The organism is Alicyclobacillus sp. SO9 (genome assembly GCF_016406125.1).
Lineage (GTDB): Bacteria > Bacillota > Bacilli > Alicyclobacillales > Alicyclobacillaceae > SO9.
Map to the genome: position 1 here is coordinate 115,343 of NZ_CP066339.1, position 57,671 is coordinate 173,013.

The following is a 57,671-nucleotide window of genomic DNA, read 5'->3' on the forward strand; positions in this document are numbered from 1 at the left end:
CAAGCAGCAACTCGGCAAGCAGTAAAAAGGCTGCAAACCAATCGAACAAGTCAACGTCAAAAGCGAAACCTCAACATAAATCGAAAGTCAAACCTACTTTGACGCCCCGTATGACCGTACCTTCCCAGCTCATCCCTATTTACAAGGGGGCGGGGAAACGGTATTCAATTCCCTGGACTGTGTTGGCAGCCATTCACGATGTGGAGACGCATTTTGCAGTGAGCCATTTTCCGGTGAGCAGTGCTGGAGCGCGGGGTCCAATGCAGTTTATGCCAGCCGTTTTTGCTAAATACGGTGTCACTGCACCAGGCCAGCACGGCAATCCCAATATCTTGAATGTTCCAGATGCCGTTTATTCAGCAGCCCATATGCTCGCTCAGGATGGCTATCATAACAGCCCGTCGAGGGCGGTGTACTTGTACAACCATTCTTGGGGTTACGTACACCGTGTACTGTATCTAGCAGGGCTCCACTGATTGCCGCCAAAGAGAACCGAGAAGTAGATTTGCTATGCAAGGCTAACTTTAAGTCCAGTCGTTATAGATAAGATGATGTTAGATGCTTTTAGGAAAAGCGTTGCGGGACTGTCCCAAAGAGACCATTCTACTCGAATGGGGACAGTTCCGTTTTCTTGTTTTTTGCGAGGCCCAGAGGGTGGTAAAATGAACTCCTGAGAATTGTGCAGGCCCGACTCCACGTGAGTATTCGACGAATACAGGAGTGATACTGGTTATGTCTCATGCGATTGCTGTAATTACGGACGTACATGGAAATTATCATGCATTGAAAGCGGTGTTGAGTCGTCTTGATAAGTTCGAGAGTGTGGAACGAATTTACTGTCTTGGCGACATGATTGCCTTGGGACCAAATACGAATGAAGTCTTGTCAGAACTCTTTGCCAGGTCAGATGTATCCATGGTTCTTGGCAATCACGAGGATGCAGTACTAAGGCTCCTGGACGGGCAACGTTCGGACGAAAGTGAGGAAGCTTTTCTGCACCACCAGTGGGTGGCGCAGGGACTCGCTGGGCAGTATGCAGACTTGCTGCGCAAGTTGCCTCGCTCTCTTACCGTTCGTCACGGCAACAGTACTTTTAGGTTCCTGCACTATCACCTGGGTGATAAGGAGCAGTTTCTGCCAATCGAAAATGATGTAACCAGTGAGCGGCTGGATTCTCTGTATGCGGGCCAAGACATTCAACTGGTTGGCTTTGGTCACCATCATCCAGTCCATTTACTTCGCTCCCCGACCCGAATTTATGTGAACCCTGGTGCATTGGGATGTAACCGGCAGGCTCAAGCACGCTATGCTGTCGTGGACATTACGGATACGGGACCTCATGTTCGCTTGGAACACGTCACATACGATAATACCGAGTTTCTCCAGTTGTACGACAAACTTGATGTGCCAGCGAAAGAATTGATTTTAGACATGTTTCACGGAGAACGTGCTTTGTAAGACAATCAGCACGGATGTGGTGCGGGGTAGCAACTTCAGACGAAAGCAACACTATTTTGACATTTTGATTAAGGGTCTTGGAAAGCGCTTTACACTGGCTTTTTATGCGAATACTGTGAAAGTAGTAACAGAGTCCAAGAGGGGGATGCTCGTATGGCTCACGATGCGATACGTAACGAAGAGGCGTTTGCTCGATTTAGACAGAACACCATCGGTTACAATTTGACGTTTGAGTCTCCGTACGGGGCGCAGCGGTTGGTATACGCGGATTGGACGGCAAGCGGAAGATTGTATCAACCAGTGGAAGACGTGGTGACGTCACGGTTTGGGCCCTATATGGCTAACACCCACTCTGGCGCGAGTACCACAGGCAGTGTCATGACAGAAGCCTATCATCAGGCATCGCGGAAAATCAAGTTGTTTGTCGGAGCAGCAGAAAATGATGTGCTTCTACCCGCAGGCACCGGTGCCACAGGGGCAGTTAACAAGCTTCAACGGCTGCTGGGACTGCGCGTTCACGAAAAGAGACAAAGTCAGACGAAGGTACCTGAAGAAGAACGCCCGGTCATCTTTGTTTCTCATATGGAGCACCACTCAAACCACACTTCATGGTTGGAAACTATTGGAGATGTGGCGGTGCTGGAGCCGGACAGCGAAGGAATGATAAGTCCGCGTAACCTCGATGCGGTTCTGCTGGAATACGGTGACCGGCAGTTGAAAATTGGAGCCTTTACAGCCGCCTCTAACGTGTCAGGAATTGTTTCTCCCTATTATGAACTTGCACGTATTATGCATAAGCACGACGGCTTGTGTTTTGTAGACTTCGCTGCGGCTGCACCGTATATTCCGGTAAACATGCATCCCGCTGATGACACAGCCGCGCTTGATGCCGTCTACTTTTCTCCGCACAAGTTCTTGGGAGGACCAGGGAGCAGCGGAATACTCGTCTTCAACCGCAACCTGTATTCAAATCGGATTCCTGATGAGCCAGGGGGAGGCACAGTCCACTTTACAAATCCTTGGGGCGAAGTCGCCTATTTTGAAGAGATTGAGGCCAGAGAAGACGGGGGGACTCCTGGCATACTGCAGTTGATTCGGGCGGAGTTGGCGTTTGAAGTAAAACGGCAACTGCTAGAAGCAGGGATGATGGAACGGGAGAAGCAAATGACAGCTTACTTTTTGGCGGGCCTCCGAACAGTGCCTCATCTCGAAATCATTGCAAACCATGTTGATGAACGACTGGCAGTGTTTTCCGTCTACTTTGTGCACCTGCACTACAACCTAGTTGTGCGTCTTCTAAACGACAGATTTGGAATTCAAAGCCGAGGCGGCTGCTCCTGTGCAGGCACTTATGGGCACTATTTGTTTGACGTAGACCAAGAAACTTCGAAACACATCTCCGATTCAATCCTCAGGCAGGACGAATCCACTCGCCCCGGCTGGATTCGCATCTCTCTGCATCCCATGATGACAGACGAGGAACTGGACTTCATTTTATACGCATTGCACCAAATATCAGCTCACGGAAATCACTGGTCAGACGCCTATACCTACGACAAACGCAAGAATGAGTTTATTCATGCCTATGATGTGGAGAGAAATGTCAGTGAATGGTTTCAGCTAAAGTGAAATGAGGTAAGTCATTTAACGGATTTGCCTGGGAAATGAAATTCATTTAAAAACCTCTGACGGTTAGTCACAGCGGGACTTTATGCACTTGTGGCTGCCATCTTTTGATATTGTTTTGATATTTGATTTCTACGATTCCTGCCGAATGGTGGTCTCTCTGACATCTATCACTTTTTCACCTGAGGAAGTGGGAATCGTGAGAAAAAAGAAACTGTTCATTGGACTGGCAATAGGATTTGTAGCAGCAGTGGGAGGAGTCATAGGCGCAGTTTACGCAGCGGTTCAGTATCTTCCGTTTCAGATGGGAAAACTCGAAGAAACATCGCAGCCGACTGTGGTCTACGATGGCAACGGTCATCGCTATATTTCAATTGCGGCTCCCGGGGCTTCATCATTGCCCTACAAAGATATTCCGAAAAACCTTCAAAACGCTTTGGTTGCGACCGAGGACCATGGGTATTGGACCAATTCAAGTTTCGATCTCAGAGGGGTTTTGCGCTCTGCTTACGTTGATTTACGCAGCGGCAGTTTGGCGCAGGGTGGAAGTACCATAGAGGAACAATTAGCAAAGATTGTTTATCTGAATGATAAAAAGACGTTTACGAGAAAATTTCAGCAGATTTTGTTGGGCATGAAAATTGAACGGCACTTTACCAAAAAGCAGATTATTACCATGTATTTTAATAAGGTGTTCTTTGGCGATCACGCTGTCGGCATCGAAGAAGCTGCTCAACGCTATTACAACATCGATTTGCGGCACAGCAAAAAGGGTCTCACTCTGGACCAGGCAGCAATGTTGGCGGGCCTGCCGCAAGCCCCGTCTGCCTATAATCCTCTTTTGCATCCGAAAGCTGCATTGCAGCGGCGCAATGAGGTACTCCAGAACATGGCGAAGTATGGATATATTACGAAGCAGCAAGCTGCAAAGGCTGAAAAACAGCCGATTCAGGCCAAGAAGGACCATGCAGTGCCTGGCGACCCGTGGTCCCAGCACCCGCTGTTTACCAATGTTTTGTTTACTCAAGCTCAAAAACACGGAATTTCTGAGCAGGCCTTAATGCAAGGCGGACTCAAAATTTACACGACAGTAGACCCAAAAGTTCAATCGGCTGTACACAAGGTTTTTTGGAGTAAGAACTATCATGGACTCTGGCCCGGTCCGACTTCAGGTACGGTCGTAGAGGGCGGCGCTGTCTTTCTCAATCCGAAAACCGGAGGAATGTTGGGTGCTGCCGGCAGCAGACAGCAAGGCTTTACGCGGTTGGGACTGGACAGAGTCTACTCAACAAGCTCACCGGGATCGTCGATTAAGCCGATTATGGACTACGGCCCGGCCATTCAGACTGGGAACTGGGGACCTTTGTCCATCTTGGATGACCATCCCCACAATTTTGGTGATGGGTACTATCCCCGCAACTGGAATGCCAACGCTCCGACCAGGATTACCTTGCAATATGGTCTCCAATGGTCGCAGAATGTCGCATCCGTATGGTTGCTTCAGCAGATTGGCTTGAGGACAGGAGAATCATTTGCAGCCAAAGACGGTATTCCGGTTTCCAAGGCCAACCAGAACCATTTGGGCGTTGCCATCGGCGGCGCTATGCAAGTGAGCCCAATCCAGATGGCGCAGGCTTATGAGCCCTTTGACAACAATGGAGTTCAATTGAAAGCTCATCTCATAACGAAGGTTGTAAACAGTAAGGGGCAGATACTCTATCAGTACCAACCACATGACACAAACGTCATGAAGCAGTCCACGGCTTCAAAGCTAACTCGCTTGATGCTCGATGTTGTGGATTACGGAACTGGTCAGCTTGCCAAGGTTCCGGGCTGGGGAGTAGCCGGCAAGACAGGGACGGTGCAGTACAATCCTGGATTATCAGGAAAGCATCCAAACTGGGTGCGAAACGGTTGGTTTGACGGATATACACCCACAATGGTGGGTGCGGTATACATGGGCTATGACAACAGCAGCTCCAAGTACCATCTGACCATGTATCCGCATGATCCGTCCGGCAACTGCGCCGCAATTTTCGGAAGCATTGTCAAGCTTGCAACTCAAGGACAACAAGGGCAACAGTTTTCAGTGCAGCCCTATCCTGCGTGGCAGGGAACGGCAAACGCGGCCAATTCCATCAAGACTCCAGTCACAGGGGCGAAGGCTTCTTACAATGCTGCGAACAATACAGTTCAGTTAAGTTGGAACTCTATGTTTAAGAACAGTGTTGAATACAAGGTAACCAGGCAAGGGTCACCGGTAGCGAACGCCTTTCAGAACGGGTCAGGAGGAAACAGCGCGAACCAGGCTTCGTCAGGAGGAAACAAATCCGCCCCGCAGCAGGTTGGCATTACATCGTCTACTTCACTGACAGACAAGTCGACCCAGCAAGGGTATGTGTACACGTACACGATTCAGGCCATCGACCCAACGACAAAGACAAATATCGGGTCTCCGGCTACTGCCCAAGTTGTCACTGTGGTGAATGGAAATGGCGGAAACGGTGCACAATCAGGGAACAGTGGTAACAGTACACAGTCCGGAAACGGTACCGGCAACAGCACAGGCAAATCCGGAGGCGGTACAGGTAACAGTAGTGGCAACAGTACAGGCAATAGTACGAAATCCGGAAGCGGTACAAGCAACAGCACAGGGAACAGTACGGGCAACAGTACGAAATCCGGAGGCGGCACTGGCAGCAGTACAGGTAACAGTACAAAATCTGGAGGCGGCGGAACAGGCAACAGCACGGGTAACAGCACCCAGTCTGGGAATGGTACAACTAAGGGGAAGAAATCCTGACAGAGAACGGGTCAAGTGGTATACACGGGTGACAGACAGGCTAGCGAGGGATAAGCATGCAGCTTAGACGGAGATTGGCCAGGAAGAGGCGTCGACATCAGCAACCGGAGGAGACAATCGAAGAACGTTCACTCCTCATGAGGTTGAACGTGATTTACGGATTCGTCTTCTTGGCGTTCGTGTCTCTGATTCTACGGCTCGGGTACCTACAGGTGGTAAACGGGCCGTACTACCAAACAGCAGCAATGACGACGACAATGCAGAAAATACCGGTTTTGCCAGCCAGGGGCCGTATATATGACAATAATGGGAACTTGCTGGCGTATGACGAACCGTATTACAGTGTGTTTTTGACGCAACTCAAAAATGTACATCAAAACCTGCAGCAGATTTCCGTGTTCCTTGCACCTGGATTCAATACCACACCGGATAAGATTTTGAAAACCATTCACCAGCAGAAGAACTATGCTACCATCCGCTTGTTTCGAAATATATCCAATCAACAACTCGCATTTGTGACGGAAAACCAGAGCCGTTTGCCGGGAGTCACGGTGGAACTTGACTCCCAGCGTCGATACACCAATGCAGATTTGGCGGGCCATGTCCTGGGATTTGTCCGCCCTATTACAGCCCAAACAAAAGCGCATTATGTAGATAAATTGGGTTATTTGCCGAATCAAAAAGTTGGTCAGAGCGGAATTGAATTGCAATATGAGAAATTGCTTCAAGGCAAGACGGGCTACCAGTTGGTGAAGGTCAATAACAAGGGCACATCGATGCAGCGCATTGGACTCGACCCTGCTCCCGTTGGGGGAAGAAATTTGCAGTTAACCATTGACGGCAGAGTTCAGGCCAGTACGCAAGAGTCAATCATGACTATGATTGACCACTCTAAATACAAAAAAACCATCAATGATGCTGCAGCAGTGATGCTCGACGTGAAAACGGGAGGAGTGTTGGCTCTCGCCAGCTACCCCTACTATGACCCGAATTGGTACACTGTAGCAGGACGGCTGAAGAGCCATCTGCATTACCTGAATACTTCAGGGGCTCAAGAAAACAACGTTATTCAAAATCCTAACTATCCCGGTTCAACGGTAAAACCGGCTAACCTTATAACGGGATTGGAGACCGGTGCTATAACACCAGGGACTGCATACTACGTTCCGTACTCAATTCACATTTCCTCTGCAACAAAACATGATGATGCACCCCATGGATTTGTGAATAATGTCAAAGCCGTTGCAGTGTCTTCGGACGTATTCTTTTATCAGCTAGGGTTGCGAATTGGTGGATGGCTGGGAGCTTCTCCAAATTACGGAGGTGCTCCGGCAGGCGGTGTCTCCATACAGACTTGGCGCAACACGTATTTTGCGAGGGGACTTGTAAAGCTGTTTGAAGGAGAGAGACGCCTTGGTATGGGGCAGTTGACCCATATTGATTTGCCTGGGGAAGAGGCTGGCAGGTTTTATATGATGGATGCCCGAAAGAACTATGCGGCTGTACCATTTCCACTGGAAAAAGCGAAAGAGGACTTGAATAAACAGCACAGATTTGTAAACTATAGTACACCGGTAAGTTTAGCGTTATCGGCAATTGGTCAGGAGCAGCAGTTCACTCCGATTCAGCTTGCACAATATGTGGCCACGATAGCAAATAACGGAACGAAATTGCAGCCGCATTTACTAAAGGCCGTCTTGGAATCTGGAATTGAGCAGCATTTAACACCGGCAGTTAAGGTGATTCGCACAAACCCGAAAAAAATACAGGATAAGTTAAATTTTAATTTAAGATACTTGCATCTAGCTCAACAAGGTATGTATGGTGTATGTAACGATACTTATGGTACCGCTTATGCAGATTTTCGCAGTGCACCGTACAAGGCTGCCGGAAAGACAGGAACAGCTGATATCTATTTAAATGGTGTCCATATGACGAATTCTGTTTTCATTGCTTACGCTCCATATAAGAATCCCCAGGTGGCAGTCGCCGTGATGGTTCCTGGCGGAGGGTACGGAGCTCAGTCGGCTGCGTTAGTCGCTCGCCAGATGTTGGATTCTTATTTTAAGGAGCAACATGAGTTTTTTCCGAAAAACCAGTGGACCTCGTCTTCGGTTCCGTCGGACTGGAAGTTGCGTCCGGCTTACACGAATGTGGAGAAGGCGTATTAGAAGGGAAGAGAACACATGGATGTAAGTATAATCATTCCTACGTTTAACGAAAAAGGCAATGTAGGTACCATTGTTGAAAGAATTGAAGCTGCTTTAGCAACGACGAGTTACAGTTATGAAATCTGGTTCGTTGACGACAGTGAGGATGATACACCAGACTTCCTTTCGGAGATTGCAAATGCAGATCCAAAAGTGCGTTACGTGCATAGAGATACAGACAGAGGCCTAGCAACAGCCGTGGTTGAGGGGTTTCGAAGAGCGTCAGGAAATCACCTGATTGTGATGGACGCGGATCTTCAGCATCCTCCTGAATTACTTCCGATTATGATTGAGCGGCTGATTGAAGGGATTGAGGTACTGATTCCAAGCCGTTTTGTACGAGGTGGTTCAGACGGCGGTTTAAATACATTTAGGAAATTCGTTTCGTGGACAGCCCGAACGATTGCAAGGATATCGATACGACGCCTGAGGGATGTTTCTGATTGCACAGGAGGTTACTTTGGTGTACGTAGAAGTGTAATTGAAGGAGTAGAGCTAAGCCCGGTTGGATGGAAGATACTGATGGAAATTCTCGTGAAAGGCCACTACTCGACTGTTCACGAATTACCTTACAAGTTTGTCTCAAGGCAGGCAGGACAATCCAAAATGAGTGTCCACGAACAGTGGAACTACCTGCGTCATATTGTGAAGCTGGTGAAAGGCAGCCCAGAAGACCGCAGGTTTTATATGTTTTGCTTAGTAGGATCAATGGGTGTCATTGTCAATCTTACGTCGATGGCTATCTTTTCCCATGCCTTTCAGTTCGGCACCATTGCTGCATCTACAGTAGCTTCTTTGATTGCCATGGCCCACAACTTTCTATGGAATGACAGAGTGACTTGGCGAGGTCATGCAAATCCAATTCTATGGAGGCGTGTGTTGCAGTTTCCTTTGTTTGTGTTGATTTCAGCCGTCGGCGTGGCTGTCACAGCCCTGTTTGCCAGGCTTGCAGTGGAAATTGGGTGGAATGAACTGGTCGGACAACTCATGGGAATTGTCGTGGCAACAGGATGGGGATTTTTGGCGAATAATAAATGGACTTGGAAACAGGAACAGAAAAAAGTTGCCAAGGTTACGGTGACCCAAGAATACCTCTAGTTTGGGATGAAGGCGGAGGCAGTCACATGAGTACAAGTGATGTAGAAAATGTTTTTTCAGAGGTCTTGACTCTGTGGGACGCAATGAAAACCAGCAGTCCAGATGAAGCTGCCGCAGATGCAGATAAATTTCAAATGAAGTTCTACGAAATGATTGAAAAACTGCGAGATTGGGTTAAAACTCTGCCCCATCCGCCGTCTGATTTGGAGGCGGCACAGGACAATGCTTTGATTGCTTGGCTCGTCGAACAAATGCCAGATCCTTTGCAGATTCCCTTCGAAACGGAGTTGGAACTCATTTTGGAGGGAACTGAACGAGTGAACGATACGTCAGAGCAGTCTTAATGGCCCGCTGTGGTTTGGTCATACTTTTGGCGATTCAATTGAATGGCAAACGTGGGCGATGTCCTTTGTGTTTGTTAATCTAGGCGTACTGTGCTCCATTTTTTTCTTTTTCTGCGGCTTTCGGCAAGCACACGTCAATTGTTGTGCCTTCGCCTTGTTGACTTTGAATTGTCATCGTGCCGTGGTGCTGTTCAACGATTCTGTAGCAAATCATAAGTCCCAGGCCATTGCCGTCTTCCTTTGTGGTGTAGAACGGCTCTCCGAGTTTCACAAGTTTATTCTCCGGTATACCGCACCCATCATCGGTTATTCGTACCGCAACTAAATTCTCTTGCTTTTCGTAGAGGAATACTTTTATCAGTCCACCGTCGCTCACATCAATGGCTTCAATTGAGTTTTTCAACAGGTTTACAAACACCTGTTTTAGTTGGTCTGGAGCACAATTTACCATTGAATCGGACTCGAGGTGGAGCACAATGTCTGCGTCTTTCATGATGGCCTGAGTGTTTAAGAGTTCAGCTACGTCAGCCAGGAGGGTCCGAAGGCTCACAGGTTTCAGTTCGGCCCGAGGAGGTTTGGCCAGCAGCATAAATTCACTGATGATGTTTTTCATTCGCTCGGTCTCACCTGCAATGGTATCGATGTAGCGTTCATCATATGCCTGTTGTGACTTGAGCAGTTGTATGAAGCCTTGTACCACTGTCAGCGGATTGCGAATCTCATGTGCAACGCCTGCAGCAAATTCACCGACTGTATTCAGTTTATCTGCCTTATGGACAAAGGCCTGCATCCGTTTCATTTCTGTAATATCTTCTGCAATCCCGTAGATTTCAACAATCGACCCGTCTATTTGAATAGGGAGCATTGTGACATTAAATGTGCAGGGTTCGTTTGTAGACGAACAGACAGCCAGTTCAATGTTTTTTTGTGCCGAACCGGATAAGGTGGCCTGAAAAGTGCGCAAGGCGGTCTTTTTGCTGAAGCGATTAAGGGTGGATAAGTAACGCAATCCTAGTAGCTCAAGGCGGTTATACCCCAGCTTTCGCGATGCTGCCTGACTTATTTCTAGGAGTCTGCCTTCAGAATTTAACCGAAACAGGATTTTTGGGCTGTTGTCGAAAAGTGATATACGTTCAGACTGCATTTGTTCGATATGCTTCTTGAGAGACTTTCTCATTGTATCTACGCCTGCAATCAGCGAAGAGATTTCGTCATCTCCGGATATAGGTGGAACGGGAACATCGAATTTCTCTTCGGAGTACGCACGGACGGATTGGGTCAATTCAGTAACGGGCTGAACAATAGACTGCACTTTACGCAGGCTCAATACAAAGATGAAGACGCTGACAAGTATGGACATGACCTCTACGATGCCCCACCACAAGTGAGTTAAAAGCATGAACTGTGATTCCTGGTGACTCTCATTCACGCCGATGTTCTGGAGGGCTTGGGTTGCGGCTAATGTAAATTTCGAAAATTGCTGTTGTCCCTGTTCTAAGGCTGTTTGCTTGACGCTATGGGTTGTCTGCATTGTCTGCACTTGAGGCAATCCATAGTTTTCTCTCCACACTCTTCCATCTTGCAGCATACGCTGTATTTCGGGTTTAACTTTTTGGGGTGCAGCTGCAGAGTTGAGCATGAGGTCAATACTGGAAGACGTTTGATTAAATGATTTCGTACCTTTGGTAAACGATGTGAGAAGCGAAGTATTTCCGGTTAAATCGTACCCTCTTTGACCAGACTCTTCCTCGGTCAGCGCCAGTTCTGCCAGAAATATCTGGTGCTGAAGGTTTTTCAGTGTTTGTACTTTGGCATGCATTCGCGCGGCGGCCATGTGAATGGCAATGTGTGAAGCAATCAGTAATAAAATAAGAGGAAGAAACATTGTGACCATGGTTGTTACGAGCCGGCTTACCAGTTTGTCCTTGGCAAAAATCTGTTTGGCTTTTATTCCTACCACTTAGATTCCCCGTTCCCTCTACAACCTGTTGTTAGGAGTACCCATTAGATGAATCTACGCCCTTAATCTATTACCATACTTTGTGGGTGAATATTCCACACATGTCTATTGAATTATTTTTTCTAGTAAAAACAGACTATTCCTTCAATCACAAAGTGTTTTACCAAATAATTTAAATGGAACAAAATTCCTGTACCGACACACAGCGCATTTGCCAATGCAATATCAGCATGCGATGATGAGTAGTGGTTTTTACTTCGGAGGGATTAAAATGCGTCATTTACAACTAGAGCAGAAAGCCGCCTACAAATGGTGGATTCTCGGAAATGTTTCGATAGGAACGTTTATGGCAACTCTCGACGGGAGCATTGCGAATGTCGGATTGCCGACGATATCCGAGTCACTGCACGTACCTTTGCATCTCGTGCAGTGGGTTGTCACCGCGTATTTGCTGACAATTGCCGCCATGTTGCCCTTGGTTGGCAAATTGGCCGATATGTGGGGAAGAGGGCGTTTATACAACATTGGGTTTCTGGTCTTCGGTGCAGGATCTGCGTTTTGTGGATTATCAAATAACATTACCTTGTTGATTTTATCCAGGACTTTTCAGGCCCTTGGCGCTTCCTTGCTGATGGCCAACAGCCAGGCCTTGATAGTAACTACATTTCCTGTCAAGCAACGGGGCAGAGCCTTCGGAATTATCGGGACTACCGTGTCACTGGGTGCTTTGACCGGTCCGGCAGTCGGCGGAGTCCTGATTGGATTCTTTGGGTGGCCCTCGATATTTTGGGTAAATGTCCCCATTTCCGTATTTGGATTTATCTTGGGGCTCTTCATGCTGCCAAAGAGCAAACGCCATCAAGACGGGCGTGCGTTTGACTATGCTGGTTCAATTCTGTTCATCGTGGGAATTGTAGCCCTTCTTTACACGGTATCAAATGGAGAAGTCTGGGGTTGGTCATCTTCTATTACTCTAGTCGGTCTCATGTTGGCTGTTTTTTTGCTGGCTGGCTTTGGCTTCCGGGAACGGTTTGCATCGAGTCCAATGATTGACTTTGCATTGTATAAAAGCCGTACGTTTTCTGCTGGGAGTCTTGCTGCCATGCTGTCCTTCATTTCCTTGTTTTGTACGAACACCATGATGCCGTTTTACATGGAAGATGTCCTCCACTTCAGTCCGCAGGTTACAGGCTGGGGAATGATGGCGTATCCTGTGTCAATGGCAGTGGTTGCACCTTTTTCTGGCTGGTTGTCGGATAAAATTGGGCCTTATGTCCTTACGACGGGCGGGCTTCTGCTCAACGCCGCTGGGTTTGTCCTGCTGAACCTGTTGTCGACACATGTGTCCGTATGGAGCGTATGGATTCATATGGCTGTATTCGGAATTGGGCAAGGCATGTTTCAATCTCCGAACAACTCCAGCATTATGGGGACGGCTCCGAAGTCGAAGGTGGGGTCTGTCGGTGGATTAAATGCACTTGTGCGCAATATTGGTATGATTTTCGGCATCGCGTTGTCAGTGTCGCTGTTCTCGTTTCGACTGCATCTCTTGACAGGAGGAAGCTATACAGGGGTTCCCACCCATGTTTCGACAACTGCCTTTATGACAGCACTGCACACGGTTTTCTGGGCAGCAGCGGTTGCCTGTATTGTAGGAGCTGTTGCTTCTTCACTTCGTGAACGGCGTACATCCCCGTCGGCTGCGTCAGCATAAGTTACAAAAGGGATTTTTATCTATTAATTGTTCTATTATTTTTCAAAATGACTCTCCCATATTTCATAGTCTAGTGATACACTAAGATTGTCGAAATATGCTGATAGAAAGGAGAGTCGGGCGTTTGAAGTGGAGAAGACGCATGTTTTTGTCCTCCAGCACAGTTGCCTTGCTGCTCGGTTCTCTCATAACTACCTCCTATGCAACCAGTCTTTCACAGAATCAGAAAAAGTTAAAGGAGAAGCAGCAACAGGCTAAAGTGTTGCAAAATAAGACGGACTCCACTGCCAGCCAGATTCAACAGAAGAAGCAACAGACTCAGCAACTTCAGAATTCACTTCAACAGACACAGTCTTCCCTGGCTCAGACGAAACACCAGATTGCGGCGACGGAATTCCAAGTGAATCAGCTGCAGGGCGAGGTTCAGAAACTTGACAATCAAATTCAGTCTACCCAGAAAGAATTGACCAAAGACACAGGAAACTTTCGCAGTATGATTCGTGCTAGTTACGAAGATGGAAATGTGCCCTATTTGGCGGTTCTGTTCAAGTCTACGAACTTCACTGATTTTCTAAATCGGCTGAGCTTGATTTCGATTGTGGGCAAAAGTGAGCACACTTTGGCAGTGAAGGTGTTGGGGCTCGAAAAACAGCTCAAAAAGCAGCGTAAGGGTCAACAGACTCAGGTTGAGCAAATGATTATGAAAAAACAGCAGTTGACGCAGTTGCAGCAGCAAGAAGTGTCATTAGCTGCACAGAAACAACAGTCTATCGTTTCAGTCAGCGCAAGTGTCAACGCACTGCAGCAGCAAGAGCAGAAGTACAGCCAGCTCATGCACATGACACAGTCTCAAATTTCCACCATGAAGAAGGCCATTGCTCAGCAGGAAGCCGCATTGCGGTCGAAACAAGGTGAAGTTACAGAAACAGCGTTACGGTATCAGAATATACCGCCGCAGAAATTATATAATTATGTTCATTCTAGGGGATCGGTGTTTACACTGCAGGATATTCAGACCATCTGTAATTCTGCCAAGGAATTTAACGTAAATCCAGCGTTGCTGGTTGCCATTACAGGGCAGGAAGAAGCGTTTGTACCAGCCCGTTGGGGTTCCATCACAAGGACGATTGCTAAGAATCCGTTTAACGTTTACTACAGTTGGCAATACACGGCCCGTGCCTATCCGAGTTGGGGGCTGACCAAGACGTCGCAAATCGCGGCCAGAACGGTTGAATACAAGTTGTCTTCGGTACCGCCAAAAGGTGAGAATCCGATTATCTGGCTGAACGATTTAAAGAATCCGCGAAACAGTGTGGGCCCTTATGCCACCGATAGACACTGGGCATACGGTGTGAAGTTCTTTTATAACGACATCATGAATTACGTTGGGTAGATGAGATAGCTGCGAGCCTTTTCTCATCTGCACGGCGGACGAGCAGTGACTGAAAAGCCGTTGACGACGACGGCTTTTTTCTCTTCATTAAGGTACTATTTCCAGTATAATTCTGGGGTCCAATCGTGTAGAATAACAGTAGTCACTTCAGCAGCCACTCATCAATCTGTTCACATGAGTACGGGAGGAACGGCCAATGGCCAAAAAGCTGTGGGGAACTGCCATTGCCTTGGTAGCTGCCTTTGACGTGTTGCTCTTCCATCACTCTCAGAATGCACTCCAGACCATGTTCCACGGAATCACGGAAAAAATAGAAAATGTAACTTCGCCGCAGCCAGGTCAGCAGCTCGCAGCGGAAGGCAGGTCATCTGCTTCTGGCTCACTCTTTCCGTCTAAGAGTCATCATGCTAACACTGTTCATGATTCCTCTGTGCCCGCAAAAAAGGTACCGGAAAAGCCTGCATCTACTGTACAGCACCCTTCGGGGAAGAATGTGTCAAGCTCTTCACAGGCAGCAACCATATCTGTCCCTCCAGCCGGAGTGGCACCCGGCGTCGTGTCAACGGGGGCGAAGCGCGAAAAGTGGTACAATCACGAACATTCAACGATTCAACTGCAGTCTCTTCGCTACGGCGGTTCGAATCATTTTCCTATAAAAGGAACATACGGGCATTTTAATGGCGATCTCGTTGTACTGGTAGGCGTCTTCAATTCAGCGAAAACTGACGTGACACAGTGGTGGACGTATTCGGTTCCAGTTGCCAACGGAACCATTGATTCAACCATCACCTTGCCGTACCACGGTGAGCTCGAAGTCAACGTTGCACCGGAAAAGGTGAATAAGGACGACGAGTTCACAACATCAAGCCATTTTACCTTTACAAACATTTATAACCCTTACCCTTCTTTGTCATCTCTTCAAATGGGTGAATTGCAAAGCTGGCTGATAAACTACAACGAAAACCCGGGAATCCATGCGCTTGCGTCGAAAATTGTTGGACCGGTTCAAAATGCAGATGCAGGGCTCTCTTCTTCGCAACTCACGTTAGACGAAATCCGTGCGGTCAGTAACTGGGTGTCGGAACACATCAGCTACAACTGGCCTGCCTATAACAACAATCAGGTCCCCTGGCAGCAGGCGACAAAGACCTTCCAAGTGCGGAAAGGCGTGTGTAATGACGAGTCTGCCTTGTCGGCGGCTTTGTTGCGGTCAATCGGGATTCCGAGCCGTGTTATCAGCGGAACGGGATCGACCAAAGGTGTTAACGGACCGCACCAGTGGAATGAGTCTTGGGACGGAACAAAGTGGATTCTGTTTGACCCCACGTGGGATCAGGTGTACTACGACAGTCAGACCCATAAAGTGGGACTCCCTGCCAAAACAAACTACAGCTACTTCAACTTGCCTCCAAAACAGTTTAACAAGACCCATCTAAATGGAAAACTTGCGTCATGGTAACGAAGGCTGCTATGGCCTGGTTGGTATGAAAACGTTATCAATGTTTCACAAATTAAGGGGAGAAATCTCGCCACCTCACTGTTAGAATGAACATGGTATAGAGAACCATGTTCCGTTCGATTTTCAATTTGTTGACTTAAAGAGGGTGGCGACGTAATGAAAAGCGACATCGAAATTGCGCAAGAAGCAAGTCTTTTAGTCAATCGGGAAATTGCAGGCCAACTGGGGCTGACAGAAGCAGAGTGGATTCCCTACGGTCACTATAAGGCAAAGGTCGACTTAAGTGTCCTGGAGAAAAATCAGGACACACCTGATGGAAAGCTGATTTTGGTTACAGCAATGAGCCCTACTCCGGCAGGTGAAGGAAAGTCAACTGTTACCGTAGGATTATCGCAGGCGCTGAACAAGCTGGGTAAGAAGGCAATTGCTGCACTCCGGGAACCTTCGCTTGGTCCAAACTTCGGTATGAAGGGCGGAGCCGCAGGAGGCGGATATTCACAGGTTGTCCCGATGGAGGAAATCAACCTACACTTTACGGGAGACCTTCATGCCATCACCACCGCACACAACTTGCTTGCAGCCATGATTGACAACCATATTCACCAAGGCAATGAATTGAAGATTGACGCTGATAGAGTTGTTTGGAAACGAGTCCTGGATATCAACGACCGCTCGCTGCGAGAAATTGTGACGGGCCTTGGCGGCAAAAAAAATGGAGCTCTCCGCGAAGCGGGTTTCGATATTACCGTAGCTTCAGAAATCATGGCGATTCTGTGTTTGACGGAGAGTCTGACGGAACTCAAAGAGGCCCTGGCCGCAATCCTGGTTGGGTATACGTACGATAATCAGCCTGTATATGTAAGGGACATTGGTGTGGAAGGAGCTATGACGGCGTTACTCAAAGAAGCGATGAACCCGAATTTGGTTCAGACTTTGGAGAATACGCCTGCGTTGATACACGGAGGCCCCTTTGCCAACATTGCACATGGCTGCAACAGCTTGGTGGCAACCAAAACTGGCCTTAAACTGGGCGAGTACGTCGTTACGGAGGCGGGCTTTGGTTCGGATTTAGGTGCCGAGAAGTTCTTTGATATCAAATGCCGCAAAGGCGACCTTCAGCCTGACGCTGCTGTGATTGTTGCGACGGTACGGGCGCTCAAGTACCATGGCGGTGTTCCCAAATCCGAGTTAAACCACGAGAATCTGGAGGCTTTGCAAAGAGGCTTCGACAATTTACTGCATCATGCTCGAAACGTCGAACAATATCATGTTCCCTTTGTTGTCGCCATTAACAAGTTTACACTAGACACCGATGCAGAGCTGGAGTTTCTCCAACAGTTGTGTGAGCAACACGGTCTAAAATCCGCTGTAGCAGACGTGTGGGCAAAAGGTGGAGAAGGCGGATTGGACTTGGCAAGGTCCGTGTTGGATGCCATTGCAAGTCCCCATGAACCTTTTCAAACACTGTATGACACCCAAGGTTCGATTCGGGACAAAATCGAGGCTGTTTGTAAACGGGTCTACGGTGCCAAGGACATTCAATTTACAAAGGAAGCTGCCAAACAACTGCAGCAATACGAACAAAATGGTTGGGATAAGTTGCCTGTCTGCCTGGCCAAGACACAGTATTCCTTCTCGGACGACCCGAAGCAAGTCGGCGACGTAAAGGACTTCACCATGACTATCCGTGAGATCCGTCCTTCACTAGGGGCTGGATTCTTGGTCTGCTTAACCGGCAACATCATGACCATGCCGGGGCTGCCCAAGACACCGACCGCCCTAAAAGTAGATATTGACGACAGCGGTCAGATTACCGGATTGTTTTAGGTGTGAGCTGAGACGGCTTCGACCTGCCAGAAGATGTAGACGGCAGTTCGGAGCCGTTTTTTTGCGACGCAGGGCTTATGGATTTTGTTATGTATCTTGAAACAGGTTCCGCTTTCGAAAAGAGGATGTGAGAAAGCGGTAGGCAGCTTTGCGGTTGGTAAGCCATTTAAAGTGTGCGCCGTTTTTCGTGTTGGCGAGAATGCGTGGAACAAGGAATTCAGCTACGGTTTCAGGCTTGTCACCAAGTATGTTAAAGATGCGCCGCGTCTTACCGCCGTCTTCGCTAAATCCCTCTGACTGCGTAATAAAATCGGTCACCATCATTCCAGGGCTAAGCAGCCCAATGTTCACATTCGTTCCTTCAGCTTCCTTCGCCATGGCCGTGGTGAAATAGGTAATGGCCCGCTTCGTTGTGCCGTACAAGTTTAAGCCTTTTCGTTGCATGTCGTTGCTGCCGAACCCCTCCATGTTATAAATCTGTCCAAAGCCTTGTTGCAGCATCTTGCTCATGGCAAGTTTTGAGCCGCGAATCGAACCTAACAAATTTGTTTCGATTACTTTGTCGATGTTCTCGTCAACCAGTTCCCACAGTGCTCTGTTCGACTGGTTTATGCCAGCGTTGTTTATCCAAATGTCTATGTGGTCAAAATGCTGTTCAGCCTGATGCCATAGGTCTTCCAGCTGTTGTTTGTCCCGAACGTCCGCAAGAACGAAGTGTACTCGGTTTGAGTACTGTCGGAGCTTCTCAGATGCCTGATCCAAGTTCACCTTGTTCTGTCCTGAAATCGTCACATGACAGTTTGCTTTCAGAAACTGTTCTGCAAGAGCGAACCCTAACCCTCTTGAACTTCCCGTTATGACAACATGCTTCAATATGTACCCCTCCTGTCTGCTTCTGCACCCCTGACTTGTCAGGGCATAAGTATAGACACCCTGAGACAGATACCTCGCAGGCTGTTTGTATGACTGCTTAGACCCATGTTAGCCTTTCTCTGCATACACCCGTTCCAGAATCCCGCGGTACTCTGCCGCATTGATCGGCCGTACGTTGCTCACAGTGGATGTGTTCTTCACTGCCAACTCCACCAGTTTCTCAAAGTCGTCTTGTTTCACGTACCCTAGACTTCGGAGTGTCGGAATACCCAGGCTGCGAGTCAAGTGATGGATACCTGTCAGCATTTTTTGAACCGCTTCCGCATCGTTGTCCGCGTCGTTTGCAAACCCCATTAAGCGTGCTATCTCCCCGTGCAATGGGGTATCTGCCTCTGCGTTAAAGCGCAGCACTTCCGGCAGAAAAATCGCATTGGCAACTCCGTGGGGTGTGTCGTAGAGGCCTCCCAACGCTTCTGCCAGACAGTGAACGGCTGCCACGTCTGAAGAGCCGAAACACAGTCCTGCTAACAGACTTCCTTCCAGCATTTGTGTCCTCGCTTCTAAGTCGTCCCCGTTCTCAACAACGAGTGGAAGTGCTGGGACCAGTTGTCGCATCGCTCTCGCGCCAAAGGCCTGCGTTATCGGTGACCTTTGTGTGCACGTGTACCCTTCAATGGCATGTACCAGGGCATCTACGCCTGTAGCTGCAGTGACAGGCTTCGGTACGGTCCGTGTCAGGAGGGCATCTAGAACAGCTAGTTTTGGCCGCAGCCAGGAGTGCTTTAAGGTTAATTTTCGATGGGTTGAAGCCTCTGTAATCACAGCCGATCTCGTTACTTCCGATCCCGTACCTGCCGTGGTCGGCACACACACAATCGGGGCGGGTTCAATGTAGGGTACCTCACCATCCGCGAATTCTCGCGGCGTACCTCTGCTTTGGGACAGCAATGCGACGGTTTTCGCCGTATCCATGGCACTGCCGCCGCCGATTCCTATGACACCTTCTGCATCGAATTCCACGTATCTTTCTGCGCCGGTGATACAGTCTGTGTCACGCGGATTTGGTAAAACTTGTGTAAATAACTCTGTTTGGAAACCGGCTTGTTGCAGAGAGGTTAGCAGGGGGTGGAGAAGTCCAGCTTTCACAATGCCTGGATCGGAAACAACCAACCAGCGAGAGGCAGGAGTCGTGACTTGAATGTGCCGTGCCAGATGGGATGCTTCCCCGGTACCAAAGACAATAGATGTAGGTACAGAATAGGTGAACATAGGCATTCTCCTCAAACCACTGTGGTACATCTATTGTACTCCGGGGGGCTTTCTACTGCCTAGAGGTGCCCGACTGTGCATATCGGAACGGATACGTTAGCATCGGAATGGATATGTTAGCGGCGCTTGCGTTTTCTTGTTGATGCTTTTCGTTTGCCAATCCGCAGTTTTACATCCCGTTCAATGGAAGTATGTCGCGTTATCATATCCGGCGTTAGTTTTCCTTTTGCAGTAAAGGCACAAAAGTCAAACGGCGTCTTTAATTCATCTTTTGGCACTTCCATCTCATCCGCTAAAGCTTCAACATCGAGTACTTCTCGTTCCCGAAATTTTGGTGTCAAGACGGCGTTGTCTCCGTTTGGGAGAGGAATAATCAGTTCGTCTTCCTCCATATTTTCAAACAACTGCTCCAACTCTTCGAACAAGAGTTTGTTCTCTTCGTTGCGTTCCTTTGCCATTTCTTTGTTTTGAAAGTATTTCAATACTGCATCTTCGATTTTCAATCGGCTTTGCTCTTCAGATTCCTGGGTGTTTTCAGTCTGCTCAGCTTGGGCTTCAATCGTTGTTTCTGACATGTACTTCACTCCATCTTGTTGTTAGTTACATTCTTTAAGACATATTTAAAAAAGAATCAGGATAATATTTTAACACGAAACCCAAACTTTCGCGCCATGTTTCTCTCGCGGTTGGTTCTTGGTGACAACACTCAGACTCATATACTGGAAGATTTGGGATTGTTTATTTTTGGTATTTTATGCTATGGTTTCAATTGTATTTATTAATAGGGTCTACATCAAATTAGAGGGACGATACGGACAAGAGAAGACAGAGTCCGGAAGCAAAGACAACTTTACCTGTGGGGATGGGTAAGCATGACAAAAAGAAATACTTCATCGAACACGGAACAAAGTGAAAAGCGTTTTTATGGAATCGAGAATGATTACTGGCGCGAGAAACTAAAAGCGGGCGAAGAAGTTCAGAAACGGCGGGGGCGTTTAGGGTCGTTAGTGTGGTGGACACGACATTTTGTGAAGAGGGCGATCCGAATTTTTAGGAAGGCTCCAAGAACACTTCCGTACCATGTAATGCATACCGTTGTGTTCCGACTGGTGTTCTCCCTGTTCAAGCTGCTGCCATTAAATGAAAAAAAGATTGTGTTTGTATCAGACAGAGGAGATACGCTCTTCGGCAACGCAAAGTTTGTCTATGACGAATTGCTGCGCAGGCAGCTTGACTTTACCTACTGGTTTCTGTTGAAAAAGAACAGCACGGAGAGGAAGACGGCTAAAGAGCATATTTTACTTGCATACCACTTTGCTACAGCCAGCATTATCATTGTGGACGACGTCTACTCCATCATTTACCCTTTGAAACTGCGTGACAACACTGAGTTGGTCCAACTGTGGCACGCCGTAGGTGCCTTTAAAACCTTTGGCTACAGCCGAGTGGGGAGACCCGGCGGTCCGTCCATTCGGTCAAAGGCTCATCGAAATTATACAAAAGCGATTGTCAGTTCGAAAACGGTTGCGAAGCACTATGCAGAAGGTTTTGGCATTTCAATCGATAAAGTCGTAGCTACAGGAATTCCGCGAACCGATATTTTCTTTGACCGTTCCTATGGGGAGACGGTGAAGAAGAAGTTGTATGACAAATATCCGTATCTAAAGACAAAGAAAGTGATACTCTACGCGCCAACGTTTCGAGGTGCGGGGCAAGCCAACGCGCATTTTCCTTTCGCAAAAATTGAATTTGACAGGCTGTACAATCAACTTCGCGACGATTACGTCTTCTTGTTCAAAATGCACCCTTTTGTGAAAAAACAACTGTCGATTCCGGATGAGTACAAAGGCTTCTTTTACGATATGAGCTCTTATCCGGATATTAATGACCTGTTATTCATAACTGACATTGTGGTTACAGACTATTCGTCAGTCTGCTTTGAGGCTGCACTGCTGCGTATTCCAATGCTGTTCTTTGCATTTGACGTGGAAGCGTATACGCGAAGCAGGGATTTTTACTACAGGTACGAAAGCTTCATACCTGGGCCGCTGGTTAAAGATACAGATGAATTAATCCAATCCGTTATTGGCGGGAATTTTAATTTTGAGAGTATTGACGAGTTTGTGAATTACTTTTTTGACCATACAGACGGGAAGTCGAGTCAACGCGTCGTCAATCAAATTATTCTGGGTAAAGGCGCCGAGACATCGGCAGTTTCAGGCGCAACCTCGACACAAAGGACAGGAACCAAAGACAACTCGGTGTCCTGGTGAGCCCCGTTGCACAGTCGCATTGCACAGTCGAATCGTACAGTGGAGTCCTACAGTGGAGTCCTACAGTGGAGTATCATGAAATTAGTGCTTGCGTCATAGAAAACTGTGTGTTAATCTAACTGCTGCGCTTGGATGCTGTGCAACAGCGTCTATCAAGCCTTGTGGAGCTGTGGTGTAGAGGCCCAACATGCCTGCCTGTCACGCAGGAGACCGCGGGTTCGAATCCCGTCAGCTCCGCCACTAAGGGCCTATAGCTCAGCTGGCTAGAGCGCACGACTGATAATCGTGAGGTCAGAGGTTCAAGTCCTCTTAGGCCCACCAAAGTTCTTGTGATAACAAGTCTCGAACCCTTAAGCTACGAGCATCTGCACAACGGCTGCTCGAAACGGGTTGTGACGTGTCTAAGGGAAAAAGCAGGTGCATTCCATTTCAGGTGCAGCCTGCTTTTTTCGATGTGAAAGAAAGATTAGCGTACGTGCTAGCGTACATGCGGCTTACTGTGACTCGTTTTGCCGCATCTTTACATTAAAACAATGGCGACAGCGGTTGTGGCGGCTAGGCCCAGAATGACTGGAATAAAGTTCCGTCTGGTCAGAGCCTCCGGTTCAACCCCAGTCACCCCGGCGATGTCTAAAACACCCCATGGAACTAATGTGCCTCCGCCGCTCCAAATGGATCCCATTTGCCCAAGGGCAGCCAGCATTGCAATGTTGACTCCCGCTGGTGTTCCAAGGGCCTGTGCAAGTGTTCCGACCAGCACAAGACCGGAGAATCCTGATCCGTCCAAGCCGGCGATAATGCCCACTAGCACAACAATAATAGCGACAGGTACGGCGGACAGGGGGACATGGGCTGCAAGAGCTTTACCGAGATCGAACAGATATCCGGGTGCACCTTTACCAAGAATTTGCGGTGCAATTTCAGGTGAGCCCATGAAGAAAAAGCCAGCAATCGGAATAACGGGAGCAAAAATCTTAATCGAAAACGTAAACCCTTGTTGAAGATACGTCATCACCGCTTGGTAAGCCTTCAAGCCGTACTCAAGGATTGAGATGATGAGAAACAGGAGAAGACTGATTCCGCCAATCAACGCTGTTGCATCACCGCCGCGTAATTTCATGGTGATGGTAACAACGATGGCGGTCAGAAATGACAGAGGTACCACAACGGCTGCGAAACGGGCCGCAAAACTGAAGTGGCTCTGTTCCTCCGCAAGTACCGGTGCTTCGGCAATCACTTTCTCTTTCTTCATGTCCTTTCGCAGCAAAAGGTAGGCTAAAACGGTACTGACAAGCCCTGTGGTAACCACCAGCGGCACGCTGGCGTGCAGAATATCGCCCACTGAGACGCCTGCTGCAGAACTGGTTAACTTGGGTGCACCTTGAATGATAAAGTCGCCGGACAATGCGATGCCGTGGCCAAACATGTTCATGGCCATAGCAATCCCGATGATGGGCAAGCCGGCTCGGAGCGCAATCGGGATCATCATGGGTCCTACCATCATGGTGGCTGGTGTGGGCCAAACGAAAGCAGATACAATTCCCTTGATGAATCCGGTCCCCCAGAAGGCCATTCCAGGGCCCTTAAACAGATTGCGAAACGGGCGCAGCAACAGTTGGTCCGCGCCTACGTGTTCCAATAGGCGCAACAGCGCAATCATCATACCAATGATGATGATAATCCCAAGCAACTGTTGTGCGCTGGTCAGACTGGCCGTAAAAAGGGTTTGTACACCGTGCAATAAGCTTCCGGAATAGACCCAGCCAATAACAAAGGTGCCGGCGATACAAAGTGGTATGACACCTCGACGCATTGCCATTCCTACAATGACCAGGACAACGACAATTAGATAAATCCAATGCGATGTTGTCAGTGTCATTTGCTGTCCTCCCTGTCCGTGAAACTGCCCTGTTGCAAGTCTCGTTGTGTAAGTTTCAGTACCTGATGCAAGATATTGAAACAGAGCCTAGAGTGTGAGGGGAGCCAAAGGAAGTTCGCGGAAAGTTCTCTACAGACCGGAATACAACCTGGATGGACAGCGTGAAAAATCGAAGGATGTTTGCTACTGTGACTTCATGGCAACGCATCAAGCTTTTCATTGGAAGTGCGATGGTCGCATTTTGCAAGCGCAAAAGTCGCTTTGAAGTCACAGATGCAGTTGTAACGGGAAGGTGCTTTATCGTGAAATGAATTATAGTGGGGATATTGAGTAAATGGCTGAATGTCTTTGCAACCATGTATTAGTTTGTACGGACTTGGTTTAAAATTGAATGGATGCTTCCCTGCACTATCTCGATGACAGGCTTCTGGACGATTGACGGCATGTTGTACACACATGCCTATGGAGGATACTGATGAATGAAACTCGTTACGCTAATCATACCTGCATACAATGAGCAAGACGTATTGTACAAGCTGTATGACAGGTTAAATCAGGTGATGAACGACATCAAGTCTCGCTACGATTGCGAGTATCTATTTGTAAATGACGGCAGCAACGACAACACCATGCGTATCATCAAGGAATTGAGAGAGAGCGACAACAGGATTTCCTATGTTGACTTATCAAGAAACTTCGGTAAAGAAGTTGCAATGATTGCAGGAATGGATTACGCAAAAGGCGACGCTGTTGTGATAATGGACGCGGATTTGCAGCATCCTCCAGAAGTAATCCCTGAAATGCTTGGTTATTGGGAACAAGGGTACGAGGATGTCTACGCCACACGGGTGCATCGTGAAGGTGAGTCCTGGCTGCGCCGCTTTACTTCAAAGAAATACTATGAGTTACTTCAGAAAACAACGAAGATGCCTATTTATCCAAATGCAGGCGACTTTCGTCTTTTGGACAGGCGGTGCGTTACCGCAATTCGCCAAATGCGAGAGGCTCATCGCTATACCAAGGGGATGTACGGGTGGATTGGCTTCAAGAAGAAAGAAATCGAGTACGTTGCGTCTCCGCGTGATGCTGGTGAGACGAAGTGGAGCTACCTGTCGCTGTTTAATTTAGCCATTGAGGGATTGACATCTTCGACAACGATTCCGCTTCGGGTGTCTTCGTTTCTGGGTTTCGGCGTGTCCTTTCTTGCGCTGTTCTATACAATTTTTGTCGTCATCCAAACCGTTATCTACGGAAGTCCTGTCAGCGGCTATCCGACGCTGGTTGTCAGTATTTTGTTTTTAGGCGGGATCCAATTGATTTCCATTGGTATCATTGGAGAATACCTTGGACGAATTTTTATTGAAACGAAGAAGAGACCACTATACTTTATCGAGGAATATAACGATGAAAAGATACTTCCATATCAACAAGAACAGTAACTTTTACAGTGTCATTATGTATATCATCATGGGCGGATTCACTACTCTCGTCAACTTTGTTGTATTTTGGTTGTTTGCTGCCAAACTGGGTATCGATTATCGAATTGCCAATACGATTGCATGGGTCGTAGCAGTTTTGTTCGCCTATGTGACCAACAGAACCTATGTTTTTAAAAGCCACAGCAAAACAAAGCGCCAGATTGCCGGGGAGCTTGGGTCTTTCGTAGGTTTTCGGTTCCTGTCGTACCTCATGGATTTAGGTGTAATGATAGTTCTTATCAGCGGTTTTGGGGTCAATGAGAGCTGGTCTAAAATCTGGACAAACGTCCTCGTCATGATTGCAAACTACCTGTTTAGCAAACTGTTTGTTTTTCGCAAAAAGAGCACAGTTGAGCGGGAAGAAGGGTACAGATAATGGAGCGAATTGGAGAATCGCAACACCTCAGAAAAAACCTCATTATATTGATGATAATTGTCTTTCTGTATTACCTGTATCTTGCATACAATACACCGCTGACTTGGGACGACTGGACGTGGGGAACGTCCATTGGGTTAGCGCGGCTGCACAGCGGGTTTCACGATTATAACGGTCGCTATTTAGGCAACTTGCTGGAACTCTGGATTACGAGAAACGGCATAGCCAGAATTCTTCTGATGTCCGGATTCGCCACTTTTCTAGTGCTTTTGACGGGGAAAATGACTCGTCGGCCGAAAATGGTACATTATTTTCTGGCTTTGCTTTCGCTCCTCAGTGTACCGGCAAACATGTTTGCCCAAACCTACGGGTGGGCAGCGGGGTTCTCGAATTACATTCCCGCCGCCGTGTTGACGCTGGTCTATTTGAACATTGTTAAAAATGTTCTAGACGCAGAGATGCCGTCCTACAGCAAATGGCTGACTGTTGCAGTCATTCCCTTGGGCATCTTCTCCCAGCTCTTTGTCGAGCATGTCACGATATACAATGTTCTGGCTTCAATCGTTGTCATTGGCTATGCGTGGTACAAGTTTAAGCGAGTCTACGCATTACATCTCCTTTATAGTCTGTCAGCTGTTGTTGGCGCAGTCATCATGTTCTCCAATGGTGCGTATGCAAAAATTTTTCACGGACATGGTACATACAGAAGTGTTGCTATGACGCAGCACGTGTCTCTTGTTTCAAAGATGATTCACGCAGCGGGGCACATTTATCCGCTGTTGCTTATGAACAATATTTTGCTGAATATCACTATGGCTGTATTGGCAATTGTCATTTTATCCCAGGTGGGGACGGAGGGAACGAGGAAATCCCTACAGAGCATCCTCATGTTTGTACTTTTGGCGTATCCGCTCTATAAGGTTATTATTGTTGATGCTCTTGGTATTCAGTTTTTCGGCCTGTATGCGAAAGAATTTGAAGGGTTGATTTCAGCGGTGTTTTATCTAGCGCTGTTGTTGACGGCCCTCCTGTTTGTGGCAGACAAGATGACTCGAATCAGGCTGTCCTTTTATCTGGTTTCCACAGTTGTTTTGGCCGCGCCATTCTTGGTCGTTACTCCGTTTGGCCCGCGTTGCTTTTTGTCTTCTTATACATTCTTTACACTGTTCGCCATCGAATCCTTAGCATACATTATTGAGTTGAAACAATGGCAGTTTAGCTTGAAAAAACCGCTGCTGCTCGCTGCGATTACCCTTATGGCCTCCTATGCGTATGTGTTTACCTTTATTGGCTATACGGCACATGACAGAGTGAGCCTTATTCATCAACAGGTAGGTCAGGGGAAGCAAACAATAAGTGTACCAACACTTCCGTTCTCCCAATTCTTGTGGCACAGTACTCCTCGACACGGGTCATATCAGTATGAAACATTTAAATTGTTCTATGGAATTCCAAAGCATGACGCCGTGCATTACATCGCTTATGCAAAGTGGCATCATCACTTGGGGTAACCACCCGCCGGAATCTTGCATCTTACATGCAGGGCACAGGGCTGCTGTATCGGAAGCGTGCTGAAAGCCTGAGATATAGCAACCCAAGGGGCCGTTCCAAGCAGTTTCCCGATTTACTTATTGGAAGAAATATCCGTATGTAAAGAGCGATGTACCAGCGTAAACAACTGCGCTAAATGCCAGTAGAACGATGACTATGACCCATTTTGGCAGGTATTTCGCCAGCCCGATGTACAGCGGGAAGAACATTGAGGCAATGCGGATAGTGCTGTGGAACGGCTGACCTCCTGAATAGAAACTAAAGCTAACGAGTAAACCTGCCGTGACATACAGTTTCGCTCCGATTTGTTCTGATGTACTCGTGGTTGATGTACTCGTGGTTGATGTATTTGTGGTTGATGTATTTGCGGTCTTATGGCTGCCCTTAAGAGTCCACATCATCAGGGCTCCGAGTGCATAGATTGCTGCAATGCCCTCATATGCGAATCGAAGTCTGTGATGCCTTCCCAACCCTCCAGTATGCAGTTCCTGCAAAAACGGCTGCCATGGCCAAGTCCAGTGGGCATGCCACAAGGTGGTCTGAACAGTGGAAAACATCAGCGGGTTGTGGTAGGTCTTCCCTAGATAAAGCATGTAGACTGCTAGTCCAACGGCACTTCCAAGGCCCCATACCAGTGACCCCCGAGCTGTTTTATAGTCATGCTGTGCAATGGACAAAATAAAGAACATCAAGGGGAACAGTCCGGCCAGAATCCCAGTCCCTTGAGTCAAGGAGGTCATGGCAGCTACTATTGCCGCTGCCAGCCAGCGTTTTCTGACTGCAAAAAACAAAGAAACCAAGGTTGTAAAAAGTGTCCAAGGTTCAGCATAGATTGACGAATAAAAGATGGCAGCTGGGTTCAGGGCGAACAACCATGCTGCAGCTACGGCTTGGCCCCGGTTGAGTCCCATTCGTTCACCGAAACTCTTTAGCAGGAGCAGTACAAGGATAAACACAACTTGTTCAAGGACAAGTACTCCCCATGGAGTGAAGATTCGGACCAGGACTGGGACGAATGGGAAAAAGGCGACCTCCTTGTATTTGAAGATACCGGGCAGGTGTGTATATCCAAGTTGACCAATATTGATGTAGTTCAAACTATCCCATTGAAACCAAAAATAGCCCTGCCTGTGCTGTACTGCGGGATGAGACATCAATGGGAAAAAGGTTGCTGCAAGGAGTACGAGTTCATGTATCAGAAAAATAGGCACCCACCAATAGCGCTTCGACAGGAACCAGCTTCGTGGATTCCAAGGTGATAGTTCTAAATTGCTCTGGCCAAGTGAGTTCTGTACTTTGCTGCTTGCCAACAACACGTCCCCCCAGTTTCTACACCATGTAGAATGACTTATGTTGAATTTTTTTACTCATGGACACAACTGTATTGTATCAACTTGCAGCATTTAGCAAAGCCCTAGTTTATGTGGCATAACCGTGACACCTGCGCTATGCTAGGCTTGTATGAAGGTATTCGAGGGAGGATTGGCACGGTGAAATCGCGAAGAGGATTAGTTATATTGGCTGGAGTCATGCTTTCGCTGGCGGTTGCAGGATGTGGTACGTCAAATAAAACCAGCTCTCAGCGCTGGTCGTCTCCGCCAAAAATGCAGATTAATAAGAGCAAACAATATGATGCTGTTGTGAAAACCAACTACGGGTCCTTTACGATTCAGTTGTTTGCAAAACAGAGTCCAATTACAGTCAACAACTTTGTCTTTCTTTCGCAACACCATTTTTACAAAAATGACAAATTCTTTCGCGTCATTCAGCCGTTTATGATTCAGACTGGAGATCCAAACAACAACGGCACCGGCGGTCCAGGCTATCAATTCAAAGATGAATTGCCGCCAAAGCAGCCCTATCAACCGGGAATCGTCGCAATGGCCAATTCGGGTCCGAATACCAACGGCAGCCAGTTTTTCATTTGCACAGGGATTCAAAGTGAGACTTTGAACTCAGACCCAAAGTACACGCAGTTCGGCAAGGTTACCCAGGGGATGAGCGTGGTTCAAAAGATTGCTGCTGTTCCAGTTAAAATGAACCCGCAGACGCATGAACAATCCATGCCGACAAAGGATGTATACATTGAGTCGGTGAAAATTCAAGTACATTAGGTTCGAATTACATTAAATCCAAAGTATATTAAGTTTAAAGTAGACTAAATTCAAGTACATTAAGGTGACGTTATTTGATAAGGGAGTTTGTTTTAGGGTTATATTTTTTTATGATAAGAATTGCCTTCGGAATCTGTAAAAGGTTTCCGATGCAGGATAAACTGACGATGGTGGAGACTATCGGCGGACACAGCAGTTTTGTCTACGAAGAACTGCTGCGCATGAATACCTCCACTCAGGCAGTTTTGCTGAAGCGTGGAGCCACTCCGGGACGCTACCGCGGTTCGGATGGAAGTGTGATTTTGGACAAAACACGCAGACCGCTCGTCATTCCTTTTGAATCCGGCAATCCCGTTTGGTTTCTGTTGGTACTGTACCATCTTGCTACGGCAAAATTTGTGGTAATCGACAACTACATTGGCTTATTGGGAGCGGTCAAGTTCAAACCCGGTGTTCAGTGTGTGCAACTGTGGCACGCAGTTGGCGGTTTCAAGAAAACGGGGTTATATGATAAAACCACGATAAACCGCTCACAACGGGCAAAGAGACGCTTTCGTCGGGTCTACAATCAGTTTCAGAGGCTTGCCATCGGTTCCGAGGCATTGGCAAAGATTCATATGGATGCTTTTGGCTTACCCGAAGAACGGATGCTTCGGACAGGCATTCCGCGCACCGATTTGTTTTACGATGAGAAATTAAAGGAAACAATCGTAGAGAAACTGACAAATGATAATCCTGCTTTGCAATATAAACGTGTTTTGCTCTATGCTCCAACTTACCGTGACGGAGAAGAGAACGAGTTTCATTTCCATCTAGATTTCGACAGGATGCGACGGACGCTTGGCGAAGAATATATCGTACTGCTTCGGCTTCATCCTGCGGTCAAAACTACCGTAGATTTTGAAACTCAGTATCCCGGTTTTGTGTACGACTATTCATCGTACCCGAATATGAACGAATTGCTGTTGATAGCGGATTGTCTCATCACCGATTATTCATCTGTTATCTGTGAATACGCACTTCTTGACCGCCCAATGATTTTCTATCTTTATGACCTTGACGAATACCTTGAGACCCGAGGTTTATGGGAGGGGTATGAATCGCTCGTGCCAGGTCCGGTGGTGTATACTACCTCTGAACTAATCGATGTGATTATTCAATGGGACTTTGATTCTCCGCAAATACAGCGTTTTTCGGATATGTGGAACACTTACTCCAAAGGCTCTTCCAGCCGTCGATTGTTGGAGTTCATGATGGATGTAAGAGAAAAGAAGCGACAAACAGTACAAAGTTCAAGTCAGTAACGAGGAAGGAACACAGCATGAAATCGTTGTTTATCGTACTCAGGGAACAAATTCGGTATTTTTACCTCATACGACGGCTGTCTATTTTTGAATTGAAAAGCGAACACAGTAATAATTATCTCGGAATGGCTTGGGAAGTCATTAATCCTTCTATTCAAATTGCAGTGTACTTTGTTATTTTTGGCCTAGGCATTCACGGCGGCCGTGGACCGAAGATTCACGGCGTAACCTATCCATTCCTGGAATGGATGTTGTCTGGAATCATCGTTTGGTTTTTTATCAATCAAGCTGCACTGTTGGGCTCAAAATCTATCTATACACGGATTCGGATTATGTCTCGGATGAAGTTTCCTATGAGTGTGATTCCGTCTGTAGTTATTCTGTCAAAGTTTTACCAAAACCTCGCTTTGACGGTGATTATCTTTATCTATCTGCAGTTTACACCCTACAAGGCTTCAATACAGTTGATTCAACTGCCCTACTTCATGTTCAGCCTGCTCATGCTCATGTTGGGCTTTACGCTGATAACTTCCACCCTTGCTACCATCGTGCGCGATGTACAAATGATGGTGCAGTCGTTGATGCGGGTGCTGCTCTACATGGCGCCCCTGCTTTGGAATCCACATTCAAGCTGGGCGCAGCATGTGATGGACATTGACCCCATCACATACATCATCAGGGGTTACCGCTACTCTCTGCTTGGAAAGTGGTATATTACTTGGCACCCAATGTACAGCTTGTATTTCTGGTGTGTCACCCTCGCGATGCTGATATTTGGTTCCTTTATTCACAACCGTTTCAAAAACAGGTTTGTGGACTACATTTAATGAGATTCTGCAGTCCTTGTCTGCTATTTTAAAAAGAACTGGATGGGATGTTCATGGGGCATTCAGTAGTCGTTGAAAATGTCACAAAAAGATATAAGATGCATGAAAAGACTTCGGAGAAACTGTTGGACGTGATTTTGCCAAAGGGTTACGGAGAAGACTTTTACGCGCTGCGCAATATCAGCTTTACAGCTGACCCAGGAGACGTCATTGGTGTTGTCGGGGTCAACGGGTCCGGCAAATCAACCCTTTCCAATATTATTGGCGGGGTGATTCCTCCGACAACGGGTCGCGTTGAAGTCAATGGGGAGTCCGCTTTGATTGCGATTGCGGCTGGACTCAACTTGGAACTGACCGGCCGCGAGAATATTGAGCTGAAGTGTCTCATGCTCGGCTTTAACAAAAAGGAAATCAAGCAGCTTGAGCCGGAAATTATTGAGTTCTCGGAACTGGGCAAGTTCATTGATCAGCCCGTGAAAAAATACTCCAGCGGTATGAGATCCAGGCTTGGTTTCGCTGTTTCTGTCAATGTCGATCCCGACGTACTCATCATCGACGAGGCACTGTCTGTAGGTGACCAGACATTTGCTGACAAGTGCATTAATAGAATGAATCTGTTCAAGGGACAAGGCAAAACGATTTTTTTCATCAGCCATTCCATGGCTCAAGTTAAGGACTTTTGCGACCAAGCGATGTGGCTCGAATACGGGGAAGTAAAGGACTTCGGTCAACTGGACAGAGTCATACCGGAGTATGAGGAATTTCTGAAGGAATACCGGGCCATGTCCGCAGAGGACAAGAAGAAGTACAGGGAAGAAGTTACACGCAGACGAACGGGTGAGATTCCTGTAAAATAGATATCGTCTATTTAGCTGTGAGAGACAACTGATGGATAAGAAGCAACAAAATAAGCAGCAACAAACTTGAGGAGGTTGTGCTGTGATTTATGCGGAAGTTCTTGCAGGGGGTAAAGGAACGCGCATGGGCAACATTAACATGCCGAAACAGTTTCTTACTCTGCAAGGAAAGCCCATTGTAGTGCATACCGTTGAAAAGTTTCTGTTGAACAACCGTTTGGACAAGATTCTTGTGGTTTCACCGAGAGAGTGGATCCATCACACAAAGGATATTCTCGCAAAGTGGATAGGAGAGGACTCCCGCCTGGTTGTTGTTGAGGGCGGCCAAGACCGCAACGAGTCTATCATGAGCGGAATTCGATATATAGAGTCTGAGTTTGGCCTTGACGACGAAGACGTGATTATTACGCATGATTCGGTACGTCCATTTGTAACGCATCGTATTTTGGAAGAAAACATTGATGCCGTCTTGAAATACGGTGCAGTCGATACAGCGGTTGCTGCCGTAGATACCATTATTGAATCAGATGAGAGTCAGAACTTCATTGAAACGGTTCCGGTTCGCCAGAAGATGTTCCAAGGGCAAACGCCTCAAAGCTTTAACGTCAAAAAACTCGTAGAGCATTATCAAGCCCTTAGTCTAGAACAAAAGGCGCTACTGACAGATGCCTGTAAAATCTTTTCTATCAGCGGTTCAAAGGTACGAATTGTACGAGGTGAGTACTTTAATATTAAAATTACGACGCCTCACGATTTGAAGATTGCCGAAGCCTTGTTTGATGAAAAGAAGGTTCAGCATGATTAATCAAATCTACAGGTTGGTTTCGCCGCGTCAATTTGAAGTCTCTTATAGAGACGAATCTTTGCATTCTGGGAATGTGGCTGTGCGCCCGACGCACCTTTCCATCTGTGCGGCAGATCAGCGTTATTATACGGGATCGAGGGGGCAGGAAGTGCTTTCGAGAAAGCTGCCCATGTCCTTGATTCACGAAGCCATTGGTACAGTCGCTTATGACCCCGGCGGAGAATTTGCTGCAGGCACCAGAGTAGTCATGATTCCCAATACACCGGTAGCTGAAGACGGTGTCATTGCTGAAAACTACCTTCGCACAAGCCGCTTCCGCTCCAGCGGATTTGACGGGTTCATGCAAGACTATGTGTTTTTGCCAAAACACCGGATTGTACCCTTGTTTGACGAGTTAAATGACAATGTGGCTTCGTTTCTCGAGCTTATTAGTGTGAGCATGCATGCGCTCCGCCGTTTTGAGCAGAAGTCTCATGTCAGGAAAGACACCTTTGGAGTCTGGGGAGACGGAAATCTTGGATACATCTCGGCATTGCTGTTAAAAAAGCGCTATCCGGGCAGCAAGGTCTTTGTCTTTGGAAAAACGGGCCATAAACTCAGCCGCTTTTCCTTTGCCGATGAAACCTATCTCATTGACCAAATTCCAGACAGCTTACGCATCGATCACGCTGTCGAATGCGCAGGCGGTATCGGCAGCCAAAGCGCCATTAATCAGATTATCGATTTCATCAACCCTGAAGGTACCATTTCAATTTTGGGTGTGTCTGAATACCCCGTTGAGATCAATACACGGATGATTCTTGAGAAAGGGTTGTCTGTGGTAGGAAGCAGCCGCAGCGGCCGTGTCGATTTTATCGAAACCTTGGAGTTTTTGCAGCAAAACGAAGCCGTTATTGACTATCTGCAAACACTGATTGGTTCGGTGAATACGATTCACACAATGCGTGACATTCTGGATGCTTTTGAATTGGATTTGACAACGGACTGGGGAAAAACCGTGATGGAATGGAACATTTAAAGGGGTCTCTACTAACAGGACGAAGTCATCAATATGTGCTGTTCTCGTTCGCCATGAAGAAGGCTGAGTCGTCACACACAGGTGCGGCTCAGCCTTTGTGCTGCCCAGAGCTACTGTCTAGTCGTACACCAGAGGTACACTCCAGAACGGTTATACATTCATTTGCATCGTTTCGCGTTTAATTTGTTTTTGCCAAAACATACGGCTTTTCGGCTTCCTCTACGAGTTTCGCCTGGTTCGGCATTGGCCCCAAAAAGTATTCCAAGAAGCGTTCCGTCGATTTTCCATCCTGATGCTCGAAGAAGTACTGAGCGAACTGTTGTACCCGTTCCACGGAGTACCTCTCCTGTAGGATGTCATCCACCAGCTCTGTTGTCGTTGTCGAAATCGGGCCAGGTACAAAGTCCCGATAATCGTAGTAAAAGCCGCGTTCTGACAGGTATTCATCGAGATCGTAGGCATAAAATACGATGGGCCTTTTCAAGAGACTGTAGTCAAAGACCAGCGACGAATAATCCGTAACCAGGACGTCTGCCACCATGAGCAAGTCGGTAATATCAGAAACACTGGACAAATCAACTACAAAATCCCCTAAATCGTAGAACGCAGACATGGATTGTTGCACCATCGGATGCAATTTGAGAATGACAGCAAAGTCATCCCCCAGTCTGTCACGCATTTCTTCCAGATTCAGTTGAATCTTGTAGCCTCTGCGTTGCGCTGGCTTGCCTCGAAAGGTTGGTGCATAGAGAATGATTTTTTTGCCCAGCAAGTTGGGATATTCGGTAAAAAACTCAGCCTTAGCCTTTTCCACGGCATCTTCGTTGAGCAGCCTGTCCGTCTTCGCCACACCCAAAGGCATTACCTTTCGCTCATCGATTCCAAAAGCCTCTGCATAATGCGGGACAACCGAAGAAGAACTGGTTATGACCTTTGTGTACGAACTGTGTGCCCGGCGCTCAAACTCCGGTGAGTTTGAATCGGCAGATCCGCTTGCACTAAGTCCAAATTTCTTAAATGCACCACACCCGTGCCAAGTCTGGACGACGTCGCTGTCGGGTCTCGGATGGAGCCCGTAAAGCTGATAGTAATAATCATCAAGGACAATCAGTTTGGCAGTGGCCAAGTGATAGTACTGCTTAAACTTTTCCCTAAAGGACCTTTGTTCTTTTGTGTAGACCAGCGGTGTCCAGGCCGAGTAGTGCTCTGTGACTTGATGGTAAATGATGTCTAAGTTGCCTTCCAAGCGTGTATTTCGGTTTGAAGCAAAAATCACCTTGTGTCTTCGTAACGGTAAGAAACGTTTGCTGACTGGGAATACAAGCTTTCTCAGTACCGCATTTTCAATTCGAGTCTTCAACTTGTTCATGATGCGCTTAACGCGGTTCTTCGCGGGCGGCCAAACAGTCTGTACAAAACAGCCGTAATTTCCGATTTGCATGTTTGCAAATGTAGTACGTATCAGTTTCCAAGCCAATCCGTAGTTTTCGGATTTCAGGTACCTGCTCAAATAAATAGTTCCCAAAATCATATAGGTATGAAAAAATGGGGCTTTTGAAAAATCTTTTCTATTTAATGCTTGAACCCGTCCGATAATAGCATGTAAGGCAGCCTTTTGTACGTCGCTGTCATTTGATCGCAAAGCCGCACGAAACCGAGGCAATACATCCGTTTGCATCACGCGGCGGATATAGTAGCCAAACAGATTGGCATTGGAGTGGAGAATGTCTCTTGCAGCCAGCATCATGTTAAACAAATCGTCGAACACTCGCTGAGGTTCTGCTAACGCTCGCTGTGTCAGTGATTTCGTTTGCCCTTCGCGGAAGCGATAGTAATAGACTGTTTCGTCCACTGTATAAATACGCTCAGCGTGTGTATATGCAAATAATGTAAAGGGCTGATCCTCCCCTAGGCGAATATGTTCAGGAAAATATAAGTTCTCCACGAGTTCTTTCTTATATAGTTTCGCGCAGGGTCCCAGAGCGTAAAACAGTTCTGGGTTTGTATCAATATGCTTTAAACCGGGCTTTTGTACACTGTATCGAACATATGTGGGAATGCTCCAAGTCCGCTTGTCGTTGAAGCGTAAGGTCGTACCTGTTACAATTTGCGCATCGTGTTCGAGTGCAGCGTTGTACATGTTTTCTAATGCGTCTTCCACAAGAATATCATCTGAGTCGACAAAACAAATAAACTGTCCTCGGGCTAGCTTCAAACCTCGATTTCTCGCAGCAGCGGGCCCGTTGTTTTCCTGTCGAATGACTTTTAGTCTCGGGTGGGTTTCTGCATACTTCAGCGCGATATCGTACGTAGCATCCGTCGACCCGTCATCGATTAGCAAAAATTCTACTTCTTGAAGGGTTTGGTGAAGGAGGCCGTTAAGCGTTGTTTCAATAAACTCTTCGACGTTAAAAAGAGGGACAATTACACTCACTTTAACTCGAGGTAACGTCCGTTCTTCAGCGCTGTTATTCATTTGGTTCCAACCTCTCACAAGTGACCTTGAGGATCTCTGTCATGTCGTTGCTGCGCACATCCACCAATTCGAAGAACAAACGCAGCGGAAAGCCTCGTAGGCGCAGCGTTACAAAAGCATGTTAAACTTATCCAATTGCCTTTAAAATAAGCTTAAAAAATCCTGATTGTGTAAAAGTGCAGATGTTCTGAGGCACAAACCCCAAGCACTATTTTAGTTCAGTGTACCCTTCCATTTTGTTTCAATGAATTCCTTTATCATATACTAGACGAAACGCAGATGGCAAATGTGTCACAACGGCATGAGGTACCTCGTGGCGACTAGTGGCGACTATGATGACTTGCGAGTACAGGACGGATATAGGACGGATATAGGACGGATATAGGACGGATATAGGGGCGATCGCAGTGGCTATCAGTGATGGGAACGTAGGACTTGAATTGCCTGTGATGACCCTTAACTTACGTGTCCATAACTTGATGGATGGAGGGAACCGTTGGTCAAAGCGTGTGGACAGTGCCGCGAGCGTCATTGGTGCGCACGCTCCTGTTATTCTTGCGACTCAGGAAGGGTTGCCGAAAATGCTACAGGACTTAGAAGGACGGCTGCCGAATTACGAGTACACGGGTAAGGGCCGTGATGGTGACGGCGGCGAGCACTGTGCTATTTTTTACGATAAAAATGAAATTCGACTGTTGCAGACCGGACAGTTTTGGCTGTCGGAGACGCCGGATATCCCTAGTAAAAGCTGGGGTTCGGCTTATCGGAGAATCTGCACCTGGGCCGTATTTCAGGCCCGCGAGTCGCCCTCGTGTGAGTTTGTCGTCTTCAACACCCATCTCGATAACGTTAGTCAACAAGCCCGCGAACAGGGTTCTAAGCTCATTTGGATGAAAATGCGTGAGTTGACGGGCCATCGCTGTCTGCCTCTGGTGCTAATGGGGGATTTTAACGTTGTGCCAGAGAACACGGTGATTCGCTTCTGGAGAGGGCAGACAGCCATTGACGGGGTCTCAGCCGAACTGATGGACGTGCTTGCCGCACAGGGAATGGAGACCGGGACCTTCCATGGATTTCGAGGTGGTCAAAGCACGGAGCAGCTGGACTACATTTTCACAACGTCAGATATTGAAGCTGTGAATGCACAGGTAGACAGCCGAGCGTTTCTCGGTCGATTTCCGTCCGATCACTATCCGATTTCAGCAAACTTAAAGCTTCCCTATTAACTGTACAATACTTCGGACAACACTTAACCCGACAACATTTGACTGAACAACACTTGACTGTGCAACACAGGGTTAAACGCAATCACACAGCAGAGAGGAATGAGTACGTGTTCTACGTCTACGTGCTTCGCTGTGCAGATGATTCCTTATACACAGGCTATACGACCGATGTGCAAAGACGGGTCAAACAGCATAATGACGGCAAAGGTGCCAAATACACAAAGCCTCGGAGACCTGTCACACTTGTACGCCAGGAGTGCTACGAAACTCAGACTGAAGCGATGCAGCGGGAGTATGAAATCAAACAACTGCCCAAGTCCAGAAAGGAAGCTCTGCTAAAAAACGACTGACGGTGTTAGTGTAAAGGTGTTAGTGTAAAGGTGTGACCGTAAAGATGTTATTGTAAAGGTGCTACTGTAAAAGTATGGCTGTTTCAGCCGCCCAAACACAAAGCGAGCAGCCTCATTGCATTTCGCAACGGGCTGCCCAATGTGTGTTTTTAGAACGTGACACACTGCTGAAAACTCAGTGTGCCCAGTTCCCGTTGCGGAACAAAGGCTCAAGTGTTCCGTCTTCAAGTTCACCATCTATGCTCAATTCTGCAGAGCCAATCATGAAGTCCACATGTGTCATGCTGATGTTTGCTTCATTTGCTTCCATTTCTTCAGGAGTCATATCGAATCCGCCTTCGATACACATAGGTAGACCTCTGCCAATCGCAATGTGACAGGATGCGTTTTCATCAAACAGTGTATTGTAAAACAGTACATTTAGGTCAGAAATGGGAGAGCGGTGAGGCACAAGCGCAATTTCCCCTAGATAATGGGCGCCTTCGTCAGTATCAATCAATCCCTTTAGGAGTTCTTCGCCCTGGTCTGCGGAATAATCTACAATTCTCCCCTCTTTCAGAGTCAAAGTGAATCCGTCAATGATGTTGCCGCCGTAGTTGAGCGGTTTGGTGTTTCTGACTTTGCCGCTTACCCCAAACTTGGATGGAGTCGTGAAGACTTCTTCCGTAGGCATGTTCACGCAACAGTAGACTCCCTCTTCGGTGACTTTATCTGCGCTCGCCCACAAGTGTTTCTTCGGGAGATCCACTGTAAGATCTGTGCCGGGGCCAGTGTAATGCAGACGACGGTAGTGTTTTTTGTTTAAAAACTCCACTTTGTCCCGAAGGGTTTGCAAATGCTCCTTCCAAGCGTCAACCGGATTTTCCTGTTCCAGACGAACGGCGTAGAAAATACGCTCCCAAAGCTTGTCTACAGCTTGGTCAACCGGCATGTCAGGGAACACTACGGCTGCCCACTTTGGTGAAGGGGCTGCAATGATACACCATTGACGTGCCATGTATTTCTCCTGGAATTCTTGATTTGAGATGGCACGTGACTGCCGGTAGAGTGTCATCCGTTCCGCGCTCACATCTTCATACAAAAAGGGACTGGTGGAATTGAGGAACAGAAAGGCAGCCTTTTCGTCAGCAAGTTTTGCCAGGCTGTCCGGTATCCATTGCTGTACATCCTGCAAGGCTTCTTCTGGAGCATTGAGCAGTTCAATCAAACGAGTCTCTTCATCATTCCAGTACACATGAACATGTTTTGCCCCGACATTGTAAGCTTGCTTGACTACTTCCCGGACAAGCTCAGCAGTCTCAATTGAACTGCTGACAACAAGGTCTTGACCTTTCTGTACGTTAACTCCAAATTTTACAATGAGCTCGGCATAGTTGTGCATTTTGTCCTGAAGTGTCAAAGGAATATCCCTCCTGAATATAAGTGTCTACTGAAATCTTCGAATCGCCGGCACTGCCAGTGCTGCAGCCAGAATTGCAAACATGGCAAGCCCGCAGCCTGTAATCGTCATCGTTCCACCGGCAACCCCGGCTATCCAGCCAAGGGCCACGTACCCTACGGGCATGAGGCTGATGGACCCAAACATATCCAGACTTACAACCCTGCCAAAGGATTCTGTCGGTACAAGTTCTTGTAAACTCACCTCCCATACCAAACCAAAGACCATAATGCCTGCCCCACTAAAGCCGGACACCAAAATGATGACGGGGAGCCAGTGTATGAACGCCAAACTGGTTAAGGAGGCTGCGGAAATAATGGCGCCTGTATAGGCAACCAGCCCGCGGTGATGCCAGGACTTTTTTCTGCCAAAGACCCAGGCAGCGAGCAGGGCCCCTATACCCTCCCCGGATGTAACCAAACCGTAGGCATAGGCTGGCATGTGCAAATGCACCTTAATGAGCCACGGCAGAAGGACAAGAATGATTCCGCCGAATGCAACGTTTACAAGGGAGAAAACCAGAATCGTAATCCAGAGCCAGGCATGTTTTCGCAAGGCTCTGTATCCGCCCAACATCTCCGTTGTAAACCTTCTTAAACCGTGCAAATGACTTTCCGTTTTAGGCGTTTCCAGCTTTAGAGTCAGCAGGCTGCCAATGGAAATGAGGAAAGTGGCAGCATCAATGCCCAGGCCCCATGCCGGGGACCCAAAACTCATTACAAACCCGCCGATTGTCGGCCCAAGCAGTCTGGCGCCAGTTTGACTGGCCTGCGTAAGCGAGTTTGCGGCGTTTCGAATATCCGGTGTAAAGACTTCCGCTCGAGCAGCGGAGAAAGCTGGCTGGAACAATGCGTCCATGGCTCCGTAAATGACACCCACTGTATATAGAACTGGCATGTTAATGCCAAATTCCACATAGAAAACCGTTAAGGCTGCCAACAGCAAAAAGCGGATGCTGTCGGTTAGAATCATCAGGTGGATGCGTGAAAAGCGATCGACCAAGATGCCTGTAAACGGTAACAGTACAATCTGGGGGATGGTGACAACCGTCATAAACAATCCCATGGACAGAGGCGATCCGCTCATACTGTAAATCACAATGGGTACCACAACGAACAAGATGTTATCCCCAACCATGGATAACGTCTGACCAAGCCAGAGCTGTGTAAACGGCCTGGAAGTTTTAAGAGGAAGCAGAATTCCCTCTTGTTTCTGTGAATTAGCTGCGGCATCAGATGAACTCACGACTTACCTCCTGTTATGATAAGAAACAAAAGCGCGAATACACTGACTCTCTGAACTTTTGCCAAATAAATTCTGAAAGTGCTGCATCCAGGTGTCGTATCTAGTATAAACGCTTTCAGTTTCATTCGAACAGCGTTAGAATGCAGATGGCATCAAGTCCTGCACCATTCGCGTTGAGTAACCGTCTGGGAGGAATCTATTATGGAAATGGTCACGTTGGAACAAGCAATGTCACATATTCAGTCAGGCATGAGAGTTTACACACAAGGAATGGCTTCAACGCCGCATTATTTGTTAAACGGTTTCGCGGACAGGTGTTATTCACTTGAAGACGCCATCCTGTATCATCTTCATCTTGAAGGCGAGACGCCTTGGGTTGTACCGGAGCTAAAAGGGCATGTCCGGGACATTTCATTATTCGTTGGTGCCAACTTACGTGCTGCGGTAAACGAGGGCCGTGCCTCATATGCACCGATATTTCTATCCGAGGTGCCTTGGTTCCTGGAGCAGCAGGTATGCCGCCCCAACGTGGCATTCCTAAACGTAAGTCCTCCTGACAGGCATGGCTATGTCAGCCTTGGCCCCACTATGGAAGCGATGTTGACTGCTGTGCGTGAAGCAGACCTTGTGATTGCGCAAGTCAATCGTCATGTTCCCCGAGCTCTGGGCGATGCGTTGCTCCCGGAGAGTGCCATTACCTACGGTGTTCGCCATGATGAGCCGTTGTCTGTGATCTCCAGCGGCACCGGAGACGAGGTCACAGAAGCCATCGGAAAATATGTGGCCGATCTCGTTCCGGACAGGGCGACACTTCAGCTCGGTATCGGGAAGATTCCTGACGCGGTCCTGCGCGAACTTGTCAACCACAAGGACTTGGGCATCCATAGTGAGATGATATCTGACGGCGTCCGGATGCTCGCAGAGCGAGGTGTCATTACAGGGCGCTACAAGGAAACGGATAAAGATCAAATTGTTTTCACATTTGCAATGGGATCGGCTGCATTATACGACTTTATTGACGATAATCCCATGGTATCACTCCGATCGGTTGATTACACCAACAACACAGCCGTCATTCGCCGCAATCCGCGGATGATGTCCATCAACTCAGCCATCGAAGTTGATTTAACCGGACAGGTCGTAGCCGAGTCCATCGGTACCCAAGTCGTATCCGGCGTAGGCGGGCAAATGGACTTTGTGCGCGGAGCCAGTCTGGCGCCTGAAGGGAAGTCCATCATAGCGCTTCCTTCTCGCACACATTCGGGCCAATCTCGAATCGTGCCGACCCTGCACGCTGGAGCAGGTGTAACCACCACACGCAACCACGTCCAGTACGTGGCGACCGAGTACGGTGTGGCCAGCCTTCACGGCAGTACACTCGAGGCACGGGCGCGAGCGTTGATTGATGTGGCGCATCCAGACGATCGCGCAATGCTTGAGGAAGCTGCACACGCCATGCTAGCAGGGTTTAAGTAGGTTTCTTCGGCGCCAGGCCGCCGAGCAGCGGATTGCAGAGAGACAAGAGGAAGTGAAAGAGGAAGTGAAAGAGGAAGTGAAAGAGGAAGAATAAGTTGGAGATGCGGTGGGGATTAATCGGAAGATAAGCCGAAGACGGCTTATCTTGTCCGATTTGGTGCTGGTTGAGTTGCAGCCAGCACCTCACATCCACAATGAGGACGGCGCTGACGGGCTACGGATGCAGGCTCCCAGTCCGGGCGCGTTCGCTTCGGCCGGGCAGCGGCTCTGGCCAGCGAAGCCAGTGTCATGAACGGGATCGAATGAAGAAAATCAGCGGAACAATCCCTTTTACAGACCTCATATGCATCTAAATCCTAATATTGGGATAAAACGGGTGCCTGTCAAGGTGGCACTACGGATGCAGGCGTTCAGTCCGGGCGCGTGCGCTCCCAATGACCGTTTGTTAGTGATCCTTTCGCTCCCTATCGTGATGAGCGCTAAGCCATAGTGATCGAATCGATCACTATGGCTAGCAGGGCCTCCACAATAGGGATCCCGTTGATCCCTATTCCCTACGCCCTCCTGGACGCTCTCCACATTAGTGATCCTTTCGATCCTTAATGAATCGGGAGCGGTGACGATAGTGATCGTTGGGATCACAATTCCATCGCCCTTTGCTGAATAGGGATCTTTCGAGGCACTAACCGGCTCACCGCTCCGGCCGGGCAGCCGCTCCGACCAGCGAAGCCGCTTACCGGCTCACCGCTCCGGCCGGGCAGCCGCTCTGGCCAGCGAAGCCGCTTACCGGTTCACTTCTCCGGCCCTGGGGCTGAACGGCACTGCAATCCAGTTTTTGGTCAGGTCAGTTGCGTGCAGCGCCTAGGAATTCACCATGGAACGCAGAACAAAACCTACATTTGCGGGCCGCTCTGCCAAGCGACGCATGAAGTATGCATACCAGTCGTTTCCAAATGGAACGTAGACGCGAACTGGGTAACCTTGCTGGACGAGTTGGAGTTGCAGCTGGGTTCGAATGCCATAGAGCATTTGAAATTCGTACTGTTCCTTAGGAATACTGTGTTGAGCGATAAACTGTTTCATGGTTTCGATAATGGCTTCGTCATGTGTCGCCATGGCCGTGAAACAGCCGCTCAACAAGTGATTCTGCATGAGTTTGACCAAGTTGTCGTCAACATCTTTCTTTTCTGGGAAGGCGACCGATGCAGGTTCCTTGTACGCTCCTTTGACCATCCGCAAGCTCACTCCGTGTTGCCCCAGTGTCTTTACGTCAGCTTCGCTTTTGTAGAGGTAGGATTGTATAACAAGACCAATACTCTCGGGGAATTCTGCGTGAACTTTGTTGAAGATGTCGAGTGTTACTTCGTTATGATCGTAGTCTTCCATGTCAATGCGTACAAAGTTGTTGTATGAGTGAGCTTTTGCAGCAATTTGCCTGACGTTGTCCAAGCAAAACTCTTTATCAATATCGAGGCCAAGTTGCGTGAGTTTTACGGACAGGCGGGAATTGACCCCTTCGTCCTTAATGGTATCAAGGGTTCTCAGACAGTAATTCGTGGACTCTGCGGCTTCTTCTTTGGTGAAGACGGATTCGCCCAGATGATCGAGTGTGACAGCCAATCCATCCTTGTTGAGTGACTTTGTAAAAGACATGGCGTCCGGAATGCTCATTCCAGCCACAAAGCGATGAGCACCAAAGCGTAATCCATATTTTTTTGCCAAATTATTGGCCGTTCGGTTTTTTGCCATGAACAGCAACATGTTTCTCAAGGCTTGTTCCACTGTTCTCGACCTCCTCTGATCTTCGGTACCGTTGTTGACAGACCTTGGTTTAGCCAATGAGACTGCACACCTTAAGCCTTGCTTATAAGACAGAGAAATTCACATGCTTGTAAGACTAGACAAATTCAATAGATAAATGCTGTTTCTTAGCATGCTCCTCATAATCCTGTAATTGCTACAATGCAAAATACGTGCCAAACAGTCATTGGAAAAAGCAGTGTATGAGAACACGTGTTGAATCGAAACTGAGTCCATGTTGAGTCCATGTTGAATCCCTGCTGAACACGTGTTAAATCGCAACTGAATCCGTGTTGAATCCATCTTGAACACGTGTTGAATCCCTGCTGAACATGTGCTGCATACATGCGATGAACATCAGAGGATGGTAAACGACCGCTACACATTCAAATGCTTAAACATATCTGTCTGCGAATGTGTTTAATATATGAACATATTTGTACAAATATTGACGGGGTCTACACATCTGCTACCATGAGAGAAAGGCTTCCCGAGGAGGGCCAGGTTTGTCACAGACTCCTGATTGGAATCAAATTTTGCTCCCGGTGTTATTGAATACGGTCTATGAAGCTGTAACTATTGTGGATAGTGATGGAATCGTTCGCCACTGGAACGATGCTGCAGAACAGTTGTACGGGATTCCTGCAGACGACATTGTGGGAAAGTCGATTCTCGATTTCTCCTGGAAATCTCTCATGGTTGAGCGTGTTCTGCAGGATGGTGTCGCGATTGAACATGCATACCATGAACCTCGCCCTGGTGTGCATGTGCTCATTAATACATCTCCGTTGGTTGTTTCGGGACAGACCGTGGGAGCGGTTTCTGTGGAGCAGGATGTGACGTCCATCGTGCGCCTAGGTCAGGAACTGATGCAGACAAACAGCTTGAGGGCGATACCGAGAAGCGAAAGCGACAATCAGCAAAACAACCCAAATCCGTGGGCGGCAGTGTGGGGACACAGTCCGGTTCTGAGAGAAGCCGTGCACACGGCGTCAAGAGCGGCTGGCACAGACGCCACGGTGCTGATTACGGGTGAGTCAGGTGTTGGGAAAGAGCTGTTCGCTCATGCTATCCACAAGATGAGCAGTCGTGCTGACGGGCGTTTTATCGCGATCAATTGTGGAGCGATTCCAAAACACTTATTCGAAAGCGAACTCTTTGGGTACAATCCGGGAGCTTTTACCGGGGCGGACAGAAAGGGACGGCAAGGTAAACTTGAACTGGCGCGGGGAGGAACGTTGTTCCTCGATGAAATCGGTGAATTGCCCCTAGACTTGCAGGTGAAACTCCTGCGTGTTCTTGAAGAGGGCACATACTATCCGGTGGGTTCAGACACTCCTGTAGAAGCGAATGTCAGAGTGCTTGCTGCCACAAACCAGGAATTACAGCATCTGATTGAAAAGAACGAGTTTCGCAGAGACTTGTTTTACCGTTTGAATGTGGTGCAAATTGGTGTCCCGCCGTTGCGGGAACGGTTAGAGGACATACCGCTTCTCACACAGAGGTATCTGCAGGAGTTCTCGCTCAAGTTCAACCGGCCGATTCCGGAGCTCAATCCCGAAGTCACCATTACATTAATGCGCTACGATTGGCCGGGAAATGTGCGACAGCTGCGCAATACTATCCAGCGACTCGTGATTCTCTCAGAGGAGGGTCATGTCCATGTCCATCACTTGCCCCATGAATTGCGTCAGGATTCTGCTTGGCAAGGATTAGGGACTTGGGACAGCCAAAGTAACACTGCAGAACAGCCGGCGGCAACAGACGTGCCATTGGGTGCTTTTCGAAATCCTGCAGCAGGAGGACAGTTTTTTTCACTTCAAGGCAGGCACGTGACAAGGGAGGATATTCTTCAGGCTCTGCACCGGACCTATGGGAACAAAACGGCTGCCGCAAAGCTTCTGGGTATTTCTCGCGGAACACTCTACAATTATATACAGCGATTTCAAATTCGCTCAGAGTAAATGGCACACTGATGAGAAGGTATGCTGATGAGAAGGCATACTGTTGAGAAAATCACACAGATCTGAGTAAGTGGCACAATACTTGCGTAGTAATCAGCAGGCGAGGCAAGATAAAAACCAATTATACATAGGGGAGGATTTTACATGACACTTCAGCCGTATTCAAATGAACCTGTTATTGACTACAGTGTTGAGGAGAACAAAAACAAGCTGCTTCAAGCACTCGACAAGGTGAAGTCTGAGTTTGGAAAATCCTATCCTTTATGGGTAGGCGGCCGTGATGTCGAAACGGACACCAAACAGGAGTCTGTAAATCCGGCAAAGAAGACAGAAGTCATTGGCTATCTCAGTCAGGCCAACAAGAGTGTCATTGACGATGCCTTTACGGCAGCGAATAAAGCGTTCGAGAGTTGGAGCCAAGTTTCTTTCGGAGAGCGTGCTCTGTACCTGATTAAGGCAGCGGCTGTGATGCGCCGCCGGAAAATGGAATTGATGGCATGGCAGGTGTATGAATCCGGAAAGAACTGGGCGGAAGCTGACGGGGACGTCAACGAAGCCATCGACTTTTTGGAATACTATGCGCGCCAGGCTATGGAACTTGGCAAAGGTAAACCCCTGCAGTATTACCCAGGTGAAGACAACAGCATGATTTACCTTCCGCTGGGTGTCGGCGTGGTCATTCCGCCCTGGAACTTCCCGTTGGCTATTCTGACTGGAACCACCATGTCTGCGGTGGTGACTGGGAACACTGTGTTGTTGAAACCGGCGCCTCAGTCTTCTGTGATGGCGGCCAAGTTTATTGAAATCATGAAGGAAATTCAGCTGCCTGAGGGTGTTATCAACTTTGTCCCTGGCGATCCCGCTGAAATCGGCGACTACATGACCGGCAATAATGATACTCGGTTTGTGTCATTTACGGGATCGAAGGCGACAGGTCTTCACATTGACGAGCACGCACACAAAACCAGCGAGGGCCAGCGCTACATCAAGCGGGTTGTCGCGGAGATGGGCGGCAAGGACGGTATTGTGGTCGACGAAACTGCTGATACCGAAGCGGCAGCCCAAGGCATCGTGGACTCTGCGTTTGCGTTCCAGGGGCAGAAGTGTTCAGCGGGATCGCGCGCAATTATCCATGAAGCTGTGTTCGACGAAGTGATGGACAAAGTTGTAGAAAAAGTAAAGGCCATCAAGACTGGCCCTGCAGCCGAAAACCACTTCATGGGTCCTGTAATTGACGACAAGGCGTTCAAAAAGATTACGGGCTACATTGAAATTGGCAAAAAGGAAGCGAAACTGCTGGTGGGCGGCAACTCGGACGACTCTGAAGGCTACTATGTAGATCCCACAGTTTTTGTCTGCGACAGCAACAAAGCCCGTATTATGCAGGAAGAGATTTTTGGGCCTGTCCTCGCAGTGGTCAAGGTGAAGGACTTCGAGGAAGGGATTCGGGTCTTCAACGATACAGAGTATGGATTGACGGGTGCTGTGTTCTCCAAGATTCGCAGTCGTCTGGAATACGCACGCCGCTTCATGATGTGCGGCAACCTGTACTTCAACCGCAAGTGCACAGGTTCATTGGTTGGCATCCAGCCCTTCGGCGGATTCAACATGTCCGGCACCGACGCCAAAGCAGGCGGCCCTGACTATCTGCTGAACTTCGTCCAGCCAAAGACCATTACGGACCACTTTTAATCATACTTGTTAAAGACGTAAGAGTGTTTCATCGCCGGGCACTGGCGATGGCTTGGCAAACGATGAGACTCTGAGCGCATCCGCTCCGTTCTGTGAAGAGAGATAGTGATAACCGGCGGTGTGAATCGAAAGCTATCGATTCGGCCGCCGGTTTTCTATCCGTATAACGACATGCAAGTACCGCAACGGACTTGCGCTGCTTACGACGGGTGTACGTCAGAACAAGGAAAAGCAGCATGTATCATTGTACATGCTGCTTGGGGTGCAATTCAGGACTCTGCCGCTTAAAACTGAACTGGCTGTCTGTTGACTACCATATTTAAGCAGATTTACGCAGTTTGGAACTTAATTTACGCAGTGTGGAATTTGACTTAAGCCGTGTGGAACTTAATTTACGCAGTGTGTACCTTGTTTAGACGAACTGCATCAATTTTTCTGCATCCGTACAAAAACAAGCCGAGTATAATGATGCGAACTAAAATCGTTAAAATGGACCACCAAAGATAATACGAATCAGGGTATCTATGTCCCCAGAATATTGGATTGTTGGTGATGTGCCAAAGAGCCGTCTGCACTGTGTCACGTAACATTGGCCAAATGGTCAATGCAATAGAGAGAATCCAAGGTGCAAGACCCACTTTGCGGTTTCCAGTCCACGCGTAACTTGCAAGGGAGAGAACTAATAGCAGCAGGTATCCTGCCAATTCCGGGCCCCCAAGCGGCTGGAATATGGGATACTCAGCAAAGATCACAGCATCCAATGAAAACTGGTGAGCGATTCTCACGATGAACCAGATGATGTAAAAAGGAGCCAGCGACAGGAATAGAGCTATGCGGTCGGTTCGTTTCCTTGTGTAAATCAGCATAAAAAAAGCCACCGCAAATCCAAGCCATGCCTGGAGATGTGACAGGAAGGGATTGGTATTCCATAGGAGTACCCAGTTGGGTGTCGGCAAATGCTTCATCGTTGCGGGAATAATATCCTGGGCACGCATTTGGACGAACATAGATATCATAAAAATCGTCAAGAATAGTGCTGAGGAAGCCAAGAACCAATTTGGTGAAATGCCATAGGTTTGGCGAACAATGTGCCGGCGAACTTCCTTTACGGTTCCAAATGACGCCAAAGCTGACTTGCTTGCTTCTTCCTGATTCAGTTCTCTTTTTATCCCTGATTGCACTGCCTCTTCCAAGTGTCCCTGCATTTCTTCTTTCCAGTTCCGGCGTTCACGTTTCGAAAGATATGTACCTTTGAATATCTTTGAAAAGTAACTATCGAATTCATTCATTCGAATTCCACCTTCCCCAGAAACCTCGATAACACGCGCTGTTCTGCTGTCCACTCGCTGCGAATCTTTGTCAATTGTTCTTTTCCGATCTCGTTCAACTTGTAATACCGACGCCGAGGCCCGTTCTCCTTGTCGGTTCCCCAGTAGCCTTCAATCCATCCTTCGGCTTCAAGTCGTTTTAGCGCTGGGTACAGCGAACCCTCTTTAAGGCTCAGTGAACCTTCCGTCCGGTGGTTTACTCTTTGAGCAATCTCGTAGCCGTAGGAGTCTCCAGTAGACAGGATTGACAGCAGAATTCCGTCCATGTATCCGCGTATACGTTCGTTACGCATCATTTCACCCTTTCTATATACATCGTTTATCTATGTATATAGTATCCGGAAATGTTGAACAGATCAATTGCGTTACCGCAGGCTGTCATCAAAGCATGCTTTCGGGGTCTTCTGGGTCATCGTCTTCCTCCCCAAACACAACCATTTCTCGGTAGTCTGGACTCACATCGCTGTGCACACCGAGGATTTCTTCAATTAAAACCTCTAATTCCAAATTGCCGAAAAGATAGTCGTAAAACCGATCTTCAAGATGAAGCCTGTGACCCTCGTCTTTCACGTCTCCCACTCGCAGGACTGTGTCGAGCAGCATCTTCTCCTCGTCATCGAGAAATTCTATCTCATCTGCTCCGAAGAATTCAGTGATTTTATCGGATTTTGCATTGAGAGAGAACGCTAACTCCAATAAGTCTTGCAACAGTTCCACTTTCTTCATTTCCAATCACCTCTTTAAAATTATCAATCAAACCCGGAATCCTTGAACTATCCTTGAGATAGCTCGCTTACGATGTCATCCAACATACTGGATGACAAAGGAGTCAAGCTGTTGTCTTTTAAAAAACGGCGCAAACGCACAACCATACCTATTCTTAGTTCTGTACTGTTTCTCGCTGGATGCGCCGTCGTGCTGACTACAGCCGTTACACACAAGACTGTGAGTCCACAACGTGATGTAAAGTCAATGCCTGGCAGTCCGACAGCGGGGCACAGCCATTTTCGTATTGCGGCCTACGATGGTGACAGCGACAAGACCCATTCTCCATCTGATACGGATGAATTTGTGTTGGACAAGCCTGCCACAGCCAAACTCGCGCCAAATTCTGCGCCAAGTCAGTCGTCACAGTCTCATGCAGCTAAGCCCAACCTCAAGCCAAAAATTGTTCTCCTGTTCCGTCTCCATACGACGAAAAACCTGCAGGGTGTCACTGCTTATGGAAATCATGTCTACGCAGGCTTTGATATGGGTCACGGTAAAGGGGAAATTCGCGAATACACCATGTCGGGTCAACTTGTGAAAAACTCTGGACTTTTACCTATCGGTCACTCCGCTTCCTTATCCTACAATCAGGCAAACGGGCTCATCTACGTTACAAACGGAGGCGGGACGCATTCTACCAAGATTGCCGAAGTCAACATGAGCCTCAAGCACCCCAGAGTCGTCAAAACAATCAACTTGGGCTCATTCGGCCACTCCGGTCTGGTTGCAGTAGACAGTGTGCATCAGCGGTTGTGGGTGCATACTGCTGCCAACGATCACGCTCCCATCACGTTCCGCTACTGCACAATGTCCGGTAAGGTCCTGAAGAAGTTTACCATTCACAACTTGGGTGTGCCTCAAGGCCTTCTCGTTTATAGCGGACGACTCTACTACTATACGGACAACACAATCACTGTTCTCAGCGAACAGGGCAAAATCCTCCGAACCTTTCACGTACACTTAGGCGGTGAAAGTGAAGGGCTGGCCCTTGTGCACGGAACACAGCCCTACCTTGTTTTAGGATTCCACGGCCCAAACCGCTACTACGCGTTAAAGAATTTCACGTCTTAAAGAACTTCTTCTCCTAAAGCATTAGTCTCTTAGAGTATTTCAACGTCGCCTTGAGTCCTCACGGCAGCCTGAACTCTGCAAACGGGACGCCATAGACAAAGGACGCACTGGCTTCATTCAGATTCTCTAAAACAGCATTGTCTAGACTTAATGAAACAGATTTCAGATTGTCTTCCACCTGATTTGGCCGGGACGCACCGACAATGACTGTAGACACGGCAGGCCGGGTATAAAGCCACGCTAGTGAGAGTGCCGATGCAGTGGTCGAAAGCTCCGCCGCAGTTTCGGTAACTTTGGCTCCAAGTTGCAGCCTTTGCTCATCCAGTCTCTCCATAAAGTTCGGATTTGTTTCCCCTCGACTTCCCTTCGGGGCCTTGCCGTCCTGGTACTTTCCGGTCAGAATTCCGCCTGCTAACGGGAAGTACGGGATGATCCCGATGCCTTCACTGCTACACATGGGTGTCAACTCCCGCTCTGGGCCTCTGTCTGCCATGGAGTAGGATGGCTGGATGGAGATATAGCGGGCCAGGCCTAAGCGGTCACTAATGGCGAGGGCTTTCATCAACTCCCAGGCCGCATAGTTGGAGGCGCCTATGTAGCGGACTTTGCCTGAACGAACGAGATCGTCCAGAGCGCGCAGAGTTTCTTCCAGCGGTGTGTGCGGGTCAAAGGAGTGGATTTGATACAAGTCAATGTAGTCAGTCTGCAATCGACGCAAACTCTTCTCGATTTGAAGAAACAGGTGCGATCTCGACGATCCCCTGCCGTTCGGCCCCTCATGTCGAGGAAGTCCTGCTTTCGTAGCAAGTACGACCTCGTGCCGCCTTCCCTTCAGTCCTTCACCGATAATCTCTTCAGATTTCGTGCCGCTATAGATATTCGCCGTATCAATAAAATTGACACCTGCGTCCATCGCTGTGTGGAGAATGCGAAGGGATGTGTCTTTGTCCGATCGCGATCCAAATGAATTCGTTCCAAGCCCCATCACGGAGACTTCCAGACCACTGTTTCCTAAGTGACGATATTCCATTTGCTTCACTCCTTTTGCCCACATTCTAGCACTGTCCCGACGGATGTCGAAATAATAAGCTGATGAGCAAGATTCGATGAGAGAAGAGGATGAGGATGAGGAAATACAGAAAATTTGCAAGGTGCCTCTGCTGAGAACCCCATCGAGCGGCTGATTTTGCAGTATTGTGGTATGAGCGGGATCGAAACCGCTATGTGAATCGTCTTGAAAGAAGGGGATTCTGTGCTGGAAGGGTGGGGGTCGTGTCGGACCGGAACACGAAGGCGTTTTTTAGCTTCATGGTGGAAACCTATTGGCAAAGTATCTGGACTTTTATCTATACCATTTTAGGGGATGCTGACTACGCACGTGACCTAACGCAAGATACTTTCATTTCTGCGGCAACAAGTATAAATGATTTGAGAGACATAGAAAGCCTAAAGACATGGCTGTTCAAGATTGCGAGAAATCGCAGCATAGATTATCTAAAGTCGGGTTGGTCGACCAAGGTTTTATCTATGGAGAAAGACTTTCACTTGACGGCAGAAGCCAGCAGCACATGGGCCCAGGACGCTGAGACTGATGCACTGTCAGCAATACAACGAAACGAGTTATGGGCAGCCATCTTTCGTTTAAAACGCGGCTTCAGAGAGGTCGTTGTGCTGAGAGTCCGGGAGGACCTGTCCTTTCGGGAAATCGCCGGTGTGTTGAAAATCCGTGAAACGACAGCGCGATCGCGCTACGCTCGCTCCGTCAAACAACTACGCACGATGCTGAAAGGAGGGGGTACTGACAGTGGAGTTTGAGAATGAACTGCGTGATGCAATGAAACACCTGCCAAGTCTCGGTTATACCAGCGCTAACATAGACGAAATGTGGAATCAGGTGCAAACCAGCAGTAGTCCAAGCCATATGAGTGGTCATGGAAGCAGTGGAAGCAGTGGAAGCAGTGGAGGCAGTGGAGGCAGTGGAGGCAGTGGAGGCAGTGGAGGCAGTCGACCACAGCGGAGTTTCGGGAGCCGGCGGGTTGCAAACGTCTCGGCAGCGGCTGTCGTTCTGGTAGCGTCGGTGGTCGGAGCGAGTTTGTACATTCGTAACGTTCTTGGCGTAGGCGAAGTGCAAAGGACGAACGTACGCAACGGACAGACAACTCAATATGACGTCCAGTTTTGGCCAACTCCGCCACAGTTACAGCGTATAAACCCGTCATCAAACCAACAGTTGTTTACGGTCCATGTGAATAAATGGGCACAATCCCCAAATGGACCCTACATTGTGTTTGCTCCAATTGTACCAGGGGTGAAGACGAGTTCGTCTGCGACATTCGCGGATGCACAGGTACGGGTTCAATCTGGTGGAGGCCCGTCCGATTTGGAACAAGTGCTGAATGAATATCTTGCAAAACACCATCTGGCTCAACTTCGGCATAACGGGTTCTATGTGGACTTTCAATACAGCAAATCCCATGGCGTCGTTCCTGCGCAGTTTCATGTCAAATCCACTGCGACGAGACAGGTTCCGCCTAAGGATTGGCGCATGGTGCTGATATATGTGCAGGAGAGGGGGAGTCAGCGGGATCGCCCAGGTTCAAATCCCTTTTCCTTGAAGTGGGCTACGGTCATCAGACCCTCGTACATTGGTCTGTTAGAAAAGCTGCGGCAGGTTCCAGCAGTTGGCGCGACTAACGTAAAGGTTCCGTGGTACTACGTAACGGGAAAATCAGCATATGGGATTGTCGAGTACAGCAAGGGCAACAGTCTGCATGTAGTAATGCAGACATTGCTGAAGGACGCAAAAGGCCAGTGGCACCTACAGGGCAGCGGTTCTGAAGCAATTGAGAAGGGAAAGGAACAAAAAATCAAGTACAGCGTGTATGGGCCTGTGATCCCGTTTTCGAGCGGAGGCGTAACCCCCTCCAATACCGGAGGCTATCAAGTTGATATGGGACTCGTAAAGGACCCAAAGGTGACAAAGGTGTTTTTAACATTTGGCGACGGCAGCACCGTGACAGTCCCCGTCCGCCACGGTCAATACGTGTATTTTCGTCATTGGAACAAGGGACATGGAACAATTCAAAGGGTTGTCCAGATATCTGGAACCAATGCATCGGGCATAACCGTATTTAGCACACATCACCCGTGATGGGACTTGGATGATGGGCGAGGAGCCTGGGAGCCGGGGGAGACGGGGAGACGGGGAGACGGGGAGACGGGCCGGGGTTCGGGCCCAAGTTCGGCAGATAGTGATCGCAAAGCGCACTATTGGGAGGAAGGCGGGCTGGTAGTGATCCGAAAGCGCACTATTTGGGCGAGGGCGAGGGGCATAGTGATCGGAAAGGACACTGTTCGGAATCCTGCTTGGTGGTTGGAAGTCAAATAAGGATCTTTTCCACCACTATTCTTTTTGCCCCTCAGCGGATAATGATCCTTCGGATCACTAATTGGACTGCGTGCAACCGATAGTGATCATTGGGATCCTTAAGCCTGCAAGCCTGCTCCTGCTGCCCCGCTCCGACGAGTCAGAAGGGACAGCGCAGACGGGCCCAGGTTCGGCAGATAGTGATCCGAAAGCGCACTATTGGGAGGAAGGCGGGCTGGTAGTGATCCGAAAGCGCACTATTTGGGCGAGGGCGGGGGGCATAGTGATCGGAAAGGACACTATTCGGAATCCTGCTTGGTGGTTGGAAGTCAAATAAGGATCTTTTCCACCACTATTCTTTTTGCCCCCTAGTGGATAATGATCCTTCGGATCACTAATTGGACTGCGTGCAACCGATAGTGATCATTGGGATCCTTAAGCCTGCTAGCCTGCTCCTGCCGCCCCGCTCCGACGAGCCAGAGGTGACAGGGGACTCGGGGGAGTCGGCCCCTCCTGCCAGACTCCCGCACGCCAGCCTTCCAAATTCCGAACTGTCCTATCCGGATTCGCTTACTTTTCCTCCAAAGTCTTGCGCAGCGCAGACTTGTGAATTTTTCCAGCGCTGGTGACGGGAATGGAGTCGACAAACAGGATTCTGTCCGGTACCCAAAACTTGGCGAGACGCCCTTGCTCGACCGCGGCATACAGATGGTTACGGATGCGGCGGTCGAAAACGCTCCGGCTGTCTGTTGACCCAGACTCATTTGCAAATGCGCGTGTTGGACTATCGGGAGTAGCCCGCTCTGTTTCCACATCCACTCCGGAACCCGCGCTTGAACCCGCACCCACATCCGCACCCACATCCGCTCCGGACTCCGCGCCTACATCCGTGCTTGAATCGTCTGCCTTATCTAACTGAATAACGGCCATGGGCCGTTCTCCCCATTGCTCACTTTGTTCTGCGAGTACTGCTACCATAGCGACTTCGTCCAATTCGGAGATAATGGCCTCGATGACGCTGGTGGCAATCCATTCGCCGCCGCTCTTCACTGCATCCTTTTGCCTGTCGAGTACGTGGAGGGAGCCGTCTTTGTGCCAGACAGCGAGATCGCCGGTCTTGAACCATCCGTCAATGAATACCTCCCTCGATCTCGTTTCATCCCTCACATACCCATCCGGCAACCAGGGACTTTGCACCCAAACCTCGCCAATTGTCTGGCCGTCTCTGGGAACGGACCGTTCGTGCACGTCGCGTACGTCCACTCGAACCATTGGCAGCGGCAGTGTTCGGGTTGACAGGGTGTGGAGCCTGTCGGTCTGTTTTGTCCCGGTGGAAGTTTGGATGGCGGAAATGCTTGTGGCCAGTTGATCGGAGCCCCCGTAGATGAGAGAAAATTGAATGCCAACGTTCGTTGCCCTCTGAGCAATACCGGACGGAAGCGGACTACCGCCAGTTAGGACGTGCAAAGGCAATTGCGGCTGTGGATTTGCAACGCCTGAGGTATCCTCTGTGGCTGCCGCTGCTTCAGCCGGATTTGTGCCTTCGGCTGCAGGTCGATCCGAAGTTGGCTCCGAAGTTGGTTCCAAAGTTGGCTCCGAAGTTGAAGCGCCACTTGAATCGCCGCCGGAACTTGGATGCTCGCTCAACGCTTGCAGCAACATGTGTAACTGGGTCGGAACCATGTTGCTCCACGTGACGCCCTCGTTCCGAATGAGTTCCAATTGTGCGCTTGCATCGGCGGTTTCCGGCAACACGAGTTTGGCACCAAGGTAGGGTGCAAAAAACGGTGTGCCCCAGCCGTGAATGTGGAAAAAGGGGATGAGGGGCATAATCGTATCGTGTGTCTGAAGTTTGGCACCGGTGTCGTGTATGGCTAGATGATGTGCAATTTGCAGAGAAGCGAGCAGCATGTCTTGATGTCTGTACCGGATACCTTTGGGTCTGCCTGTGGTTCCTGTGGTGTAGAAGATGGAGAACGTGTCTGTGGGACCGGTGCCATGCTCGTGAAGTACGGCCGATCCGCTCTCAATCAAATCCTCATAGGAATCAAGCATCCATATGACTTTGCGGACGTGACTTTGCAATGCACGTCCAGCCTGTTCGAACCCCTCCCAGGCAAAGACAATCTCGTCGCCAGCGTGATCGACCGTATAGACTAAGTCGTCCAGCGGCAAGCGAAAGTTTATGGTGTGAACAACTGCACCAGCAATGGAAAGAGCATGCTGCAACTCAAAATAGCGGTAGCTGTTTACATCCAACACGCCAACGACGGTCCCTTTTCCGATGCCGAGATTGCGCAGACTGTTGGCGAGGCGAATGACCCTCTCCCATGATTGTGCGTAGGTAAACCGCTTCGATGGGCTTACGACCTCCACGTTCGGGTGCTGCCACGCCGCATCTTGAAGCACCTCGTGGACTACCCAGTTACGCATCGATACCCACTCCCCATACTTGTTTATCGTCCATGGCCCAGTCCGGATATTCCTCGTTTACCAAGAACCGGTGTGCATATAGTGTTGCCAGTTTTGCATACCTTTCTCCACCCGTTTGCGCCAGGTTGTAGAGAAGTGCCACTTGGCTGGCATCTGCAATCCGCTCGAGGCTGTGTTTGGCATGCCACTGTGCCTGGGTGGGATTCAATGATGCTAGGTGTTGCAGGGTTTTTTCTATGGTTTCCAGCGCCAGCTTGGCTTCAGGGGTACCTGCTTTGTTCAGCATCGGGGTGAATTCGGCAAGAAAACTCTCGTGTGACTTTTGCTTGACGATGGTTTCAAGGAAATCCAGCGCCTGGATGTTGCTGGGGCCCTCCCAAATTGGCGTAATCAAAGCTTCTCTGTGCCATCTTGCAACGCCGTATTCCTCGAGGAACCCGAGACCTCCGAACAGTTCCATGCCCATGGCGGTCATGGCAGCAGCGTGATCTGCAGTGCGATTCTTGGCTACATGCGTCATA

General features: G+C 48.5%; 45 protein-coding genes, 2 tRNA genes and 1 pseudogene (2 of these 48 running past the window's edge). 32 read left to right on the plus strand and 16 right to left on the minus strand.

Features of this window, described 5'->3' with window-relative positions:
- The 7 genes from GI364_RS00485 to GI364_RS00515 form a co-directional block, all read left to right on the plus strand.
- A protein-coding gene (locus tag GI364_RS00485; protein WP_233095954.1) for a lytic transglycosylase domain-containing protein crosses the window boundary here: on the plus strand, positions 1 to 476 show its 3' portion. It extends 343 nt beyond the left edge of the window; the window shows 476 of its 819 coding nt (coding positions 344-819); the start codon falls outside the window, past its left edge; the stop codon is at positions 474 to 476.
- A 256-nt stretch (positions 477 to 732) separates the two neighbouring features.
- Positions 733 to 1,458 carry a metallophosphoesterase family protein gene (locus tag GI364_RS00490; protein ID WP_198851801.1) on the plus strand — a complete coding sequence of 242 codons (726 nt, stop codon included), beginning with the start codon at positions 733 to 735 and terminating at the stop codon, positions 1,456 to 1,458.
- Between the two features lie 153 nt (positions 1,459 to 1,611).
- Positions 1,612 to 3,087: an aminotransferase class V-fold PLP-dependent enzyme gene (locus GI364_RS00495; RefSeq protein ID WP_198851802.1), complete on the plus strand. Its 1,476-nt coding sequence runs from the start codon at positions 1,612 to 1,614 to the stop codon at positions 3,085 to 3,087.
- Positions 3,088 to 3,283: 196 nt separating this feature from the next.
- A complete protein-coding gene (locus tag GI364_RS00500; protein WP_198851803.1) occupies positions 3,284 to 5,887 on the plus strand; it encodes a transglycosylase domain-containing protein in 2,604 nt (867 codons plus the stop codon).
- Between the two features lie 56 nt (positions 5,888 to 5,943).
- On the plus strand, positions 5,944 to 8,058 hold the full coding sequence (locus GI364_RS00505; RefSeq protein WP_198851804.1) for a peptidoglycan D,D-transpeptidase FtsI family protein: 2,115 nt from the start codon (positions 5,944 to 5,946) through the stop codon (positions 8,056 to 8,058).
- 15 nt (positions 8,059 to 8,073) lie between these two features.
- Positions 8,074 to 9,195 (plus strand): glycosyltransferase, encoded by a 1,122-nt coding sequence (locus GI364_RS00510; RefSeq protein WP_198851805.1) that lies wholly within the window; start codon positions 8,074 to 8,076, stop codon positions 9,193 to 9,195.
- A 26-nt stretch (positions 9,196 to 9,221) separates the two neighbouring features.
- Positions 9,222 to 9,539, plus strand: coding sequence for a hypothetical protein (locus GI364_RS00515; protein ID WP_198851806.1), 318 nt, complete (start codon positions 9,222 to 9,224; stop codon positions 9,537 to 9,539).
- A gap of 79 nt (positions 9,540 to 9,618) precedes the next feature.
- Here the strand turns inward: GI364_RS00515 and GI364_RS00520 are convergent, their stop codons facing one another.
- Positions 9,619 to 11,499 carry an ATP-binding protein gene (locus GI364_RS00520; RefSeq protein ID WP_198851807.1) on the minus strand — a complete coding sequence of 627 codons (1,881 nt, stop codon included), beginning with the start codon at positions 11,497 to 11,499 and terminating at the stop codon, positions 9,619 to 9,621.
- Between the two features lie 271 nt (positions 11,500 to 11,770).
- Here GI364_RS00520 and GI364_RS00525 point away from each other — a divergent pair, with 271 nt between their 5' ends.
- From GI364_RS00525 to GI364_RS00540, 4 genes are all read left to right on the plus strand, one after another.
- The gene (locus GI364_RS00525; RefSeq protein ID WP_198851808.1) at positions 11,771 to 13,213 is read left to right on the plus strand and encodes an MFS transporter; all 1,443 of its coding nucleotides are present in this window, start codon (positions 11,771 to 11,773) and stop codon (positions 13,211 to 13,213) included.
- Between the two features lie 124 nt (positions 13,214 to 13,337).
- A complete protein-coding gene (locus GI364_RS00530; protein WP_198851809.1) occupies positions 13,338 to 14,606 on the plus strand; it encodes a coiled-coil domain-containing protein in 1,269 nt (422 codons plus the stop codon).
- Between the two features lie 196 nt (positions 14,607 to 14,802).
- The gene (locus GI364_RS00535) at positions 14,803 to 16,065 is read left to right on the plus strand and encodes a transglutaminase domain-containing protein (RefSeq protein WP_198851810.1); all 1,263 of its coding nucleotides are present in this window, start codon (positions 14,803 to 14,805) and stop codon (positions 16,063 to 16,065) included.
- Positions 16,066 to 16,221: 156 nt separating this feature from the next.
- Positions 16,222 to 17,892, plus strand: a complete 1,671-nt coding sequence (locus tag GI364_RS00540; protein WP_198851811.1) for a formate--tetrahydrofolate ligase — start codon at positions 16,222 to 16,224, stop codon at positions 17,890 to 17,892.
- Between the two features lie 87 nt (positions 17,893 to 17,979).
- Here the strand turns inward: GI364_RS00540 and GI364_RS00545 are convergent, their stop codons facing one another.
- From GI364_RS00545 to GI364_RS00555, 3 genes are all read right to left on the minus strand, one after another.
- A complete protein-coding gene (locus GI364_RS00545; protein ID WP_198851812.1) occupies positions 17,980 to 18,765 on the minus strand; it encodes an SDR family oxidoreductase in 786 nt (261 codons plus the stop codon).
- Between the two features lie 108 nt (positions 18,766 to 18,873).
- Positions 18,874 to 20,040 carry an iron-containing alcohol dehydrogenase gene (locus GI364_RS00550; protein WP_198853785.1) on the minus strand — a complete coding sequence of 389 codons (1,167 nt, stop codon included), beginning with the start codon at positions 20,038 to 20,040 and terminating at the stop codon, positions 18,874 to 18,876.
- A 110-nt stretch (positions 20,041 to 20,150) separates the two neighbouring features.
- Complete coding sequence (locus tag GI364_RS00555; RefSeq protein ID WP_198851813.1) at positions 20,151 to 20,609, minus strand: hypothetical protein; 459 nt, start codon at positions 20,607 to 20,609, stop codon at positions 20,151 to 20,153.
- A gap of 297 nt (positions 20,610 to 20,906) precedes the next feature.
- Here GI364_RS00555 and GI364_RS00560 point away from each other — a divergent pair, with 297 nt between their 5' ends.
- The 3 genes from GI364_RS00560 (at position 20,907) to GI364_RS00570 (ending at position 22,628) form a co-directional block, all read left to right on the plus strand.
- The gene (locus tag GI364_RS00560; protein WP_233095955.1) at positions 20,907 to 22,307 is read left to right on the plus strand and encodes a CDP-glycerol glycerophosphotransferase family protein; all 1,401 of its coding nucleotides are present in this window, start codon (positions 20,907 to 20,909) and stop codon (positions 22,305 to 22,307) included.
- A 163-nt stretch (positions 22,308 to 22,470) separates the two neighbouring features.
- Positions 22,471 to 22,547, plus strand: a tRNA-Asp gene (locus GI364_RS00565).
- Between the two features lie 4 nt (positions 22,548 to 22,551).
- A tRNA-Ile gene (locus GI364_RS00570) sits at positions 22,552 to 22,628 on the plus strand.
- Positions 22,629 to 22,827: 199 nt separating this feature from the next.
- Here the strand turns inward: GI364_RS00570 and GI364_RS00575 are convergent.
- Positions 22,828 to 24,186 (minus strand): hypothetical protein, encoded by a 1,359-nt coding sequence (locus GI364_RS00575; protein WP_198851814.1) that lies wholly within the window; start codon positions 24,184 to 24,186, stop codon positions 22,828 to 22,830.
- A gap of 479 nt (positions 24,187 to 24,665) precedes the next feature.
- Between GI364_RS00575 and GI364_RS00580 the strand changes: the two genes are divergently transcribed.
- Genes GI364_RS00580 through GI364_RS00590 form a run of 3 tightly spaced genes read left to right on the plus strand, consistent with a single transcriptional unit; the run spans position 24,666 to position 27,551 of the window.
- The gene (locus GI364_RS00580; protein WP_198851815.1) at positions 24,666 to 25,625 is read left to right on the plus strand and encodes a glycosyltransferase family 2 protein; all 960 of its coding nucleotides are present in this window, start codon (positions 24,666 to 24,668) and stop codon (positions 25,623 to 25,625) included.
- Complete coding sequence (locus GI364_RS00585) at positions 25,591 to 26,040, plus strand: GtrA family protein (RefSeq protein ID WP_198851816.1); 450 nt, start codon at positions 25,591 to 25,593, stop codon at positions 26,038 to 26,040. The genes GI364_RS00580 and GI364_RS00585 overlap by 35 nt, the downstream gene beginning before the upstream one ends.
- Positions 26,040 to 27,551, plus strand: a complete 1,512-nt coding sequence (locus GI364_RS00590) for a DUF6056 family protein (RefSeq protein ID WP_198851817.1) — start codon at positions 26,040 to 26,042, stop codon at positions 27,549 to 27,551. The genes GI364_RS00585 and GI364_RS00590 overlap by 1 nt, the downstream gene beginning before the upstream one ends.
- 117 nt (positions 27,552 to 27,668) lie before the next feature.
- On the opposite strand, the gene GI364_RS00595 is transcribed toward GI364_RS00590, so the two are convergent.
- Positions 27,669 to 28,901 (minus strand): mannosyltransferase family protein, encoded by a 1,233-nt coding sequence (locus GI364_RS00595; protein ID WP_198851818.1) that lies wholly within the window; start codon positions 28,899 to 28,901, stop codon positions 27,669 to 27,671.
- Between the two features lie 180 nt (positions 28,902 to 29,081).
- Between GI364_RS00595 and GI364_RS00600 the strand changes: the two genes are divergently transcribed.
- The 6 genes and pseudogenes from GI364_RS00600 (at position 29,082) to GI364_RS00625 (ending at position 34,516) form a co-directional block, all read left to right on the plus strand.
- Complete coding sequence (locus tag GI364_RS00600) at positions 29,082 to 29,705, plus strand: peptidylprolyl isomerase (protein WP_233095956.1); 624 nt, start codon at positions 29,082 to 29,084, stop codon at positions 29,703 to 29,705.
- A gap of 149 nt (positions 29,706 to 29,854) precedes the next feature.
- Positions 29,855 to 31,009 carry a CDP-glycerol glycerophosphotransferase family protein gene (locus GI364_RS00605; RefSeq protein WP_198851820.1) on the plus strand — a complete coding sequence of 385 codons (1,155 nt, stop codon included), beginning with the start codon at positions 29,855 to 29,857 and terminating at the stop codon, positions 31,007 to 31,009.
- Between the two features lie 17 nt (positions 31,010 to 31,026).
- Positions 31,027 to 31,836, plus strand: coding sequence for an ABC transporter permease (locus GI364_RS00610; protein WP_198851821.1), 810 nt, complete (start codon positions 31,027 to 31,029; stop codon positions 31,834 to 31,836).
- Between the two features lie 53 nt (positions 31,837 to 31,889).
- Positions 31,890 to 32,678: pseudogene (tagH, locus tag GI364_RS00615) on the plus strand (teichoic acids export ABC transporter ATP-binding subunit TagH); the annotation flags it as partial.
- Between the two features lie 97 nt (positions 32,679 to 32,775).
- On the plus strand, positions 32,776 to 33,498 hold the full coding sequence (locus GI364_RS00620; RefSeq protein WP_198851823.1) for an IspD/TarI family cytidylyltransferase: 723 nt from the start codon (positions 32,776 to 32,778) through the stop codon (positions 33,496 to 33,498).
- The gene (locus GI364_RS00625; protein WP_198851824.1) at positions 33,491 to 34,516 is read left to right on the plus strand and encodes a ribitol-5-phosphate dehydrogenase; all 1,026 of its coding nucleotides are present in this window, start codon (positions 33,491 to 33,493) and stop codon (positions 34,514 to 34,516) included. The genes GI364_RS00620 and GI364_RS00625 overlap by 8 nt, the downstream gene beginning before the upstream one ends.
- 178 nt (positions 34,517 to 34,694) lie before the next feature.
- On the opposite strand, the gene GI364_RS00630 is transcribed toward GI364_RS00625, so the two are convergent.
- Positions 34,695 to 36,992, minus strand: a complete 2,298-nt coding sequence (locus GI364_RS00630; RefSeq protein ID WP_198851825.1) for a bifunctional glycosyltransferase/CDP-glycerol:glycerophosphate glycerophosphotransferase — start codon at positions 36,990 to 36,992, stop codon at positions 34,695 to 34,697.
- A 407-nt stretch (positions 36,993 to 37,399) separates the two neighbouring features.
- On the opposite strand from GI364_RS00630, the gene GI364_RS00635 reads away from it, so the two are divergent.
- Positions 37,400 to 38,218, plus strand: coding sequence for an endonuclease/exonuclease/phosphatase family protein (locus GI364_RS00635; RefSeq protein ID WP_198851826.1), 819 nt, complete (start codon positions 37,400 to 37,402; stop codon positions 38,216 to 38,218).
- Between the two features lie 107 nt (positions 38,219 to 38,325).
- Complete coding sequence (locus tag GI364_RS00640) at positions 38,326 to 38,568, plus strand: GIY-YIG nuclease family protein (RefSeq protein WP_198851827.1); 243 nt, start codon at positions 38,326 to 38,328, stop codon at positions 38,566 to 38,568.
- Positions 38,569 to 38,743: 175 nt separating this feature from the next.
- Here the strand turns inward: GI364_RS00640 and GI364_RS00645 are convergent, their stop codons facing one another.
- Together GI364_RS00645 and GI364_RS00650 are read right to left on the minus strand one after the other, a co-directional pair.
- Entirely contained in the window at positions 38,744 to 39,967 is a 1,224-nt protein-coding gene (locus GI364_RS00645) for an aminopeptidase (RefSeq protein ID WP_233095957.1), read from the minus strand.
- Between the two features lie 27 nt (positions 39,968 to 39,994).
- Positions 39,995 to 41,251, minus strand: coding sequence for an MFS transporter (locus tag GI364_RS00650; RefSeq protein WP_198851828.1), 1,257 nt, complete (start codon positions 41,249 to 41,251; stop codon positions 39,995 to 39,997).
- A 201-nt stretch (positions 41,252 to 41,452) separates the two neighbouring features.
- Here GI364_RS00650 and GI364_RS00655 point away from each other — a divergent pair, with 201 nt between their 5' ends.
- Positions 41,453 to 42,727, plus strand: coding sequence for an acetyl-CoA hydrolase/transferase family protein (locus GI364_RS00655; RefSeq protein ID WP_198851829.1), 1,275 nt, complete (start codon positions 41,453 to 41,455; stop codon positions 42,725 to 42,727).
- Positions 42,728 to 43,588: 861 nt separating this feature from the next.
- Here the strand turns inward: GI364_RS00655 and GI364_RS00660 are convergent.
- Positions 43,589 to 44,509: a proline dehydrogenase family protein gene (locus GI364_RS00660; protein WP_198851830.1), complete on the minus strand. Its 921-nt coding sequence runs from the start codon at positions 44,507 to 44,509 to the stop codon at positions 43,589 to 43,591.
- A gap of 524 nt (positions 44,510 to 45,033) precedes the next feature.
- On the opposite strand from GI364_RS00660, the gene GI364_RS00665 reads away from it, so the two are divergent.
- The 3 genes from GI364_RS00665 (at position 45,034) to GI364_RS00675 (ending at position 48,471) form a co-directional block, all read left to right on the plus strand.
- The gene (locus GI364_RS00665) at positions 45,034 to 46,491 is read left to right on the plus strand and encodes a sigma-54 interaction domain-containing protein (RefSeq protein WP_198851831.1); all 1,458 of its coding nucleotides are present in this window, start codon (positions 45,034 to 45,036) and stop codon (positions 46,489 to 46,491) included.
- 144 nt (positions 46,492 to 46,635) lie between these two features.
- Positions 46,636 to 48,183, plus strand: a complete 1,548-nt coding sequence (pruA, locus tag GI364_RS00670) for an L-glutamate gamma-semialdehyde dehydrogenase (protein WP_198851832.1) — start codon at positions 46,636 to 46,638, stop codon at positions 48,181 to 48,183.
- Positions 48,184 to 48,288: 105 nt separating this feature from the next.
- Positions 48,289 to 48,471: a hypothetical protein gene (locus GI364_RS00675; RefSeq protein ID WP_198851833.1), complete on the plus strand. Its 183-nt coding sequence runs from the start codon at positions 48,289 to 48,291 to the stop codon at positions 48,469 to 48,471.
- A 104-nt stretch (positions 48,472 to 48,575) separates the two neighbouring features.
- On the opposite strand, the gene GI364_RS00680 is transcribed toward GI364_RS00675, so the two are convergent.
- The 3 genes from GI364_RS00680 to GI364_RS00690 form a co-directional block, all read right to left on the minus strand.
- Positions 48,576 to 49,472 (minus strand): permease prefix domain 1-containing protein, encoded by an 897-nt coding sequence (locus GI364_RS00680; protein ID WP_198851834.1) that lies wholly within the window; start codon positions 49,470 to 49,472, stop codon positions 48,576 to 48,578.
- Positions 49,469 to 49,807 (minus strand): PadR family transcriptional regulator, encoded by a 339-nt coding sequence (locus tag GI364_RS00685; protein ID WP_233095958.1) that lies wholly within the window; start codon positions 49,805 to 49,807, stop codon positions 49,469 to 49,471. The genes GI364_RS00680 and GI364_RS00685 overlap by 4 nt, the downstream gene beginning before the upstream one ends.
- Before the next feature lie 85 nt (positions 49,808 to 49,892).
- Complete coding sequence (locus tag GI364_RS00690; RefSeq protein ID WP_198851835.1) at positions 49,893 to 50,237, minus strand: hypothetical protein; 345 nt, start codon at positions 50,235 to 50,237, stop codon at positions 49,893 to 49,895.
- Between the two features lie 111 nt (positions 50,238 to 50,348).
- Between GI364_RS00690 and GI364_RS00695 the strand changes: the two genes are divergently transcribed.
- The gene (locus GI364_RS00695) at positions 50,349 to 51,350 is read left to right on the plus strand and encodes a YncE family protein (protein WP_198851836.1); all 1,002 of its coding nucleotides are present in this window, start codon (positions 50,349 to 50,351) and stop codon (positions 51,348 to 51,350) included.
- Between the two features lie 58 nt (positions 51,351 to 51,408).
- Here the strand turns inward: GI364_RS00695 and GI364_RS00700 are convergent, their stop codons facing one another.
- On the minus strand, positions 51,409 to 52,380 hold the full coding sequence (locus GI364_RS00700; protein ID WP_198851837.1) for an aldo/keto reductase: 972 nt from the start codon (positions 52,378 to 52,380) through the stop codon (positions 51,409 to 51,411).
- 242 nt (positions 52,381 to 52,622) lie between these two features.
- Between GI364_RS00700 and GI364_RS00705 the strand changes: the two genes are divergently transcribed.
- Both GI364_RS00705 and GI364_RS00710 read left to right on the plus strand, forming a co-directional pair.
- On the plus strand, positions 52,623 to 53,165 hold the full coding sequence (locus GI364_RS00705; RefSeq protein WP_198851838.1) for an RNA polymerase sigma factor: 543 nt from the start codon (positions 52,623 to 52,625) through the stop codon (positions 53,163 to 53,165).
- On the plus strand, positions 53,155 to 54,501 hold the full coding sequence (locus GI364_RS00710) for a hypothetical protein (protein WP_198851839.1): 1,347 nt from the start codon (positions 53,155 to 53,157) through the stop codon (positions 54,499 to 54,501). The genes GI364_RS00705 and GI364_RS00710 overlap by 11 nt, the downstream gene beginning before the upstream one ends.
- Before the next feature lie 786 nt (positions 54,502 to 55,287).
- On the opposite strand, the gene GI364_RS00715 is transcribed toward GI364_RS00710, so the two are convergent.
- Complete coding sequence (locus tag GI364_RS00715; protein ID WP_198851840.1) at positions 55,288 to 57,150, minus strand: AMP-binding protein; 1,863 nt, start codon at positions 57,148 to 57,150, stop codon at positions 55,288 to 55,290.
- Positions 57,143 to 57,671 carry the 3' end of an acyl-CoA dehydrogenase family protein gene (locus GI364_RS00720; protein WP_198851841.1) on the minus strand. 1,079 nt of this gene lie beyond the right edge of the window, so the window shows 529 of its 1,608 coding nt (coding positions 1,080-1,608); the start codon falls outside the window, past its right edge; it ends in the stop codon at positions 57,143 to 57,145. Before GI364_RS00720 ends, GI364_RS00715 begins: the two co-directional genes overlap by 8 nt.

Excerpts from the sequence above, each read along its gene's own strand:
- GI364_RS00495 (WP_198851802.1), top strand. The coding sequence starts at position 1,612 with ATGGCTCACGATGCGATACGTAACGAAGAGGCGTTTGCTCGATTTAGA.
- GI364_RS00590 (WP_198851817.1), top strand. The coding sequence starts at position 26,040 with ATGGAGCGAATTGGAGAATCGCAACACCTCAGAAAAAACCTCATTATA.
- GI364_RS00505 (WP_198851804.1), top strand. The coding sequence starts at position 5,944 with ATGCAGCTTAGACGGAGATTGGCCAGGAAGAGGCGTCGACATCAGCAA.
- GI364_RS00555 (WP_198851813.1), bottom strand. The coding sequence starts at position 20,609 with ATGTCAGAAACAACGATTGAAGCCCAAGCTGAGCAGACTGAAAACACC.
- GI364_RS00550 (WP_198853785.1), bottom strand. The coding sequence starts at position 20,040 with ATGCCTATGTTCACCTATTCTGTACCTACATCTATTGTCTTTGGTACC.
- GI364_RS00535 (WP_198851810.1), top strand. The coding sequence starts at position 14,803 with ATGGCCAAAAAGCTGTGGGGAACTGCCATTGCCTTGGTAGCTGCCTTT.
- GI364_RS00680 (WP_198851834.1), bottom strand. The coding sequence starts at position 49,472 with ATGAATGAATTCGATAGTTACTTTTCAAAGATATTCAAAGGTACATAT.
- GI364_RS00630 (WP_198851825.1), bottom strand. The coding sequence starts at position 36,992 with ATGAATAACAGCGCTGAAGAACGGACGTTACCTCGAGTTAAAGTGAGT.
- GI364_RS00515 (WP_198851806.1), top strand. The coding sequence starts at position 9,222 with ATGAGTACAAGTGATGTAGAAAATGTTTTTTCAGAGGTCTTGACTCTG.
- GI364_RS00605 (WP_198851820.1), top strand. The coding sequence starts at position 29,855 with ATGCAGGATAAACTGACGATGGTGGAGACTATCGGCGGACACAGCAGT.
- GI364_RS00585 (WP_198851816.1), top strand. The coding sequence starts at position 25,591 with ATGAAAAGATACTTCCATATCAACAAGAACAGTAACTTTTACAGTGTC.
- GI364_RS00510 (WP_198851805.1), top strand. The coding sequence starts at position 8,074 with ATGGATGTAAGTATAATCATTCCTACGTTTAACGAAAAAGGCAATGTA.
- GI364_RS00715 (WP_198851840.1), bottom strand. The coding sequence starts at position 57,150 with ATGCGTAACTGGGTAGTCCACGAGGTGCTTCAAGATGCGGCGTGGCAG.
- GI364_RS00690 (WP_198851835.1), bottom strand. The coding sequence starts at position 50,237 with ATGAAGAAAGTGGAACTGTTGCAAGACTTATTGGAGTTAGCGTTCTCT.
- GI364_RS00625 (WP_198851824.1), top strand. The coding sequence starts at position 33,491 with ATGATTAATCAAATCTACAGGTTGGTTTCGCCGCGTCAATTTGAAGTC.
- pruA (WP_198851832.1), top strand. The coding sequence starts at position 46,636 with ATGACACTTCAGCCGTATTCAAATGAACCTGTTATTGACTACAGTGTT.
- GI364_RS00685 (WP_233095958.1), bottom strand. The coding sequence starts at position 49,807 with ATGATGCGTAACGAACGTATACGCGGATACATGGACGGAATTCTGCTG.
- GI364_RS00700 (WP_198851837.1), bottom strand. The coding sequence starts at position 52,380 with ATGGAATATCGTCACTTAGGAAACAGTGGTCTGGAAGTCTCCGTGATG.
- GI364_RS00575 (WP_198851814.1), bottom strand. The coding sequence starts at position 24,186 with ATGACACTGACAACATCGCATTGGATTTATCTAATTGTCGTTGTCCTG.
- GI364_RS00610 (WP_198851821.1), top strand. The coding sequence starts at position 31,027 with ATGAAATCGTTGTTTATCGTACTCAGGGAACAAATTCGGTATTTTTAC.
- GI364_RS00525 (WP_198851808.1), top strand. The coding sequence starts at position 11,771 with ATGCGTCATTTACAACTAGAGCAGAAAGCCGCCTACAAATGGTGGATT.
- GI364_RS00490 (WP_198851801.1), top strand. The coding sequence starts at position 733 with ATGTCTCATGCGATTGCTGTAATTACGGACGTACATGGAAATTATCAT.
- GI364_RS00560 (WP_233095955.1), top strand. The coding sequence starts at position 20,907 with ATGACAAAAAGAAATACTTCATCGAACACGGAACAAAGTGAAAAGCGT.
- GI364_RS00540 (WP_198851811.1), top strand. The coding sequence starts at position 16,222 with ATGAAAAGCGACATCGAAATTGCGCAAGAAGCAAGTCTTTTAGTCAAT.
- GI364_RS00580 (WP_198851815.1), top strand. The coding sequence starts at position 24,666 with ATGAAACTCGTTACGCTAATCATACCTGCATACAATGAGCAAGACGTA.
- GI364_RS00655 (WP_198851829.1), top strand. The coding sequence starts at position 41,453 with ATGGAAATGGTCACGTTGGAACAAGCAATGTCACATATTCAGTCAGGC.